General features: G+C 62.2%; 49 protein-coding genes and 1 pseudogene (2 of these 50 only partly in view). 29 read left to right on the plus strand and 21 right to left on the minus strand.

Going from position 1 to position 57,671, the window contains the following annotated elements:
* Positions 1 to 605 carry the start of a cyanophycinase gene (locus ACSQ8Y_RS10455; protein WP_436266391.1) on the minus strand. It extends 685 nt beyond the left edge of the window, so 605 of the gene's 1,290 nt are visible here — the first part of the coding sequence; it begins with the start codon at positions 603 to 605; its stop codon lies off the left edge, out of view.
* A gap of 382 nt (positions 606 to 987) precedes the next feature.
* On the opposite strand from ACSQ8Y_RS10455, the gene ACSQ8Y_RS10460 reads away from it, so the two are divergent.
* Positions 988 to 3,660, plus strand: coding sequence for a TonB-dependent receptor (locus ACSQ8Y_RS10460; protein WP_436266392.1), 2,673 nt, complete (start codon positions 988 to 990; stop codon positions 3,658 to 3,660).
* A gap of 149 nt (positions 3,661 to 3,809) precedes the next feature.
* On the opposite strand, the gene ACSQ8Y_RS10465 is transcribed toward ACSQ8Y_RS10460, so the two are convergent.
* Positions 3,810 to 5,741: an NPCBM/NEW2 domain-containing protein gene (locus ACSQ8Y_RS10465; protein WP_436266393.1), complete on the minus strand. Its 1,932-nt coding sequence runs from the start codon at positions 5,739 to 5,741 to the stop codon at positions 3,810 to 3,812.
* A 326-nt stretch (positions 5,742 to 6,067) separates the two neighbouring features.
* Here ACSQ8Y_RS10465 and ACSQ8Y_RS10470 point away from each other — a divergent pair, with 326 nt between their 5' ends.
* The 12 genes and pseudogenes from ACSQ8Y_RS10470 (at position 6,068) to ACSQ8Y_RS10525 (ending at position 16,853) form a co-directional block, all read left to right on the plus strand.
* Entirely contained in the window at positions 6,068 to 6,538 is a 471-nt protein-coding gene (locus tag ACSQ8Y_RS10470; RefSeq protein WP_436266394.1) for an OsmC family protein, read from the plus strand.
* A complete protein-coding gene (locus tag ACSQ8Y_RS10475; RefSeq protein ID WP_436266395.1) occupies positions 6,528 to 7,937 on the plus strand; it encodes a cytochrome b in 1,410 nt (469 codons plus the stop codon). The genes ACSQ8Y_RS10470 and ACSQ8Y_RS10475 overlap by 11 nt, the downstream gene beginning before the upstream one ends.
* 136 nt (positions 7,938 to 8,073) lie before the next feature.
* Positions 8,074 to 8,682 (plus strand): glutathione S-transferase family protein, encoded by a 609-nt coding sequence (locus ACSQ8Y_RS10480; RefSeq protein ID WP_436266396.1) that lies wholly within the window; start codon positions 8,074 to 8,076, stop codon positions 8,680 to 8,682.
* A gap of 20 nt (positions 8,683 to 8,702) precedes the next feature.
* Positions 8,703 to 9,704, plus strand: a complete 1,002-nt coding sequence (locus ACSQ8Y_RS10485) for a bestrophin family protein (protein ID WP_436266397.1) — start codon at positions 8,703 to 8,705, stop codon at positions 9,702 to 9,704.
* Positions 9,705 to 9,901: 197 nt separating this feature from the next.
* Positions 9,902 to 11,131, plus strand: a complete 1,230-nt coding sequence (locus tag ACSQ8Y_RS10490; protein WP_436266398.1) for a hypothetical protein — start codon at positions 9,902 to 9,904, stop codon at positions 11,129 to 11,131.
* Between the two features lie 3 nt (positions 11,132 to 11,134).
* Positions 11,135 to 11,911 carry a hypothetical protein gene (locus ACSQ8Y_RS10495; RefSeq protein ID WP_436266399.1) on the plus strand — a complete coding sequence of 259 codons (777 nt, stop codon included), beginning with the start codon at positions 11,135 to 11,137 and terminating at the stop codon, positions 11,909 to 11,911.
* 52 nt (positions 11,912 to 11,963) lie between these two features.
* Positions 11,964 to 12,140, plus strand: a pseudogene (locus ACSQ8Y_RS10500) (IS3 family transposase); the annotation flags it as partial.
* A gap of 79 nt (positions 12,141 to 12,219) precedes the next feature.
* Positions 12,220 to 12,402 carry a hypothetical protein gene (locus tag ACSQ8Y_RS10505; RefSeq protein ID WP_436266400.1) on the plus strand — a complete coding sequence of 61 codons (183 nt, stop codon included), beginning with the start codon at positions 12,220 to 12,222 and terminating at the stop codon, positions 12,400 to 12,402.
* A 64-nt stretch (positions 12,403 to 12,466) separates the two neighbouring features.
* Complete coding sequence (locus tag ACSQ8Y_RS10510; protein WP_436266401.1) at positions 12,467 to 12,829, plus strand: hypothetical protein; 363 nt, start codon at positions 12,467 to 12,469, stop codon at positions 12,827 to 12,829.
* Positions 12,813 to 13,133, plus strand: a complete 321-nt coding sequence (locus ACSQ8Y_RS10515) for a hypothetical protein (RefSeq protein WP_436266402.1) — start codon at positions 12,813 to 12,815, stop codon at positions 13,131 to 13,133. The genes ACSQ8Y_RS10510 and ACSQ8Y_RS10515 overlap by 17 nt, the downstream gene beginning before the upstream one ends.
* A gap of 103 nt (positions 13,134 to 13,236) precedes the next feature.
* The gene (locus ACSQ8Y_RS10520; protein WP_436266403.1) at positions 13,237 to 13,776 is read left to right on the plus strand and encodes a peptidoglycan-binding domain-containing protein; all 540 of its coding nucleotides are present in this window, start codon (positions 13,237 to 13,239) and stop codon (positions 13,774 to 13,776) included.
* The gene (locus ACSQ8Y_RS10525) at positions 13,773 to 16,853 is read left to right on the plus strand and encodes a hypothetical protein (RefSeq protein ID WP_436266404.1); all 3,081 of its coding nucleotides are present in this window, start codon (positions 13,773 to 13,775) and stop codon (positions 16,851 to 16,853) included. The genes ACSQ8Y_RS10520 and ACSQ8Y_RS10525 overlap by 4 nt, the downstream gene beginning before the upstream one ends.
* A gap of 837 nt (positions 16,854 to 17,690) precedes the next feature.
* Here ACSQ8Y_RS10525 and ACSQ8Y_RS10530 read toward each other — a convergent pair.
* The 4 genes from ACSQ8Y_RS10530 to ACSQ8Y_RS10545 all read right to left on the minus strand — a co-directional run bounded on the left by ACSQ8Y_RS10530 (position 17,691) and on the right by ACSQ8Y_RS10545 (position 23,087).
* Entirely contained in the window at positions 17,691 to 20,357 is a 2,667-nt protein-coding gene (locus ACSQ8Y_RS10530) for an ATP-binding protein (RefSeq protein WP_436266405.1), read from the minus strand.
* Complete coding sequence (locus ACSQ8Y_RS10535; RefSeq protein WP_436266406.1) at positions 20,338 to 21,891, minus strand: ABC transporter substrate-binding protein; 1,554 nt, start codon at positions 21,889 to 21,891, stop codon at positions 20,338 to 20,340. Before ACSQ8Y_RS10535 ends, ACSQ8Y_RS10530 begins: the two co-directional genes overlap by 20 nt.
* Positions 21,892 to 21,977: 86 nt before the next feature.
* Complete coding sequence (locus ACSQ8Y_RS10540; RefSeq protein ID WP_436266407.1) at positions 21,978 to 22,634, minus strand: extracellular solute-binding protein; 657 nt, start codon at positions 22,632 to 22,634, stop codon at positions 21,978 to 21,980.
* Positions 22,635 to 22,751: 117 nt separating this feature from the next.
* A complete protein-coding gene (locus ACSQ8Y_RS10545; RefSeq protein WP_436266408.1) occupies positions 22,752 to 23,087 on the minus strand; it encodes a hypothetical protein in 336 nt (111 codons plus the stop codon).
* Between the two features lie 380 nt (positions 23,088 to 23,467).
* Between ACSQ8Y_RS10545 and ACSQ8Y_RS10550 the strand changes: the two genes are divergently transcribed.
* Positions 23,468 to 25,984 (plus strand): TonB-dependent receptor plug domain-containing protein, encoded by a 2,517-nt coding sequence (locus tag ACSQ8Y_RS10550; RefSeq protein ID WP_436266409.1) that lies wholly within the window; start codon positions 23,468 to 23,470, stop codon positions 25,982 to 25,984.
* A 138-nt stretch (positions 25,985 to 26,122) separates the two neighbouring features.
* On the opposite strand, the gene ACSQ8Y_RS10555 is transcribed toward ACSQ8Y_RS10550, so the two are convergent.
* Positions 26,123 to 27,007, minus strand: a complete 885-nt coding sequence (locus ACSQ8Y_RS10555; protein WP_436266410.1) for a PEP-CTERM sorting domain-containing protein — start codon at positions 27,005 to 27,007, stop codon at positions 26,123 to 26,125.
* 695 nt (positions 27,008 to 27,702) lie between these two features.
* Between ACSQ8Y_RS10555 and ACSQ8Y_RS10560 the strand changes: the two genes are divergently transcribed.
* A complete protein-coding gene (locus tag ACSQ8Y_RS10560; RefSeq protein ID WP_436266411.1) occupies positions 27,703 to 29,445 on the plus strand; it encodes a diguanylate cyclase in 1,743 nt (580 codons plus the stop codon).
* Here the strand turns inward: ACSQ8Y_RS10560 and ACSQ8Y_RS10565 are convergent.
* From ACSQ8Y_RS10565 to guaB, 3 genes are all read right to left on the minus strand, one after another.
* Complete coding sequence (locus ACSQ8Y_RS10565; RefSeq protein WP_436266412.1) at positions 29,442 to 29,723, minus strand: hypothetical protein; 282 nt, start codon at positions 29,721 to 29,723, stop codon at positions 29,442 to 29,444. The two genes, ACSQ8Y_RS10560 and ACSQ8Y_RS10565, sit on opposite strands and share 4 nt — an antisense overlap.
* 283 nt (positions 29,724 to 30,006) lie before the next feature.
* Positions 30,007 to 31,617, minus strand: a complete 1,611-nt coding sequence (gene guaA, locus ACSQ8Y_RS10570) for a glutamine-hydrolyzing GMP synthase (RefSeq protein ID WP_436266413.1) — start codon at positions 31,615 to 31,617, stop codon at positions 30,007 to 30,009.
* Between the two features lie 70 nt (positions 31,618 to 31,687).
* Complete coding sequence (gene guaB / locus ACSQ8Y_RS10575) at positions 31,688 to 33,151, minus strand: IMP dehydrogenase (RefSeq protein WP_436266414.1); 1,464 nt, start codon at positions 33,149 to 33,151, stop codon at positions 31,688 to 31,690.
* A 138-nt stretch (positions 33,152 to 33,289) separates the two neighbouring features.
* Between guaB and ACSQ8Y_RS10580 the strand changes: the two genes are divergently transcribed.
* From ACSQ8Y_RS10580 to ACSQ8Y_RS10610, 7 genes are all read left to right on the plus strand, one after another.
* Positions 33,290 to 33,850 (plus strand): DUF4124 domain-containing protein, encoded by a 561-nt coding sequence (locus ACSQ8Y_RS10580; RefSeq protein WP_436266415.1) that lies wholly within the window; start codon positions 33,290 to 33,292, stop codon positions 33,848 to 33,850.
* Between the two features lie 57 nt (positions 33,851 to 33,907).
* The gene (locus ACSQ8Y_RS10585) at positions 33,908 to 34,936 is read left to right on the plus strand and encodes a LacI family DNA-binding transcriptional regulator (protein WP_436266416.1); all 1,029 of its coding nucleotides are present in this window, start codon (positions 33,908 to 33,910) and stop codon (positions 34,934 to 34,936) included.
* Positions 34,937 to 35,093: 157 nt separating this feature from the next.
* Positions 35,094 to 35,612, plus strand: a complete 519-nt coding sequence (locus tag ACSQ8Y_RS10590; RefSeq protein WP_436266417.1) for a gluconokinase — start codon at positions 35,094 to 35,096, stop codon at positions 35,610 to 35,612.
* 31 nt (positions 35,613 to 35,643) lie between these two features.
* Positions 35,644 to 36,957: an MFS transporter gene (locus ACSQ8Y_RS10595; RefSeq protein ID WP_436266418.1), complete on the plus strand. Its 1,314-nt coding sequence runs from the start codon at positions 35,644 to 35,646 to the stop codon at positions 36,955 to 36,957.
* Between the two features lie 68 nt (positions 36,958 to 37,025).
* Positions 37,026 to 38,090 carry a porin gene (locus tag ACSQ8Y_RS10600; protein ID WP_436266419.1) on the plus strand — a complete coding sequence of 355 codons (1,065 nt, stop codon included), beginning with the start codon at positions 37,026 to 37,028 and terminating at the stop codon, positions 38,088 to 38,090.
* 18 nt (positions 38,091 to 38,108) lie between these two features.
* Positions 38,109 to 40,535: a GH36-type glycosyl hydrolase domain-containing protein gene (locus tag ACSQ8Y_RS10605; protein ID WP_436266420.1), complete on the plus strand. Its 2,427-nt coding sequence runs from the start codon at positions 38,109 to 38,111 to the stop codon at positions 40,533 to 40,535.
* Between the two features lie 49 nt (positions 40,536 to 40,584).
* The gene (locus tag ACSQ8Y_RS10610; protein WP_436266421.1) at positions 40,585 to 41,937 is read left to right on the plus strand and encodes an MFS transporter; all 1,353 of its coding nucleotides are present in this window, start codon (positions 40,585 to 40,587) and stop codon (positions 41,935 to 41,937) included.
* Between the two features lie 63 nt (positions 41,938 to 42,000).
* Here ACSQ8Y_RS10610 and ACSQ8Y_RS10615 read toward each other — a convergent pair whose 3' ends face one another.
* Positions 42,001 to 42,693 (minus strand): DUF899 family protein, encoded by a 693-nt coding sequence (locus tag ACSQ8Y_RS10615; protein ID WP_436266422.1) that lies wholly within the window; start codon positions 42,691 to 42,693, stop codon positions 42,001 to 42,003.
* 137 nt (positions 42,694 to 42,830) lie between these two features.
* Here ACSQ8Y_RS10615 and ACSQ8Y_RS10620 point away from each other — a divergent pair, with 137 nt between their 5' ends.
* Positions 42,831 to 43,964 carry a sensor histidine kinase gene (locus tag ACSQ8Y_RS10620; RefSeq protein WP_436266423.1) on the plus strand — a complete coding sequence of 378 codons (1,134 nt, stop codon included), beginning with the start codon at positions 42,831 to 42,833 and terminating at the stop codon, positions 43,962 to 43,964.
* A 6-nt stretch (positions 43,965 to 43,970) separates the two neighbouring features.
* On the opposite strand, the gene ACSQ8Y_RS10625 is transcribed toward ACSQ8Y_RS10620, so the two are convergent.
* Positions 43,971 to 44,267, minus strand: a complete 297-nt coding sequence (locus ACSQ8Y_RS10625) for an RnfH family protein (RefSeq protein ID WP_436266424.1) — start codon at positions 44,265 to 44,267, stop codon at positions 43,971 to 43,973.
* The gene (locus ACSQ8Y_RS10630) at positions 44,257 to 44,691 is read right to left on the minus strand and encodes a type II toxin-antitoxin system RatA family toxin (protein ID WP_436266425.1); all 435 of its coding nucleotides are present in this window, start codon (positions 44,689 to 44,691) and stop codon (positions 44,257 to 44,259) included. Before ACSQ8Y_RS10630 ends, ACSQ8Y_RS10625 begins: the two co-directional genes overlap by 11 nt.
* A gap of 92 nt (positions 44,692 to 44,783) precedes the next feature.
* On the opposite strand from ACSQ8Y_RS10630, the gene smpB reads away from it, so the two are divergent.
* The 3 genes from smpB (at position 44,784) to ACSQ8Y_RS10645 (ending at position 46,624) form a co-directional block, all read left to right on the plus strand.
* Entirely contained in the window at positions 44,784 to 45,233 is a 450-nt protein-coding gene (smpB, locus tag ACSQ8Y_RS10635; protein ID WP_436266426.1) for an SsrA-binding protein SmpB, read from the plus strand.
* Positions 45,234 to 45,344: 111 nt separating this feature from the next.
* Positions 45,345 to 46,061, plus strand: a complete 717-nt coding sequence (locus ACSQ8Y_RS10640; protein WP_436266427.1) for a hypothetical protein — start codon at positions 45,345 to 45,347, stop codon at positions 46,059 to 46,061.
* A complete protein-coding gene (locus ACSQ8Y_RS10645) occupies positions 46,061 to 46,624 on the plus strand; it encodes a FlgO family outer membrane protein (RefSeq protein WP_436266428.1) in 564 nt (187 codons plus the stop codon). The genes ACSQ8Y_RS10640 and ACSQ8Y_RS10645 overlap by 1 nt, the downstream gene beginning before the upstream one ends.
* Before the next feature lie 80 nt (positions 46,625 to 46,704).
* Here the strand turns inward: ACSQ8Y_RS10645 and ACSQ8Y_RS10650 are convergent, their stop codons facing one another.
* The 4 genes from ACSQ8Y_RS10650 to ACSQ8Y_RS10665 form a co-directional block, all read right to left on the minus strand.
* Positions 46,705 to 47,559: an NAD-dependent protein deacetylase gene (locus ACSQ8Y_RS10650; RefSeq protein ID WP_436266429.1), complete on the minus strand. Its 855-nt coding sequence runs from the start codon at positions 47,557 to 47,559 to the stop codon at positions 46,705 to 46,707.
* A gap of 23 nt (positions 47,560 to 47,582) precedes the next feature.
* On the minus strand, positions 47,583 to 48,116 hold the full coding sequence (locus ACSQ8Y_RS10655) for a DUF1993 domain-containing protein (RefSeq protein WP_436266430.1): 534 nt from the start codon (positions 48,114 to 48,116) through the stop codon (positions 47,583 to 47,585).
* A gap of 119 nt (positions 48,117 to 48,235) precedes the next feature.
* Positions 48,236 to 48,667: a DUF4259 domain-containing protein gene (locus ACSQ8Y_RS10660; RefSeq protein WP_436266431.1), complete on the minus strand. Its 432-nt coding sequence runs from the start codon at positions 48,665 to 48,667 to the stop codon at positions 48,236 to 48,238.
* Between the two features lie 45 nt (positions 48,668 to 48,712).
* On the minus strand, positions 48,713 to 49,609 hold the full coding sequence (locus ACSQ8Y_RS10665) for a LysR family transcriptional regulator (RefSeq protein ID WP_436266432.1): 897 nt from the start codon (positions 49,607 to 49,609) through the stop codon (positions 48,713 to 48,715).
* Between the two features lie 130 nt (positions 49,610 to 49,739).
* Here ACSQ8Y_RS10665 and ACSQ8Y_RS10670 point away from each other — a divergent pair, with 130 nt between their 5' ends.
* Together ACSQ8Y_RS10670 and ACSQ8Y_RS10675 are read left to right on the plus strand one after the other, a co-directional pair.
* Positions 49,740 to 50,939 carry an MFS transporter gene (locus ACSQ8Y_RS10670; RefSeq protein ID WP_436266433.1) on the plus strand — a complete coding sequence of 400 codons (1,200 nt, stop codon included), beginning with the start codon at positions 49,740 to 49,742 and terminating at the stop codon, positions 50,937 to 50,939.
* A 98-nt stretch (positions 50,940 to 51,037) separates the two neighbouring features.
* Positions 51,038 to 51,766, plus strand: a complete 729-nt coding sequence (locus ACSQ8Y_RS10675) for an SDR family NAD(P)-dependent oxidoreductase (RefSeq protein ID WP_436266434.1) — start codon at positions 51,038 to 51,040, stop codon at positions 51,764 to 51,766.
* A 97-nt stretch (positions 51,767 to 51,863) separates the two neighbouring features.
* Here the strand turns inward: ACSQ8Y_RS10675 and ACSQ8Y_RS10680 are convergent, their stop codons facing one another.
* The 3 genes from ACSQ8Y_RS10680 to ppsA form a co-directional block, all read right to left on the minus strand.
* Entirely contained in the window at positions 51,864 to 52,787 is a 924-nt protein-coding gene (locus ACSQ8Y_RS10680) for an SPFH domain-containing protein (RefSeq protein WP_436266435.1), read from the minus strand.
* A 25-nt stretch (positions 52,788 to 52,812) separates the two neighbouring features.
* Complete coding sequence (locus ACSQ8Y_RS10685) at positions 52,813 to 53,238, minus strand: NfeD family protein (protein WP_436266436.1); 426 nt, start codon at positions 53,236 to 53,238, stop codon at positions 52,813 to 52,815.
* 148 nt (positions 53,239 to 53,386) lie between these two features.
* A complete protein-coding gene (gene ppsA, locus ACSQ8Y_RS10690) occupies positions 53,387 to 55,816 on the minus strand; it encodes a phosphoenolpyruvate synthase (protein ID WP_436266438.1) in 2,430 nt (809 codons plus the stop codon).
* Positions 55,817 to 55,972: 156 nt separating this feature from the next.
* Between ppsA and ppsR the strand changes: the two genes are divergently transcribed.
* Entirely contained in the window at positions 55,973 to 56,821 is an 849-nt protein-coding gene (gene ppsR, locus ACSQ8Y_RS10695; RefSeq protein WP_436269800.1) for a posphoenolpyruvate synthetase regulatory kinase/phosphorylase PpsR, read from the plus strand.
* 649 nt (positions 56,822 to 57,470) lie between these two features.
* On the opposite strand, the gene ACSQ8Y_RS10700 is transcribed toward ppsR, so the two are convergent.
* Positions 57,471 to 57,671, minus strand: the end of a protein-coding gene (locus tag ACSQ8Y_RS10700; RefSeq protein WP_436266439.1) for an EAL domain-containing response regulator. 996 nt of this gene lie beyond the right edge of the window; only the last 201 of its 1,197 coding nucleotides appear in the window; the start codon falls outside the window, past its right edge; it ends in the stop codon at positions 57,471 to 57,473.

The raw sequence follows: 57,671 nt of genomic DNA on the forward strand, positions 1-57,671 counted from the left end.
TCGCGCATAACGCCCTTCATCACCTGCACGGGATTCAGCGCATCGCGGAACATGGTGCTGCTCATGATGGCGGCACCGGCGCTGCTGCCGGCAATCACGCCGCCGCGCGCCTGCAGCTCGCGCACGGCCAGCAGCACGGGCGACGCCACCCCGTCCGGATTCAGTACATCGACCGTGCGCTCCTGCGCACCGCCGGTAAAGAACACGCCCGTGGCGGCGCGGATCTGGGCCACATTGGCAGGGTCGGCCGCCGCCCTGCGCGCGGACTCCAGCGTCTCGCCAGCCCAGAGCGGTGCGATCTTCAGCAATTCCGCCGTCGCACCACGGCGCCGTAGTTGTCCCACAGCATCCGCGCCCGACGTTTCAGGACGCGACGACGCGCTGGGAATCACCACGAACCGTGCCGCAGAACCACCTGCCAATTGCACCAGCCGCTGGCGTATTGCCTCATTGTCGGAGCGCACGGCGCCGCCCATCGGCATCACCGTGCCAACGACAGGCTGAAACGCCAGCGGCTGCGCAGTCTCCGCGGCATGGGCGACAGAAGCCGGCAACTGAGCGCCCAGTTGCGCCGCACATAGCAGCAGTATCGACACGGATTTCACAGGCAAGCTCCTTCACCACAATGGCATTGGCGCTATGTTGCCATTGATCTGGCACCTGTGGCCAGACACGCTCCCCTGTTTGCGCGCATTGGCACTAGATATCGCACTGTGGAAAATCCGCAACAGATTTGTGCTGTTTTCTTTGCAACAATGCGACACTGCTCACACGGAGCGACCCGCGCAAGTTCCGGCGCGCGTGAGCAGTCGAATGTTGCATATTATGAAACTGTCTCATAAGCACCCCAAAGGCGGCACAAAGATATTGCTCGCGTATGAATACCCACTTACGAGGATAGATCGCATGAAAATACCTGGCACGCACAAGGCGTCTGCATTCCGCCGCTCCCGTTGCACCCACGCTGTATTGCTCGCGCTTGGCAGCATGAGCTTGAACGCTGACGCGCAAACCATACCGCGAGTGGAAATCACCGGCTCCAGTATCAAGCGCATCGAGGGCGAGGCGGCACTGCCGGTCGAAATCATCAAGCGGGAAGATATCGACAAGTCCGGCGTGACCACTGCTGCCGAACTGCTGCAAAAGATTTCCTCCAATGTGGGTGGCCTGACCGATGGCGCCAGCGTCAGCGACGTCATGGGCGGCCAGCGCGGTTTTAACGGCGCCAATCTGCGTGGCCTCGGTGTCTCTAGCACGCTGGTGCTGCTGAACGGCCGCCGCATGGCCAACTTCGCCAGCCCTGGCGACAATTCCGGCGTCGACCTGAACAACATCCCCGCCGGCGCCATCCAGCGCGTGGAAGTGCTCAAAGACGGTGCATCGGCGATTTACGGTACCGATGCCATGGGCGGCGTGATCAACTTCATCACCCGCAAGGATTACCAGGGTGGCGATGCCAGCGTGTATGCCCTGCGTACCAAGGAAGGCGGCGGCGGCAAAAGATCGGCCTCGCTGTCCGGCGGCATCGGTGCGTTGAGCACCGACCGCTTCAATGTGTTCGGCGCGCTGGACGTGCAGCAAACGGACCGCCTGGCCAGCTCGCAACGGCAATTCATGCAGGAATACAGCCTGCCCGACCGTCTGTCCCCACAGCTGTCGAGCTACTCTTTCCCGGCCAACGTCGACCTGACTTCCACCCAGCTGGCGACCCTGAACAAATCGGCCTACCTGAAGGGCTCCGGCCCCGGCGGCACCTGGGTGCCATCGCCGGGCCGGCGCGTCAACCTGGGCAAGGATTCCTGCGTGAACGGCAGCCCGAACGTGGTGCGCCCGCTAGGTCCCGGCGGCACGGAAGGCTGCTCCTTCAACTACATGGGCGACTCGGAAGTCTATCCGGACTCCAAAAAACAAAGCTTTATCGGCCGTGCCACCTTCCTGGTGGCAGACGCCCATCAAGTGTTTGCGGAAGTGCTTCTGAGCAAAGCCGAGACCAGCTACGCCGCCTCGCCTGCCACCTCGGGCAGCATCAACGGCACTACGACCGGTATCTCTTTGCCAGCCGACCTGCAAGCCAGGACCGGCATCACCACCCCGGTCAACTTCCGCTTCCGCCTGACGGACGCGGGCCGCCGCACCTCGGAAGTGACCAGTAAAGCGTCGCGCTTCGTCCTGGGTGCGACCGGCAAGGTGGGCGACTGGGAATACGATACGGCCTATAACCACAGCGTCAACAAGGCCACCGACCTGGATATCGACGGCTGGGTGTCGCGCAGCAAAATGCTGGCAGGCATAGCCGGCGGCAAGTACAACCCGTTCGTCCCGGCCACGGACGACGCTGGCGGCAAGTTCATGGACTCGATCAAGATCAATGGCGCAGCGCGTGTTTCCAAAGGCACCAGCGACAGCGTCGATGGCAAGCTGACCCGCGCGTTGATGGCGCTGGGCGGCGGCGATGTCATGCTGGCTGTGGGCGCCGAACTGCGGCGCGAGAAGACTGCGTTCAGCTCCACCGATGCGCTGCGCACCAACGACGTGCAGGGCGACCGCGCCAGCTCCGACGAATTGCTGGCCGACTCGTCCAACTCGCGCGACATCGCCGGCTTCTACACGGAGATCAACGCGCCCTTCAGCAAGGAATGGGAAGGCCAGTTCGCCATCCGTCACGACCGCTACAAGGGCGTGCATGATCCGCTGACCAAGGTCACCACGCCGAAACTGACAACCACCAATCCGAAAATCGCCGTCAGCTACCGTCCGAGCAAGGACGTACTGGGCCGCGCGTCCTACGGCACCGGCTTCCGCGCACCGTCGATTGCCGAACTGTTCCTGCCTGTGCGTTCCGGCACCACGGCCAGCTTCGTCAAAGACCCGGTGTCGGGCGAAATTGCGCAGTTCGACCTGGACCGTTACGGCAACCCGCAGTTGAAATCGGAAAAATCCAAGCAGTTTTCGGCCGGCCTGGTGCTGGAACCGAACAAGAACTGGAACGGTAGCCTCGACTTCTGGAGCATCCGCAAGACCGACATCATTTCGGAAATCGGCGAGCAAACCGTGTTCGACAACCCGGTCTACTACAACGATCCGCAGATCGTCGTGCGTGACGAAGACGGTGTCGTGTCCTACCTGCAGTTCAAGAAGGAGAACCGGGGCAAGCTCAACACTGCCGGATTCGATATTGCGCTGAACTGGCGTGGCGATGACAGCTCGCTGGGCCGCTTCAGCGCCAGCCTGAACGGCACGCTAATCACCAAGTACAAGTTCCAGTCCGACCCCAATTCGCCGATGACAAATGGCCTGGGCGTATTCCGCGACGACAAGGCCGTCCAGCGCTGGCGCCACAAGCTCAATATCGACTGGACCCGGGGTCCCATCAATCTGAGCCTGGGCAACACCTTCTTCTCCAGTTATCGCGATCAGAACATTCCGGGGCTGGCTGATCCGGGCTGGAACGACCGTGACGTGAAAGCGTATTCCCTGTGGGATCTGACGGGCAGCTATGCGTTCAACAAAAACCTCAAGCTGCGCGCCGGCGTGATCAATATGTTCGATACGCCGCCGCCGTTCACCAACCAGTCGCGCTACTTCGAAGTGACCTGGGACCCGACCTACGGTGATCCACGCGGCCGCTCGATGTTTGCCAACCTGCAGTACAAGTTCTGATCCCCCCGTGCGCCCTGTCCTGCCCGGTGGCAGGCAGGGCGCAACAGCTGGAACAAGGTCGCCTGCGACATACTAAATTACGCGCGGTGCGCAAAGCCGCGCATACAGGATCGACGCCACTGCATGACGCTGGGCCGCAGCCCGCCGTATCAGTCAGCCTGGCTACCCGAGAGCAGCGCCGCGCCGCCCCAGGTCACCGGCAACAGTTCATTGTGAAGCGCCGTGCTGCGCGCCACCAGTTCAACCACCTTGACGCCGGCCACATCGGCCGACAGCGCCTGCGCCGGCTGGCCCCAGTGCATGGGCTTGCTCTTGGCCAGCAGCTTGCCGTCGCCGTAAATCATGAAGCTGACGCCGTGCATGCGGTCGCGCGCCGAATCGTCGACGCCGACCTGGGCGGTGATGCGGCGATAATCTTTGTTGCGCACTTCCAGCCGCGAATTGGCGAGGATGCCGATGCCGGCAGGGTATCGATTGCCGGCAACCTGCAAAATCTGGCCATAAGGCGTGCTGTCGGCGCGCGCGCCGCCCCAGCCGGCATACATGGGCCGTTCGCCTGCGCCCTTGGTGCCGGACCATGCGGCCGATGAGCGGAACACCGTAGGATCGGCTTGCGGGCTGGTCACGCCATCGACTGCAGGATTCACGCTGCCGGGCTGCTCCGACAGATACACGCCCTGCGCCAGCAGCCGCGTGCCCTGGACGCGGAAGACCCGCGTTTCGCGCGCCGCGACCCGGATCCTGGTCTCATTGGTAAACGTGGTGTCCGCCTTGCTCCACAGGTCGGTCAAGGAGATCGGCGCATCGCTGCGCAGCTTCAGGTGCGCGGCATTCAGGTCGACGTCGATAGCACCCAGTCCCCGGTTGAAGATGGCGACCGCCTTCTGGCCCGACGCCAGCTGCTTGACGAGGATTTGCAGGTCGTCGGCGTCATAAGCCAGCGTGGCCTGGTTGCCGGCCGGGTCCTGGTTGAGTGCGATGATGTCGGCATTGCCGACGATGTCCATCAGCGCCTCCGGCGTGCTGCGCAGATCGGCGCCCAGCATCAGCGGCGCGTTCAGCATGGCCCACAGGGAAAAATGCGATTTCGCTTCCACCATGTGCGCGGCATCGAAATCGCCCTTACCGATGTACAGCATGTCGGGATCGTTCCAGCCGCCGGGATGCCCGTACAGCTCGCGCTTGGCCGCACTGTCGAAGTTGCTCAGCAGGCGGGCCCACGACGGCGTGATGTCGTCGCTGGTGCGCGACAGGTTGCCGACGTTCTTGCCCCAGGCGCGCACATTGGCGGCGCCCCACACGCACAGCGACAGCAGGTAGTCGCCGTCGGGATTGTTGCGCTGTAATGCCGCGTTAATCCGTGCAAATTCAGCCTGCACCGCAGGAATGTCGGAGCGGCTGACCGATTCCAGGTCCAGCACGGGCGTTAGCGCGCGGTATTCGCCGGACTTCACTTTCGGGCTGTTGGCGCCATAGGCGCGCAGACCGCAGCCGTCAACTTTGATGAAATCAAATCCCCAGTCGGCAAAAAACAGCTTGATGTCTTCGTCGATATGGCCATACAGGCCGATTTCGCGCTCCCGCACGCTGCCCTTCGGCAAATCGCTGCTGTCGCCGGAATACGCCTGGGAACAGGTGTTGCGGCCCAGGTCCGAATAAATGCCCGCCTTCAGCCCCATCGCATGCACCTTGTCGGTAAACGGGCGGAAGGTGCTGCGCCCGCCTGCCGCGGACGAGGGAAAACGGTCGGCGCGTATCACCATGTGGCCATCTTTGAGTTCGCGGCGGGTGGCCCAGCCGTCATCGATATTGATGTAGCGGTAGCCCTTTGCGGCCAGGCCGCTGTCGACGATGCGCTGTGCCGAGCCAAGGATCTTGACTTCGTCGATATCCGTACCGAACGCGTTCCAGCTGCTCCAGCCCATCGGGGGAGTCGCGGCGCGGCCGGCGGTGTAGGCGCTCCAGCGCGCCACCGGCGCCAGCGGATCGGTCGCCGGCGCCGCCTGCGCCAGCGCCGCCATCAGACACAGCGGCACCAATGCCAGGCGGGGCAAGCGGCGCGGGCCTTGTTTCTGTTGCATCAAACTCTCCAATCTACGAGAACATTCAAGGAAATTAATCTTGCATTAACAAGTGTAAGCTGAATGATTTTAGGATGGCCATCATCAAATCGCGCAAGTGCTTTATGTATTTCACCAATCCAGCGTCCGCCCCGGCCATGCGGCCGCGCTTCGTTGACACCAGAAAACAGCACCCACTGGCCGGCTGGCGCCAGCAATCCCGCGGAACGCCATCGCCTGACATCATTGGTGTCCCAGAGGCACCATTGTGAGGCCCTGGAAGGATCTACTCCCGGCAGCGCTCGACACATAGACTGCAGAATTCCATCGTCACAATAGGCACTCAGATGACCACCCTCGTCGAGCGAGATCTTTCCCAGCCGATGCGCCAGCTCATCCGCATCGGCAACCACCTGCTCACCAGTGACGTCAGCGGCGGACAGGGCGGCCGCGATGCCGGCCCCTCACCTCACGACCTGTACGACGCCGCACTCGGCGCCTGCATCTCACTCACTCTGCTCTGGTATGCCAAGCGTCGCAACATCGCCGTCGGTCCCGTCAAGGTCAGTATCGAGCGCGACGCCAGCGGCGAGCGCCAGGGCATCTATCGCCTTAACGCAGTGCTTGATCTCGGCGGCAATCTGAACGGTGAGGAGCGCGCCGAACTGTTGGCGGCAGCCGGGCACTGCCCGGTTCACAAGCTAATGACCGACGTACGAACAGAAATCGCCACCACGCTGATAGGGAGCGATGCGAACCTGGAGAACCTTGCGCCCATGGCAGCCATTGACGCGAAGGTCCTCAACCATGGCATTTAACGAGAAAAAGCCGCCCGAACACGCCTCCGTTGGCGGCAAGGCGCTGCGCTGGGTCGACCATCGCTTTCCGCTGTCCACTTTGTGGAACGACCAGTGGGGCAAATACTATGCACCGAAGAATTTCAATTTCTGGTACTTCTTCGGATCGATTGCATTACTCATCCTGGCGCTACAGATCGTGACCGGCACGTTTCTGGTCATGCACTACAAGCCGGACGCAAAACTGGCATTCGCCTCTGTCGAATACATCATGCGCGAGGTGCCGTGGGGCTGGCTCGTCCGATACGCGCATTCCACCGGCGCTTCAGCCGTTTTCATCGTGATCTACCTGCACATGACGCGCGCTCTGCTGTACGGTTCCTATCGCAAGCCGCGAGAACTGGTCTGGCTGTTCGGCTTCGGCAATTTTCTGTGTCTGATGGCCGAGGCCTTCTTCGGTTACCTGCTGCCGTGGGGCCAGATGTCGTACTGGGGAGCGCAGGTGATCGTCAACCTGTTTGGCGCCATCCCCGTCATCGGCCCGGACCTTGCGCTGTGGATCCGCGGCGACTACGTGGTATCCGATGCCACGCTCAACCGATTCTTCGCATTGCACATCATCGGCATTCCGCTCGTGCTGCTCGGCATGGTGACCGCGCATCTGATCGCCCTGCACGAAATAGGCTCAAACAACCCCGATGGCATCGAGGTCAAGGACAACTTGGGTGCAGATGGCTTCCCGCTTGATTCCCTCCCTTCCCACCCCTACTACACGTTCCACGACCTATTCGGCGTGTCGGTGTTCCTGGTGATGTTCAGCGCTGTCGTTTTCTTCGCACCGGAAATGTTCGGCTACTTTTTGGAGTACAACAACTTCCTTCCCGCCGATCCGCTCCAGACGCCAGCCCACATCGCACCGACCTGGTATTTCACGCCGTTTTATTCAGTGCTGCGCGCCACCACGGCCGACTTTATGTACGTGCTGATGGGCGCAACGGCCCTGTACGTGACGTTCATCTGGTTCAAATCGCGCCTGTCATTCAAGGTCAAGGCCGGCATTGCCGTGCTTGCCCTGCTGGCGGCCGGCTGCATGCTGCCCCAGGTGATGGATGCGAAATTCTGGGGCGTTGTTCTGTTCGCTTCATCGGTGCTGGTGCTGGCCACGCTTCCCTGGCTCGACCACTCACCGGTCAAGTCGATACGCTACCGGCCGCGCTGGCACCGGCTGCTGTATGCCGCATTCGGACTGTCTTTTCTGATACTGGGTTACCTGGGCACGCAGCTCCCCACCCCGGGCAAAACGCTCGTCGCGCAGGGGTGCACCTTGCTCTACTTCGGCTTTTTTCTGCTGATGCCATGGTGGAGCGCCGCAGGCACCTTCAGCAAGGTGCCGGAGCGCGTCACCTTCTCTCCCCACTGACCATCATGTAGAAGCGCCGGCAACACGCCGGCGGCAGGTGCGCAACGGGCCTCAGACTGGTGTCGCCTAAACACCAATCGGCGCAGGCGCTCACTGGCATAGTACATACCGGACAACACGATAAGCGATACATCCCATGAAGCTCTACCACATGCACGGCGCCTGCTCGCTGGCCGACCTGATCGTCCTTGGCTGGCTCAACATCCCCCATGAAACCATCCCCATGACCATGGACACGATCAAGGCCCCCGAATATCTGGCCATCAACCCGGGCGGGACCGTGCCCCTCCTCGTGCACGGCAATTTTTCGCTGACCGAAAATGTCGCCATCCTCGGTTACCTCGCAGATCTGCATCCGGCTGCCGGCCTGGCGGGCGACGGCAGCGCCCGCGGGCGCGCCGAAGTCATGCGCTGGCTCGCCTTTCTCAATTCCGATGTGCACAAGGCCTTCAAGCCCTTGTTCTCGCCGTCCCGCTTTCTCGACGAGCGCGACATGGACGAAGAGTTGGCCCGCAATGCGCGCCTGCACATCCGCGCTTACCTCGAGCGTATCGACGCCCAACTGGACGGACGCGACTGGCTCACCGGCAGCCGCTCGATCGCCGACCCCTATCTCTTCGTGGTGCTGCGTTGGGCGCGGGGCATGGGGGTCGATCTCGGCGGACTGCACCACCTCGCCGCCTTCGCAGACCGGCTCGCCGAGGATCCCCACGTGCGGCAGGCCCTGCTGACCGAGGATCGCTAAGGGGCCAAGGCGATCGCACTATGCACATCGGAAAGTCCTATGGCCTGCTCGAATTCTTGCGCTGGACCAGGCGCAAAGCCTATATCTTGGCCGCCGGCGCCGTCGCCGTCACCGCGCTCTACCAGCTCGCCGGGTGGCGTTGGCTCGCTCTGCCGTGGCCGGTGCTGGCCATGCTGGGCACGGCAGCCTCGTTCATCGTCGGCTTCAAGAATGCACAGACCTATAACCGTACAGCGGAGGCGCAGCAGATCTGGAGCGCCATTACCGCCAGCAGCCGCTACTGGGGCTTGATCGCGCGCGACTTTCCGGCCAGCGGCCCCGCCGAAACCTTGCTCACCCGTCACTTGTGCTGGCTTACCGCAGTGCGTTATCGGCTGCGCGTCCCGCGCGTTTGGGAAGCGGCCACGCGCGCCCCCAATGCCGAATACCGCCGGAAGGTTTTCGGCGTGCCCGAGCTGGATCTTCCGCTTGCGGGGGCGCTCGAGCGCTACCTGCCGCCCGAGGCCATCGCTCCGCTCATCGCTTCCGGCAATGTTACGGCAGCCCTGATCGGCGAGCAAAGCCGTGACATCCGAGCCTTGTTCCTGACTCAGGATATCGCGCTGCTCCAATACGCGGAAATGCAGAAGACGCTCAAGGATTTACTCGAGCAATATTCCCGGGCCGAGCGTATCAAGGACTTTCCTTACCCGCGTCAGTACGCCATCATCAATTCGGTGTTTGTGTGGGCTTTTGCCCTGCTGCTGCCGCTTGGCGTCGTCAGCCAGTTTGCCCAGCTCGACGTCGGTGGCCTTCTGCATGGGCGTATGGCATGGCTGGGCATGCCGTTCAGCGTGCTCGTCGCCTGGATGTACGTGGCGCTCGACCAGGTCGGAGAAAGCACCGAGAATCCCTTCGAGGGCGGGGCGAACGATGTGCCGATCACCCATCTCTGCGCGCGCATAGAAAGCGAGCTGCGCACGATGTTCGGCCAGCGCATTCTGGAACCCCTGGCCGATCCTGCGCATCCTATTGTGCTCTGAGCCCATCGTCACGCGACTCTCATTGTTGCCCACAGCTCACCACCGTGCTGCTCTTTCCGGATCTAACGCTTTCACGCTTCTTTACCTAGACTCCGTGGTGTGCCTCCAGCGTGAGGCACGCTCTTTCAAATCCGCGATGGCACGGAACTAACGCACCGCCCGTCATCCGCGATTTCCCATTGACTCCGGAGCTCCTCATGCGTACTTTATCGTCTGCCCTGACCGTTCTATTTTTCACATCCACCGCGGCGTGCGCCGCCAATGTGCAGTCCATCTCCCGCCTCGCCGCCGGTCCCGACAACGTCCTTTTCGTCGCCGACTGGAAAGCGGCACGCGTCCATGCGCTGGCGCTGCCGCCGGCCGCGCCAACGCCGGCCCGCAGCGTCTTCAATATTCTCGATCTCGAAGACCTGCTGTCGCGCCAGGTGGGTGGCGCCAGAGTCACCATTGAAGACATGCTGGTGCGGCCGGGAACGGGTGTAGTGGTCGTGGCGGTGAGCTACGGCGCCAGCAAGCTTCCCGCGCTCATTTCAGTCACCAGCGACAGGAAGGCGCGCCGAATCGACCTGAAGTCGGCCAAGTCGACCTCGATGGCACTGCGAAATGCGCCCACCACCGCCTATAGCTTTTGGCGCGAGACGCCCGAGCGCAGCTTCACGGTCACGGACATGAAATGGCACCAGGGGCAACTCTTCGTGGCCGGCCTCTCCAATCAGGACTTTTCGTCGACACTGCGCCGCCTCCCCTATCCTTTCGGCTCACAACAGGCGACTACCTCGGTAGAGATTTTTCACGGCGGGCACAACCTGATGGAAACGCGGGCGCCCATCCGTGCCATGAGTTTCGCCAACTGGGGAGGCAAGTCCTACCTCGTGGCGGCCTACACCTGCACGCCGCTCGTCATCATTCCAATGGAAGACCTCAAGGATGGCGCCCACATCCGCGGCAAGACCGTGGCCGAACTAGGCTACGGCAACACGCCTGCGGACATGATCGCTTATAGCAGGTCAGAATCGGGCAAAACGGAAGATTTCCTCTTGCTGATCAATTTCGACCGCGCGGCGAACATCATTCCAGTGTCGCAGCTGCAGGCGGCAGATGCGCGTCCCGGTATCGAAAAAGTTGTCCCCTTCGGTCAGATCACCGGCCTGGACGTGACACAAGCGCCGCTGTCGGGCACGCTTCGGATTGATAATCTCGACGATGCATCGTTTGTCATCCTGCGCCGCCGGCTTGAAAAAGACGCTCTGCAACTCGTCTCGATGGGCAAGGATCTGACCTTCCGTCTCTCCGATCATGTTTCCGAGTATGCGTTCCCGGAATACAGCTTCAAGAACGATACCTTCCAGCTGCAGAACATCAAGCCGCGCCAGGACATGCTGCTCAAGGACGAGGGCTTCCCGGACCTGATCAAAGCATCGGAGTAAGCCATGCATTGCCTCGCCTGGATCGCGGCCGCTGCCCTGCTGTCCCCGATTGGCGACTGCCATGCCGAGCTGGACACGCCGCCGATACTGCATGTGCGCCCGTCCGGCGCAGTGGTGCCGGCCAACCTGCTGCGGATTTCGATCGAGTTCGCTACGCCAGTCACAGGCGAGGTTCTGTCAAGGCTGGCCCTGGTGCACGAGGATGGCAGTAGGATCGAGGCACCCTTCCTCCAGCAGGAACTCTGGTCGCCCGATGGCACTATCCTGACGATCCTGATGCACCCGGGCCGAGTGAAAACCGGACTCGTCGCACGTGAGCAGTTGGGTCCGCCGCTCGAGGAAGGTGAGCGCGTCGCGCTCACGCTTGACGGCCAGCCGATGGTACGATGGCGCGTCGGCGCGGTCGACCAAGCGGGGCCGACGACGTCGGCGTGGACGCTCTCCACCGTGCGTCCAGGGAGCCGGGAGCCGTTGCTTGTCAGGCTAGACGGCGCCATCGATGGCCGCGCCATCGACTACCTCGCCGTCGCAGACGGCCACGAGCGCAAATTGGGTGGCAGGGCCCGGCTGGTCGACGGCGAAACGACATGGACCTTTACGCCGACTGTGCCATGGCGGGCAGGACGATACGAACTGGTCGCCCGGGCAACGCTCGAAGATGCGGCGGGCAATCGCCTGGGCGGCCACTTCGAAACGCCGATCGCTCATCCCGGCCTGGCGAGCCGGGATGAGCGCATCCCCTTCCGGGTATCTTCTGCTCGCAAAATGAAAGGCCGTTGATAATCGAAAGTCAATCGTAGGCGACCAACCCTTCCACGTGTGAATCCGCTTTCCGGTGCGGCGCTTGTGCAAGATGATGGGAGTTCATCCCAGCGGCTTCTATGCGTGGTGCGTTCAGCCAGAAAGCGAGCGGACCAAGGAAGACAAGCGCCTGCTCGGTCACATTAAGCTGTCATGGCTGGAAAGTGGCGCGGTCTACGTCTACCGCAAGGTATCCGACGATCTGCGTCATCAAGTAGCTGACGGCAGAAAAGCGTCTCATTCTCGAATCGACCCCTGTCAAGGTAGCACGTCTGATTAACGACGGCATGGCCGACGTCACGATCATGTTGCCGATCGTGATGGCTGGCGCGGTCGAAGATGATGCACGTCTGGCAGGCATGTCCGCCAAGTTAAGCATAGAGCCATTAGACGAGTTGCAGTGGGGAGAAGCTGGCAGCTACGTGTCCAAGGTTTCCCTGAACGGCGCGGCCACTTACCGCGCGCTGTAGCGATTGACTCTTATCCATTATTGCCACACAATTAATATTCTTATAAGTTCTTGTCGAGGTCACTATGATCGTCATTCGCCAAGCTCAACTGGACGCGCTGGCCAGCGATAGAAACAGTAACTTTAGAGTATTGTTGACAGACGCGTTGGCCAGCGCAGCCGGCAAGCACAGTGATGTGGCAATGAGTTCGTTCGTTTCACGCATTATTTCGGACTCCGGCATGTTCGGCCTGTTCACCGAAAACCAGATCGTACGCTTCGGCACGATTACCGCCGGCAGATTCGGCCCCGATCCCGCATACCGCATCCCCAAAGCCGCCTTGGCGATCCTGACCGTCTATGGCCAGGATCCGGCAACAAAACTCGACCGCTACCAATCCTGGGCAGCCGGGGCGCAAGCCGGGGATACCCATGCGGCCATTCTCTGACCTGCCGCCCGGCGCCACGGTTCAACCATGCCCGTATCTGGCGCCACCGCTTGGCACCCACTGGCTGGAAGTCCAATTACTCGGCGAAGACGACAAGGGGATTTCCTTTGCTGAGTACGAGATTGCGCTGCCCGATGGCCATATCGTACGCGGATACTTGGACGAACATGGGTACGGAAGGCTGGAGGGTATCGAGCAGACGGGCATGTGCGCGGTACGCTTCCCGGCACTGGACAACGCGGCCTGGGAGCGCATCTCGACCAAAGAACAAAGGACCGGCGATGCCGCAGAGACACAAGATTGAACAAGGCGACACGGTCGCTAGGCTTGCTGAGCGCTATGGATTCAGCCCGGATACGATCTGGGACTTTCCAGATAACGCTGCGCTTAATAAGCTCAGAGGAGACATGAATATCCTCGCTCCGGGGGACGTGTTGGTCATCCCGGACTTGCGACCCGGAGAGACGGCGTGCGAGACCGACCACCGTCATACATTCCGCCGCATCGGCGTGCCGATGCTGTTCCGGCTGCAGTTACTGGAGGACGGGCAACCGCGGCAGCAGGTTCTCTACGTGCTCGAGCTCGCCGATACGGTGCTGAAGGGCTATACCGACGCGCAGGGCTGCATCGCGCGCTACATTCCGAACGACACCTTGGCGGGGCGTCTGATTGTCGATGACGGCGTCATCGACGTGCGGCTCCAATTTGGCCATATGGACCCGGCCGGGACCGATGAGGGCGTCAGGAAGCGCCTGTTTAATCTGGGCTTTGCCGCGCCGCCGGAACCCGATGGACTGCGCGCCGCCGTGCGCCGGTTCCAGCACGACAGTGGACTGCCGGAAACGGGACACGTGGATGACCAGACACGCGGGCAACTGCTGGCGCGACACGACCAGATTGCGTCTGCTGTTACGCCGGCTGGTGCGGCCGCGAAGGATGAGCGATGACCAGGTTCGATAATGCTGTTGCCGCGGGAAAAATTGTCGCGACACAGTGGACGCTACCGGACAAACATGTCACCGTGAGAAAGCCGATGGCGCACGCCGCATCGACCAAATCCGCCACACACGACGTCCCCGTTGTCACACCAGCTGTGCTCAATATGCCCCAAAATACCTTCAGGATGCTGGTCTGGAATCTTGAAAATTTTACGCGCGATCTACGGCCGGCCGGCACCTCGTCGCTTGATTCCGCGCGTAACCTGGAACGAACCGAGATTGTCGCGCGCACCATGCACACCCTCGATATCGATGCGTTGCTGATAATGGAAACCGGCTCCGACGTCGGCGCCGTGACAACGCGTATTGCAACACGTCTAGGCAAACTGTTCGATGGTAAAAAAACGATCGAACCGCTCGTCAGTCCGCCGACCGGGAAAATGCACGCGTTCGAGACCAAATTTGAAATCGATAAAATCCCTGGCACGGGCAACGCGGCCATGGCAATCACCACCTTATCAGGGATTTACAATATTCGTCCGGTGAGCATTAAGCCATCAACGCAGAAACTTGTGGCGGCAGCTTGGCGAGCGCTGCGCGACAGCTCGGGCGAAGCGGTCCGTACGCTGGTAGACAAAATTCAAGCGCAATCAAGCATTGTGCTTGAAGCAGCTAACGCCGCTGAATGGTTCAGTAAAATCCAAACCTGCCTGTGGCCTAACCCCGACCATGATTCAGCGCGATATAAACTTTGCGAAGACATCATGCAAGACATCGTGCAAAACATCAAAGCTTCGGACATGGCCGGTTCGGTCATCAATAATGGCTTCGATTTCGTACTTTGCGATAGGATACTGGGCATTCGCAAAGTCGCGCCCAAAGCAGTTCCGCAGGAGGGGGACGACGAGGAAGTCGTTCAGGCCAGTGCACCGGTGTCATTGTCTTCCTCCTCTTCCTCGTCGGCTGTCCCAGCGAATGGCGCCAGGACGGCGGAGGCGGATGATATATGCATGGAGATGATCCTGTTATTGCTGTTGTCGCTGTCGAAAGAAATTGCGGTGAACAGTTGGGAAATCCATACTATTGTCGATTCCGCGACCACGTCGGCGCTGTCGGCCTATCTCGCCGTTTTTTCGCAGAGGCTGGAATTCATCGCGATTGACCCCGAACTCAATCCGCTGGACGGTACCTTCGATAGCGACGACATGCGATACGCACTGGAGCGGATCGGCAAGGAGAAAACGCATACGGAAACCTACGGCATGGTTTACCGCTTGCCTTTCAAAGAGGCGCTCCACCATCTACTCTCGCCCGCTTTGGAGGCTGGCCAGAAAGCGTATTCGATCGTGCAATCATCCGGCGCCAGTTCCAGCCAGCCGACGGTGGTACAAACGTTTGGGCATATCCTGAACGGCCGGTCGGCCTTCAGTATCACGCTTCCGTTGTCGAGCCTTTGTTCAGTACCGCTTTACCTTTTTCACAACCGCTATTCCGGCTCCGAAGCCATCACTGAGGCTTATAAAAAACAAGGCGTAAAAACGGCTGCTGACGCGGCGGTGCAGGCCAGGATGGATACCTTGGCGGAGCTTGGCGAAGTAGGGGCCAAGAAGGAGGTCAAGCCGTGGATAGTAGGTGACTTTAATATTCCTGGCGCCTATCTGGAAAAGCAGGACGGCGCCTCGAAAGCACGCAAATATACTGCCGGGGAAGAGTTCGGGAAGAAGATGACTGGCTTCGGATATGTCCGGCATTGGAAAGAGAAGGACAGCTTTGCCAGAACCACCCTGAAATCGGTCGACAGCATTGCAAGTGGTGATGACTTTTTAAGCGAGCCGTATGACGGGGTGTACCAGCCGAGCCTGGCTGCAGTCAACTACAGTGCCAGCACCGGCGTGGTTCAGTTAAGAGGAATTTTCCAGGAAGATCCGGCAGGAGCGCCCCCGACGGCGGCGCTGGCCCAGACTTCGCCTGTCGCAGCGCCGGTATTGTCGCCCGGCGAATGCCAAGCGCTGGGCGCCGACTATATTGCGCCATTGATGCAATTGGAAACGCGGGCGACCAATACCAATCCCGTGCTTGCATTGATGGTAAGAAGAGCGGATGGTATAGACACTAATTCCGAAACAAATCGTCAGGCGCTCAAGGAAGCCATAGACAAGTTCTCGGCAGTAACTGCATCGATCAAGCAATACGCCAAAAATCGCCAAACCTGGTTTGAAGAATTATGCCGCCTGGGTCATAGGAAGGCATTTGCGGAAACGCATGCGGAAGCTTTTCAGGATCAGCTCGAAGAATTGGAATTGACATTGGGCGATTTGGCGGAGGCTGGAAGCAATTGCACGATCACAACCGGTCAGCGCTTATTTGAGCTGTTGATCGAAGAAATTTTCGCGGTACGGAGTTGGCTAACTGGCCTGGAAACCGTCCTGGAACTGCGGGAAGGCCGATTATCCCGAATCTGTGCTGCTCCCCCGTCTATCAAGCCGTCCTCGTCATCATCCTCGCAACAGGCGAGTTTGTCTTCCGATGGCAATGGCGCCTCAGGTGGCCAGGCTGCGATCGCCATGACGAGACCACAGATATACAAGGCGACTTTGGCCTACGTTTATGCATCGTGGGTAGGGCAACTGATGAAGGAACTCGACGGGCTAAACCCATGGGTCAACGAACCTAAGAGGACACGCAAAAGCGTCGCGCCCCGGCCAGCAGAGCTTACAGCGGCCTTGACGGTTTTCAACCAGCACAGAGAAGCATTGCGGCAATACGTCGACGCGCCGTCGATACAGGTCATCAACGATGACCGGCCGGCACAGGGGCTGCAGGATAGCATAGCGGCTTTAAAAGTGGCGTTGACGGCTGTAACCGATGCGCACGCGGCAGCTTACAAGGATAAACCCGATCCGTTCGGTACGCTTACAAAGAAAACCGACGCGCTGGCTACGAAATTGACCAATATGCACAACGATCCCGAACGCCGTTTGGCCGTCGTTTATCGCAAAATTGTCAGCGATCATTTGCCGGTGATCGTCGAGTTCAGTATTTCTGACGCCACCATCGCAGACGCCAGCGTGGTGGCCGTCAAATAGCATTACCTCGTCATTATTGCAGCAGCGACATCACCAGCCAGGACTGGCTGTTGCTTTGCTTGAGCATAACAGCGCCAGCTCACCTGCGTCAGGCGCTGGCAATCCGGTCGATTGGCTGGTGCGCGCCACCCATAATAATCGCAGCCTGCCTGAAGGCGAAAATTGTGGGAGCACCTGCGCCGGAGATCCGGTTGGCCAGATCGAATTTTCGCTGCTACCGCGCCCCAGAATAGGCACGCACGATATGCTAGCAACTGTGGTGCGCCGTATCGAGCTTCCAGTCGGCAAAGGCATCAGCGTGGCGCGGGAATGCCATGCCTGCTGGAACCAAACCAATTGAATGGCGCTTGCCGACCAATCAACTTTCATCGCAGATACCATCATCCGAACCACCTCTGTCGCATAGCAAGTTTGATAGTAGGGCCGCAAAAACATTACAGTGGCGGGTCAATACCATCATCCATACCACTGGCAGAACATGCTTATCGGTGCCAGACGTTACCAGGAACGACTAGCCCCCAAAAAAGCCGTCCCCTGCCTAAAATATGGGCAAAGAGACGGCTGTTTTGCCCAATTTTCGCGGCTCGGGATGTCAATTTCCCTTAGCGGACAAGCGGACGGGGCACCGCCGAGCTGGCTAGCGCGCTGCCATAACGCGTAGGCGCGCACTGAATCCGCCGGCACGCCGCTTCCGACTAGATACCCCTGACCCATCTGGAAATAAGCTTCCGGCACGCCTGCAAGCATTGCCTCCTCAAGCAACTTACCTTCTCCATGTGGCTGAGTTGTGATCAAGAATCAGCAATTTTGCAAGGCACGACAGCGAAGTCAACCCTGTCATTGCGCCTGGCTGCCCTTCAGGCAACGCTCCACCAGGCTGAGAATGGCTTTGGACGCATAGCTCTTGGCCAGCACGCGCAATTGACCGGCGAACGGGCCGTAGCGCGGGTCGAGTTCAGCCAGGTACGCTGCGTGCGCCAGAATGTTTTTCATGTTCCCAATACGCGCCAGACGGTACAGCACTTCCATCTCTTCCGTCGGCGGCACCACGAAGGCCTCCTCGCTCGCATCCAGTTCCAAAGCGGCTTGCGCCTCCAGCCGATCATAGACCCACTCCAGCGGCAACAAAGTCGCAATCTGGCCCAGCAGCCGGTCCACGTCGATCGGTTTGGGCAGAAACGCATTCGCCCCGACCGCCAGGCATCGTTCACTATCGCTCGCGGAAACGCTGGCCGATAGCACAATGATCGGCACGTCCTGGAAGGCCGGCAATTCGCGCAAGCGGCGGGTGGCTTCCAGTCCATCCATCTCCGGCATCGCAATATCCATCAGGATCAGGTGCGGCCGCAAACGCTGCGCCATGTCCAGCCCTTCGCGGCCGTTCACTGCCGCGACCACCTCGAAGCCGAGCGGCGTCAACAGATCGACCACCACCGCCCGATTCCCGGCCACATCGTCCACCACCAGCACCTTCAGAGGCGGCCCGGCGTAGCCGGTCACGATGCGGGCGAATGCCGTGGCCGTATCGGCCACCACCACCGGTAAAGCCAGTTCGAACCAGAACGTGCTGCCTTGGCCGACCCGGCTCTCGACCTGGATATCGCCCCCCATCAGGCGCACGTATTGCCGGCTGATGGCCAGCCCCAGGCCGGTGCCACCCAGACGACGCTGCGCCTCGCCCACTTGCTCGAACGGCTGGAAAAGGGCGCCCAATTGATCCGCATCGATGCCCACGCCGCTATCCTGCACCTCGAAGCGCAGCAGGCCGGGCGACACGGCGCGCACCCGCAGTGCCACCTGGCCGTGGTCGGTGAACTTGACCGCATTGGACAACAAATTGAGCAGCACCTGGCGCAGCCGCTTTTCGTCGACCCGGACCGACTGCGGCAAATCCGGCGCCAGGTCGCAGACGAACGCCAGCCCCTTCTGCATCGCTTTCACCTCGACCATCTCGACGAGGGTGCGCGCGAAGCCGGCCAGCTGGAGGTCGACCAGGTAGAGCTCCATCTTGCCGGCTTCGATCTTGGCCAGATCCAGGATATCGTTGATAAGGGTAAGCAGATGCTCGCCGCTGTGCCGGATCACGTTCACCCCCGACAATTGCTGCTCGCCCAGTGTCCTGTCGCGCTGCAGGATCTGGGCATACCCCAGAATGCCATTGAGCGGCGTGCGCAACTCATGGCTCATGTTGGCGAGGAACTCGCTCTTGGCACGGTTGGCGGCCTCGGCGGCATCCCTGGAACGCTGTGCTTCCGCAAACACCGCTTCGAGATGCCCGATGGTTTCAGCCAGCCGCTTCGTCATGATGTTGATGCTGATTCCGAGCACGCCGATCTCGTCGCGTGATTCGACCTCGGCGCGCGTGGAAAGATTGCCGGCCGCGACCTGCTGGGCCACCTCGGTCAGCCGGTGTACCGGATCGACAATGCTGCGCCGGAACAGATAGGCCAGCGCGACGCTGAAAACAACGGCAAGCATGCCGCCGGCCGCCGTTTGCAGGTGCGCATCCGACAGGCTGCTGCGCGCCCGTGCGAGATCGGTTTGCAATTGCACCTGTTGCCGCTGGGTGATCTTGTTGAGCAGGCCGAGCAGAATTTCCGCCTGCGGCGTGACCTCGGTCCGGAATAGATACAGATCCTCATAGGCATGCTCGCCGTTAAGTATGCCGATGAGTTGCAAGGCCAGCTCCGCGACTTTCGCCCGATCGCGGGAAATCATGTCGAACTTGCTCCGCTGTTCGTCCGACAGCAGCGCGCGCTTGCCGGACAGGGTATTCCAGATCGCGGCATTGGTCCCCAATTGCGGTCCGTAAGCCAGCTCGAAATTGAGTTCTCCCGACGCGCCGTACGCCATCAGGTTGGTCGCCATCGCATCGAACGAGGCCTGGAATCCCAGCAGGTCGGCCAGCAATTCCCGGCTCTGCGGCTGCATGCCGCGCGCTTTCTGGATGCTGATCATGGTGTCGATCGCATCGAGAATCCGTATCCGCAGTTCCTGGATGTCAACCCTGGCAATGCGCAAGGCCGGCCGGTTCTTGAGCGGATTGTCGTGCAGTTCGAACAGATGCGGCGGCAGCTTGGCCCAGCGCGCATAGGTGGTAGTCAGTTCGACGACCCACTTCGCCTCTTCCTCGGGCCAGTTGCGGGACATGGCCTGCAAGGACGCAAGGCGCTCTTCGAAAGCATGCCGGGCCACTTGGAATTCCTCGATGTCGACCGGGTCGGACAACACCAGATAGCCGCGCATATGCAGCTGCATTCTCAGCAGGCCAGCCTGCGCCTGCGCCGAAGTCAGCGACGCGGGTGCGCGCACCGCTTCGGCAAGATGGATGTCCTCGGTGGCGTTGCGCCCCGCAACGAAGGCTAGTGTCGCAACCAGCAGCGTGACGATGGCCAGTGCACCAAATCCGATCGTCAGCTTGCGGCCGATACTGAACGGCTTCAGATAGTGAATGAGCGGAGTGAAGAATTCCCCGGCTCGCACGCTACTGTCCCAGCGATGCACGATAGGATAGCCGCTGGCGCTCGCGTCCTCGGCGGATCGTGATTTCTTCGAAATCGACGGCGGTCGCCTTCAGTGCCGCCTCCGGACTCAATTGGCCGGCGACCGCTTCCGCCAGGTGCACGTCGAGCGCCTGCCAGTAACCGTAGGCGCCGGGAATGCGCAGATAGGGAAACTGAAGCTTGTTGGTGAACGTTTCGAAATACGCCTTCGAATAGTCGCGCATGTCGACTTCGTCCCAGCCGGCGTTCAGATAGGTTTCAATCTGTCCGGTGCCGTCGGGCGGCAGGAAATGAAAAGTTCTCCCGGGATCGATACCGTCCCAGCCGCGCGCCGCATACACCTGCGATTTTTCCCGGGTCGCCAGCATGGCGAAGAGGTAATAGGTCGCCGCCGGCACTTTCGATTGCTTCGTGATGACGCCAGCCCACGAGCCGCCGGTGGTATTGCCGACCACGTTAGGCTGCGCCGTCTTGACCCACTTGTGCTGCGCGATGCTGTAGTACTCGCGCGTGCCGGGCAGCACCGCGGAACCGATCTTGCCCTTGACCTTGCTGCCCCGTTCCTGCGCCAGCGCGCCAAGATCGCCCCACGTGAAAGCAAGCGCCGCGCGGCCGGCCAGAAAGTGGTCCCAGCTTTTTCCCAGATCCCAATTCAGCATCTCTTTTGGTCCGAACTGGACCAGACCGACCAGCGCCGTGAGCGCCCGCACATGGCCCGGACTCTCGATCAGCGGCTTCATCGTCTGTGGATCAAACCAGTACAGCTGAGGATTGTCCGGCCCGATCACGAACGGCGCCGAAAACGACATGAAATGAAACATGCCCTGCGCTCCCACCTTCAGATGCATGGAGAGCCCATGATCCGGCACGCCGTCGCCATTGAGATCCTTGCCGTTGAAATACTCGGCCACATCCCGGAACTGCGCCCAGGTCTTCGGCACATCGAGCGCGTAGCCGTACTTTTGGCGAAACGCCGCCTGATGCTGTGCATCCGCCAGCAGATCGCGTCGGTAATACATGACCTGGCCGTCGTGATCGTTGGCCACCATGTATTTCTTGCCGCCATACGACAGCAGGCTGCGCGGCGCCGGCAATACGTCGTCGATGTTCCATTTCGGAAAGCGCGGATCGTTGTAGTACTTGTCGTAGGGAAGCAGATACCCCCCGCCCGCCAACTCGCCCAACCACCAGGAGGCGGTGTATGCCGCATCGTACTTGCCGCCGTGGTTGGTCAGATCGGAAATGAAATTCGGATACTGCTCCTCGTGCGCAAGTTGAACCAGATTGAGCTTGGCGCCGGTGGCCGCCTCGAATTCATCCTTCAACTCGTCGATCGCGCCGCCTTTCTGCCTTTTCCCCTGCAGCACCGTGACGGTCTGGCCGGCGAACGGACAGTGGCCGGGTTTGCATGGCTGCACGACCCGGGGTGGAACGATTTCCCCGGTTTTCACGACCGTTGCTTCATAGAGTTCCCGTTTTGGCTTCGCGTCCTGGGCCGCAACCATCATCGAAACCGAGCATGCCGCAATCAGCATTGCCAGCCGCCTTACGCTCCTATTCAAATTCCTGCCCATGGCTCGTTCCTTGTCGACCGCCGTCATGACCGGTGGCAAATACTTTGCTACTGAAATCCGAGCGACTCCCGGTAAACACGCCTCTGTCGCCCGCGTCCGAGGCGTATCGTAATCTCTTCGACATCGACAGCGGTCACCTTCAGTGCCGACTCCGGCCGGCGGTTGAAATACTCGGCCACATCCTGTAACTGCGCCCAGGTCTTCGGCACATCGAGCGCGTAGCCGTACTTTTGACGGAACGCCGCCTGATGCTGTGCATCCGCCAGCAGATCGCGTCGGTAATACATGACCTGGCCGTCGTGATCGTTGGCCACCATGTATTTCTTGCCGCCATGCGACAGCGGGCTGCACGGCGCCGTCAATACGGCGTCGATGTTCCATTTCGGAAAGCGCGGATCGTTGTAGTTCTTGTCGTAGGAAAGCAGATGGTCTTCGCCCACCAATTCGCCCAGCCACCAGGCGCCAGCAATCGATGCATCGTACTTGCCGCTGCGACTGCTCAGATCGGAAAAAAAGTTTTCGAAATTCTCGCTGAACGGTACCCGATTGATGTTGAGCCGGGTGCCGGTGGCGGCCTCGAATTCCTTTTTCCCTTCGAGGATGGAGGAAGAGATGACGTTGTCCGACATGCCCGACTGTGCCGTGCCATCGGCCGCGGCGAACAGTATCCGCGATGCGAACAAACCGGACACCAAGGATTGCATGCGATCAATTCCTTCCAGTTTCACAAGGTGCCGGACGCGTCGCCACGCTCGCACTGCATTGGGACAACAAGCCCGAGTTTACCGCTATTCCACTTCAATGCAAGCAACTTATCGCTTCTACTTCCTGAATAACGTCGAGGTATCGTGATCCAAGGAGGTTTCCGTCTCATCCAAATAGTAGCGCTTCACAAAATGCAGGATCGCCTTCGACTGATATCCCTTTGCCAATGCGCGCAACTGGTCGGCAAACGGCCAATACTCGCCCAACATCGATTCCACATTGAAGTGTTCGTAACTCAGGGGCAGCCGCAACAGGGTGGCGATTTTCGCGCGCAGGCTGTCATGGTTTATCGGCTTCGAAAGAAAGGCATTCGCGCCGGAGGCAAGATAGCGTTCCTCGTCCTGGCTGAAGGCGCTGACGGAACGCGTTGAACCCGCTATGCGCGTCAACAAGCCGCTATCCGACTTGGCGCCCAAATCGGCAAGGGCTGGGGAACGTCCATGGCCGCCTGAGCGGCACTTCCGCCATCACACGCGTCACCACGCCCTGTCACGCAGCGTTGTATTTGGGCACTCATAGCAAGCGCGTCAATGAATATGAATAGACATCTTTGAAGTCTGTATATACATTGATAGTGGCAACGGAAGCGTCAACACGTCGTCGGAACGTGGCATGCATGACCGTGGAGGGACTGCGTAGTACACCTAAAAAAGGGAAAAACAGGACTGGCAGGCAGGACGCGGCCGCATGTTATTTTCGCCTCCCCAGGGAAGCACAATCAGCTTTGAAGTCGGTATTTTTGATTCAAACGCATTGTCTAAGGAAGATCTCCATGACAAAAGCAACAGCAATCCACATTGCAGTACTCCTCCTCTGCAGCAGTATCGCAGCAGCCCAGAATGTTCCAGCGCAAGGCGCCCCGGAAGCAGGCAGCGAAGAAATCCAGAAAGTCGTCGTCGTGTCGACCGGTAGCCGCGGCTCCCAGCGCACCGTGATCGATAGCGCAGTCCCGATCGATATCCTCCCAAGCAAAGAACTCGGCAAGACCGGCCAGAACTCGCTGGACAAGGCACTCGGCTTCCGCGTTCCATCATTTAACACCGTACAAACCCCGGTCAACGACGCGACCTCGCTGCTCGATCCTTACGAGATCCGCAACATGGGCCCGAGCCGCTCGCTGATACTGATCAACGGCAAGCGCAAGAACTCCAGCGCGCTGCTCTACACGAACACCTCGCCAGGCCGCGGCGAAAGCGGTTCCGACATTTCCGCGATCCCGGTCGACGCCATCAAGCGGATCGAAGTGCTGCGCGACGGTGCATCGGCCCAGTACGGTTCCGACGCCATTTCCGGCGTGGTCAACATCATCCTGAAAGATTCGCCGAACGAAGGTTCGCTGACCCTGCGCGCCGGCATGACCGGCGAGAGCGATGGCAAGATGGGCGGCGCCAGCTTCAACCATGGCATCAGCCTGGGCGGCAAGGGCTTCCTGAACTACACGGTCGATGTTTCGAAAATCGGCCTGGCACGCCGCTCGGGCCTGGTCGACGGCCGCGGGGAAGCGAGCGACTTCGGCGCCACGCTGGCCGAAGTGAACGCCTTCCTGGCCCAGTTCCCGGACGCCGGCAACATCAACGGCTCGCCGGAAACCGAGGCATCCAAGTTCCTGGTCAATACCCAATACAATTTCAGCGACGGCTTCAGCGTCTACGGCAATGCCGCCTACATCAAGAAGGACGTCAACAGCAACGCCAACTATCGTACTCCGTACTGGCGTCCAACCGACTACGGCAAGCTGCACGCGGCGGGCACCCCGTACCTGGGCTACATGCCTGATTTCATCGGCGCGCTGGACGACTACAACGGCACCGTCGGCACCAAGCTCGACCTGAAGAGCTGGGAAATCGACCTGAGCGCCACCACCGGCGGCAACAAGCAGACCTACAACGTCAATCATTCGCTCAACCGTTCCATGGGCGCTGCCTCGCCGACCTCGTTCTACGCGGGCGGCTCCGAGTTCACCCACTTCGTCGTCAACGGCGACGTCACGAAGCGCCTGAACGACAAGACGCGTATCTACTTCGGTACCGAACTGCGCTGGGAAGAGTTTGAAACCCTGGCCGGCGACCTCGCTTCCTACCAGGGTGGCGGCGCCGACTCGTTCGCCGGCAACATGCCGGAAAACTCGTTCAAGTCCAAGCGCAACAACAAGGGCATCTACTTCGGCACCGAGTACGACATTAGCAGCGGCCTGCTGGTCGATGCGACCGGCCGCTTCGAGCATTACAGCGACTTCGGCAACGCCTTCGTCTGGAAAGTCATGAGCCGCCTGAAGATCAGCGATGCGGTCACGCTGCGCGGCTCGGCGTCGACCAGCTTCCGCGCACCGTCGCTGCACCAGATCTACACGCAGAAGGCGCAGTACTCCTTCGTGGCGGGCCAGGGCATCCAGGTGTCCGGCCTGGTCAACAACGTATCGCCGCAGGCGCGCGCGCTGGGTGTGCCGCTGCTGGACGCCGAGAAGTCGCGCAACTTCACCATCGGCCTGGGTGTCAAGCCGGACAACAACACCAGCTTCACGCTCGACTACTACAACATCCGGCTCAAGGACCGCATCGTCCTGGGTAACGATATCGGACCGTCGGGCGATCCGACCAATCCGCTGGACCGCGAACTGGCCGCTGCAGGCATCGTGCAGCTCAGCTTCTTCACCAACGCGCTCGACAGCAGCACCTCCGGCCTGGATTATGTGTTCAGCCGCCGCAACCTGCCTCTGCTGGGTGGCAAGCTGGCAGTCAATTTCTCGGGTAACTACACCCTGAAAAATGAACGCGACGGCGCGGTGCGCAACACCCCGCTGGTGGCGTCGGCCGGCCAGTCGGTCATCGATGCGACCCAGGAAGCGCTGATGTTCACCTCGCGTCCGAAGCACAAGACCCTGCTGGGCCTGGACCTGGACTACAACAAGTTCAACTTCTCGCTGAACAACACCGTGTTCGGTCCGACCGAGTTCCGCAATGCCGGTCTCGATTCGAACCTGGCCGTCAAGTTCAAGACCAAGACCGTGACCGACTTTGCGGTAAACTATTCGATCACTGACAAGATGACGCTGACCTTCAACGTCAACAACGTGTTCGACGTCACGCCGAAGTGGAAGCTGCATGCACGCAACAGCGCCGGACAGGCCATCCTGGACAGCACAACACGCGATGCCTACGGCGCCACCCCGAGCGAAGTACAGAGCAACCTGATCACCTTCAACGGCCGCTATTCGATGGTGACCTACGACGGTTCACACTTCAGTCAGCTGGGCCGCATCTTCAACGCCTCGCTGAACTACCGCTTCTAATTAGTGCCTGAACGAAAACCCTCGTTTCCCCTATGACGGCGGCTGCAAAACCCGAGGCGAAACCAGCGCCGGCCAGCGTTTAAGCGCATGGTCGACGGCCTGGCCCGTGCCGCTGCCAGCACCATCCAGTACGCCATCTTATTGGTCTGTGCGCTGGCGCGAACGGCGTCTGTGCAGAGCTATGATGCCGAGCCCCAGTGCGCACATGACTGATGTTGCTGGTTCGGGCACGGCGCTGGTAAGAAAAGATTGACGGTAATCGATCCCCGTGTCGGAAGTCAACGCGTAGTCCAAAACCCTGCCGTTTTGGGCGGTGTAGATCGAGTCAATACCGCCCCAGTAGGCCGATTTGTCGGCAAAAACGGCGGCCATACTCTCGCCCGTTACCCCGTACGCGGAGGTCTGGGTGTCGAGCTCCAGGCCGAGGGAAAATGCAACGCCGAACCGAAAGTCGGCTCGCACAGCGAAGGATGCTGGCGTCGAAAACAGCAGATCCCTGCCGTTTGATGCCGTGGTGCTGATGGTGTGCGAGTTATTCAGTGGATTGCTGGCGTCGACAGAGTGTTCTTCAAATGAAGTGCCTGCAGCGCCATTGAAATTGAGTGTGATGTTCGCGAAAGAGGCCGCATTCCCTGAAACGTTCTGCTGCCAGTTGTAATAGACGATGATATCGGCAAACCCCGTTTCGCCCTCATGACCCGCGGAACTGATCACCACGTTGTCCTGGAACGAGGCGCGGGAATAAGCGAAAGAAGTCACCGGCCAGCCAGCCGCGGCATTCGTTCGACCCTTCAAGATGCCGTATTCAGAAAAGGCGTAGGTGCTGCCCGACGCGGGGCCATCTGAAAAAGCAAGTGACGCGGCGTGCGACACCGGGTCACGCGTGGCATTTTCGGCGGCTACCCCACCTGCAGGATCAGTTTTAATGTAGCTGTAGCCTACTAGCGCGGCCTCCTGACACATCGCGTTTCCGCTCAGCACTGCCACTCCAAGCAATACCAGTGCTCTTGCCAGCTTCTGCATGTCGTTTCCTTCCGCTGAGGTAGCGAGAAATGTCCTGAGCGATTGGCAAGCAAACGTCATGCCCATGACAGAAGCCGTTGATTGTATTGACAATTTTTCTGCGCCTGACAAGCGGCTGTAAGATTTGCCGACACGCGAAAAAAACCCGCATGCGCGCCTGTGCGGCTTACAAGCAACCCTTGAGCACCATCGCATAGGACCGCTGACGCCGCGGTGATGAGGCCTAAACATGGCCCTGCCAGGAGCGCTACCACACCTCGCTGCATGCCGGGCCCATACACCAGGTTCCGGTCTACCTTTGGTTTGGACCGGGCTACGCGGCTGAGGCCAAACGCTTGTCGGAAGTATTGCTCGCCATGGAAAAGAGCGGAGAGTTGCGGCAATTGATGGGCAGGCTCCGCCGCAAGAATAACCGGGAACCGATGCGCGGGGGCGCGGCCTGTTTGCCCCCGACGTTGCCTGGCACGACCGGCCTGGCCGCGCTTGCCGGGCTCTCGTCAAATGCGTAGGGCTTGTCGTTGAAACTTAATTTCCATGACGAAATATTGTGTAATAATGAGACATCATGGCGTGATCGACTTACGCACGCGTCGCCGCGCCGCGCGCAGGCCACCGGATCGCCAACGCAGGCGCGCCCGGCGCGGCGGACTTTGTTTACTTCTAAGCGTGACGACCCGCTCCCGGAGCATTGAAACGTGAGGCTAAGACAACTCTTCTTCCTGTTAAGCGCGCTGCTGTCCGTCACGGTCATGGCGCTGGCCGCCAGCGTGGTGGCTGGCGCGTGGGGCGACCTGCGAGCAGCCGGGGCCGGGCGCGAAGCCATGCAGCAATTGCAGGCGGTGCTGCTGGTCGCCGAAATGACATCACGCGAGCGTGGGCCGGCCAACGGCGTGCTGGGTGCGGACTTGCCCGGCGATCCGGCCGGACAGGAACGATTGCGCGTGGCCCGCAAGAAAACCGACGACGCCTTTACCACTCTCGATCGTTCGCTGGGCAATGCCGTGGCGCCGCGCGCCAGGGTCCGCGACGAACTGCGGCGGATTCGCCTGCATCTGGAAGAGGCACGCAAAACCATCGACGAGGTGGCGCTACGGCCACGCAGCCAGCGCAGCCCGGCCGCGATCCGCGGCGCGGTGCGCGACATGATCGCGATCATCGAAGAATTGGCCCCGGTGACGGTCCGCCTTGCCAACGAGGCGGCGGCGGCCTTCCCCAACGCGGTGGACGCGTTGACGGCGGCCCGCCAGGCAGCGGCCTTGCGTGAATTCGCCGGTCAGTTGGGGTCGCAGTTCACCGCGCCGCTGGCGACACGCCAGCGCCTGAGCGCGGACGAGCACACGGCGATTGACCGGTTGCGCGGGCGTATCGACCAGTTGCGCCAGCAGCTCACGGTGGCGGCGGTGGCGGGCCAGGCCCGCCCGGCGGTGCAAGAGGCCAATCGCGTCATGCTCGAACACTATTTCGGCAATGCGCTGGCATTTGTCGATGAGCAGGTGGCCATTGGCGTAAATGATGGCAATTACCGCGTCAACACGGCGCAGTTCGCCGCGCGCTATGTCCCCGACATGGACGCCATCGTGCACCTGCGAGACGTGTTGCTGGACCAGGCGCTGGCCGATGCCAGCCGCGGCACTGCGCAGGCCCGCCACGGCACCACCTGGACCACCGGCGGCGCCGTGGCGGCGCTGGCCTTGCTCGGACTGACCTGGTGGCTGCTGCATCGCCGCGTCGTCGAACCGCTAGGCAAGACCACGGACCTGATCGTGACCATCGCGCACGGCAATTTCAACGTGCACATCCCGGCGCCGCGCCACCGCGACGAGCTGGCCGATATGCTGGGCGCCATTGCCGTGTTGCGCGACAACAGCGTGGCGCGGCAAACGGCGGAAGCCGCCATTCGGCACATGGCCTATTACGACCGCCTCACGGGCTTGCCGAACCGGCGCCTGCTGGAAGAGCGCTTGCCGCAAGCGCTGGCCTGCGCCCAGCGCCGTAACGCCGGGGCGTCGGTGCTGTTTATCGACCTCGACAAGTTCAAGCAAGTCAACGACCAGCATGGCCACGAGGCGGGCGACTGGCTGCTGCAGCAGGCGGCGGGCAGGATGCGCGCCGTGCTGCGCGAATCGGACACCGCCGCCCGCGTCGGCGGCGATGAATTCGTGGTGTTGCTGCCCGATGCGAGCGATGTCCGGTCTGCCGTCATGGTGGCGGAAAAGCTGCGCGGGCAGCTGGAGCTCCCGTTCGTCATGGACAGTGGCGTCAGCCTCCACGTTTCGTCCAGCGTCGGCGTGGCGATGTACCCCGTCCACGCGGGCAACGCGGCCGACTTGCTGCGTTTCGGCGACGAGGCCATGTATCAGGCCAAGAAACGGGGACGCAACGCGGTCGCGGTGTTTGCCGCCCCAACGCCGGCAATGGCAGGCGGCGAACACGACTAGTACCTCGTGGCAGAGAATTTGAAGGGTTCAGGCGGCATTCCTTTCCGCCTGCTGGCGCTGTGGCAGATCATGGTCAAGCCCAGCGTCAGTTGGCGCAGCCACGTCTTGGTCAGCGGCAGCGCGAACAGCACCTCGTCGTCCGGTGCCGCGGATGCGAACACCTCGTCCAACGCGATGCTGGCCTTGTCCGCCTGCTGGTAGACGAACTTGCGGCTGACGCCGTGCTGCGCGGCCAGGTCGCTGATCCTCGCCGTTCCCGCCAGCGCCAAAATGGCCATCTCCTTTCGGTCAACTTCGAGCAGCCTGGCTGCCGGACAAGCGGATGGATGCATGGGACTTACGCGCTTTCGATACCATCAACCGTGGGAATCCGGCATGATGGTGTCGGGACGGGGCGCGCTCACCGTCTCCGCAATACCATCAACGGTGCCAGCAATCCCGCGCGCTTGCCCCTGCCAGTCATTGCGAGATCTCGCCACCCCAAAAATAAAAAGCCCCTGAAAATCAGGGGCTTAGTCTCAACTTATTGCCGCGTCCTGCGCGGTGCAGCCAGACGGGAAATTATTCCCATTCGATGGTCGCAGGAGGTTTGCCGCTGATGTCGTACACGACACGGTTGAGCCCGCGTACTTCATTGATGATGCGGTTGGACACCTTGCCCAGCAGCGCGTGCGGAAGGTGCGCCCAGTGCGCGGTCATGAAGTCCTGGGTCTGCACGGCGCGCAGCGCCACCACGTATTCGTAGGTGCGGCCGTCGCCCATCACACCCACCGACTTCACCGGCAGGAACACGGCGAACGCCTGCGACGTGGCCTCGTACCAGTTCTTCGGCAGCTCTTCCGTGTTCACGGCCTGGCCGGCGATGAACTCGTATGGCGTGTTACGCAGTTCTTCGATGAAGATGGCGTCGGCCTGGCGCAGCAGGTCGGCGTAGTCCTTCTTCACTTCACCGAGGATGCGCACGCCCAGGCCCGGGCCCGGGAATGGATGGCGGTAGACCATGTCGTGCGGCAGGCCGAGCGCGACGCCCAGCTTGCGCACTTCGTCCTTGAACAGTTCGCGCAGCGGTTCGAGCAGCTTGAGCTTCATGGTCTCCGGCAGGCCGCCCACGTTGTGGTGCGACTTGATGGTCTGGCCCTTCTTGCCCTTGCCGGCGGACTCGATGACGTCCGGATAAATCGTGCCCTGCGCCAGCCACTTGGCGTTCACCAGCTTGGCCGATTCGACCTGGAACACTTCGACGAACTCGCGGCCGATGATCTTGCGCTTCTGCTCGGGATCGGTGACGCCGGCCAGGTGGCCCATGAACTGCTCTTCGGCGTCGACGCGGATCACTTTCACGCCCAGGTTCTTGGCGAACATGTCCATCACCATCTGGCCTTCGTTCTGGCGCAGCAGGCCATGGTCGACGAAGACGCAGGTCAGCTGGTCGCCGATGGCGCGGTGGATCAGCGCTGCGGCAACGGACGAGTCGACGCCGCCGGACAGGCCGAGGATCACGTCGTCGGTGCCCACTTGCGCACGGATCTTCTCGACCGCTTCGGAGATGTAGTCGGGCATGTTCCAGTCCGACTTGCAGCCGCAGATCTCGTGCACGAAGCGGCCCAGCATGGCCTTGCCCTGCTCGGTGTGCGTCACTTCCGGGTGGAACTGCACGCCGTAGAAGCGGCGCTCCTCGTCCGCCATGGCGGCGATCGGGCAGCTCGGCGTGTCGCCCATCAGCTTGAAGCCCGGCGGCATGTCCAGCACCTTGTCGCCGTGGCTCATCCATACCTTCAACATGCCGTGGCCTTCCGGCGTGACGAAGTCGTTGATGCCGTCGAGCAGCTTGGTGTGGCTGCGCGCGCGCACTTCGGCGTAGCCGAATTCGCGCACCAGGCCGTTCTCGACCTTGCCGCCCAGCTGCGCGGCCATGGTCTGCATGCCGTAGCAGATGCCCAGCACCGGCACGCCCAGCTCGAACACGGCTTGCGGCGCGCGCGGCGCGTCGCCTTCCAGCGTGGAGTTGTGGCTGCCCGACAGGATCACGCCCGAGGCGCCGTAGTTGCGCACGAAGTCGTCGCCGATGTCGTAGGGGTAGACTTCCGAGAACACGCCGGAATCGCGCACGCGGCGGGCGATCAGCTGGGTAACCTGGGAACCGAAATCGAGAATGAGGATTTTAGAGTGCATGGATGAGCGCTGAAAACTAGAAGAAATAAGAAACGCCGGCGGAGCATGCCGCCGGCGTTTGAGAGGAGCGTTAGTCGCCCGAACGGTAGTTCGGCGCTTCCTTGGTGATCTGGACGTCGTGCACGTGCGATTCGCGCATGCCGGCCGACGTGATCTCGACGAATTCCGCTTTCTCGCGCAGTTCGTCTATCGTGGCGCAACCGCAGTAGCCCATCGACTGGCGTACGCCGCCGACCAGCTGGAAGATGATCGCCAGCACGCTGCCCTTGTAGGCGACGCGGCCTTCGATACCTTCAGGCACGAACTTGTCGGCCTTCATGGTGGCGTCCTGGAAGTAGCGGTCGGCCGAGCCGTCCGACATCGCGCCCAACGAACCCATGCCGCGGTAGGACTTGTACGAACGGCCCTGGTACAGGATCACTTCGCCCGGCGCTTCTTCGGTGCCGGCGAACATGGAACCCATCATCACGGTCGAGGCGCCTGCTGCCAGTGCTTTGGAGATGTCGCCCGAGAAGCGGATGCCGCCGTCGGCGATGCACGGCACGCCGGTGCCGGCCAGCGCTTCGGCCACGTTGGAGATCGCGGTGATCTGCGGCACGCCGACGCCAGCGACGATACGGGTGGTGCAGATCGAGCCTGGGCCGATGCCGACCTTGACCGCGTCCGCGCCGTATTCCACCAGGGCTTTGGCGGCCGCCGCGGTGGCGATGTTGCCGCCGATGACGTCCACGTGCGGGAACTTGGTCTTGATCCACTTCACGCGGTCCAGGATGCCTTGCGAATGGCCGTGGGCGGTGTCGACCACCAGCACGTCCACGCCGGCCGCAACCAGCAGCTCGATGCGCTCTTCATCCTTCGCGCCGACGCCGACAGCGGCGCCCACCAGCAGCTTGCCGTGCTGGTCTTTCGATGCGTTCGGGTGTTCGGTCGATTTCTGGATGTCCTTGACAGTGATCAGGCCGCGCAGGTTGAAGGCGTCGTCCACCACCAGCACGCGCTCCAGGCGGTGCTTGTTCATCAGGCGCTTGGCTTCGGCCGTGTCTGCGCCTTCCTTGACGTAGACCAGCTTGTCGCGCGGGGTCATCTTGGCGCGTACTTCGGCGTCCAGCTCCTGTTCGAAACGCAGATCGCGGTTGGTGATGATACCAACTACTTGTTTACCCTCTACCACCGGGAAGCCGGAGATGCCATACTGCTCCGTCAGCTTGATGACTTCGCGGATCTTCATGTCCGGCGGGATGGTGATCGGATCGCGCAGCACGCCGGCTTCGAAACGTTTAACACGCGCTACTTCGCGGGCCTGGTCTTTCGGCTTCAGATTCTTGTGGATGATGCCGATGCCGCCTTCCTGTGCCATGGCAATGGCCAGGCGGCCTTCGGTGACGGTATCCATCGCGGCCGACAGCAGCGGAATATTCAGCGAAATGTTGCGGGTCAGGCGAGTTTTGAGAGACGTATCCGCAGGCAGAATATTGGAGTACGCAGGGACGAGGAGCACATCATCGAAGGTCAGTGCTTTTTGAAGTAAACGCATAGTACGATTTCCTATAGGCGCAAAAGTCGATTATACAGTAAGTCACGTCCCAAGTCTTTACCCAGGGGAAAAAGTCGCCGGTCGGGTTGACAGCACTGGCAAAGCATGGAAACCTGCCGCAAGGAGGATCTAGCCGCTATGAAACATTACCGTATGGCCCGCGCTGCAGCGCTGATGCTGGCGCTCTCGCTGCCCGCCTTGGCACTAGCTCAGTATATGTGGCTCGATGAAAAAGGCTTGAAGCAATTGTCCGACCAGCCGCCGCCGCCGTCGGTGCCGCAGAACCGCATACTGAAGCAGCCGCGCACCCCGGGGGCCGCCCTGCCTGCGCATGGGACGTCCAATGCCGCGCAGGGCGCAGCCGCGGAGGCCTCCACGCCGGCACCAGGCGCGGATGGCGCGGCGGCAGCACCGGAAGCCAAGGTCAAGCGCCCTCCCACGCTGGCCGACCGCAACGCCGACTTCGCCAAGCGCAAGACCGAAAGCCAGGCCGCCGAACAGAAGGCGTCCGAGGAAGCGGCCCGCAAGAGCGAGGCCGCGTCGAACTGCGCCGCCGCGCGCGGCGACAAGGCCGCGCTCGACTCGGGCGCCCGCATCTCGCAATACGACAAGGACGGCCAGCGCAGCTTCCTCAGCGACGAGCAGCGCGCCGAGCGCAGCAAGCGCAACCAGAAAATTCTCGCCGACTGCGCGCGCTAAGCAGCGCGCGCCGGTCTACAATGATGTTATCGCTACCAAATATCAAGAAAAACCCGGATGACCAAACCTTTTAACGGCAAGAGCCGCGCCAGCGGCCGAGTAACCCTTGCAGCAGTTGCGGAACGCGCGGGCGTGGCCACGATGACGGCCTCGCGCGCCATCAGCCAGCCCGAGCTGGTATCGCCCACGCTGCGCGCCCGCGTGGAAGCGGCGGTGGAAGAGCTGGGCTATGTGCCCAACCGCGCAGCGCGTGCCCTCGCCTCCTCACGCTCCAACGTCATCGTGGTGCTGGTGCCGTCGCTGTCGAACGCCGTGTTCACGGCCGTGCTCGCCGGCATACAGGACGCGCTCGACCCTTACGGCTACCAGATCCTGATCGGCAACACGCGCTACTCGGACGCCGAAGAGGAGAAGCTGCTCAACGTCTACATGCAATCGAATCCGGACGGGATCTTGCTGTCCGGCCTGTCGCACAGCAAGGGCGTGCAGAAGATGCTCGACGCGTCGCGTGTGCCGGTGGTGTCGATGATGGATATTTCGGCCGAGCCGGCGCAATTGTCGGTCGGCTTTTCACAGGTGCAGGCCGGCCACACCATGACGCGCTACCTGATAGACAAAGGCTACAAGCGCATCGGCTTCATGGGTGCGCAGCTCGACGAACGCACCATCAAACGCGCCGAAGGCTACCGCCGGGCGCTGGAAGAAGCCGGGCTGGCGGACCCGAAACTGGAGCTGATGGTGAGCGATCCGTCGACCATCGCGCTGGGCGCCGAGCTGGTCGGCCGCATGCTGTCGGCCACGCCCGACATGGACGCCATCTTCTGCTGCAACGACGACCTGGCGCACGGCGCCATCTATCAATGCCAGCGGCGCGGCGTCCGCGTGCCCGAGCAACTCGCCATTTGCGGCTTCAACGATTTGCCGCCCTCGGCCTGGATGAACCCTTCGCTCACCACGATAGCCACCCCGCGCTACCGCATCGGCTTTGAAGCGGCCTCGCTGCTGCGCTCCGTCATCCGTGGCGAAACACCAACACAGGCCCACATCGATCTCGGCTTCACAGTCATGGCGCGCGAGAGCGCATAAGCCCCATTCCAAGGGCCGCCCCGGCCCTGCTCCGCCCGCCTTCGCGCAGCGCCATGCTGCGGTGCACCATCAAATTTTCCTTTACAAATTTCCACGAGCCGCTAAACTCGCCTCACTGATAGCGCTAACAGATAGCGCTACCAGATTAGGGAGATTTATGAATCAAAACACAACAACGCGCTGGGTCATCATGGGCGTCAGCGGCTGCGGCAAAAGCGAAATCGGCGCGCGTCTGGCCGCCGAACTGGGCGTCGTCTTTCTCGAGGGCGACGCCTTTCATCCAAGCGAGAACGTGGCCAAGATGTCCGCCGGCATTCCATTGAACGACGAGGACCGCGCCGGCTGGCTGCAAACGCTGCGCCGGGAAATCGAGGCGGCGCGCCAGCGGGGCGACGGCCTGGTGCTGTCCTGCTCGTCGCTCAAGCGGCGCTACCGCGACCTGCTGCGCAGCGGCGACGCCGCACTGCGCTTCGTCCACCTCAGCGGCGAGCGCAGCGTCATCGAACAGCGCATGCATGCCCGCCCCGGCCACTACATGCCGCCCTCGCTGCTCGACAGCCAGCTGCGCGACCTCGAGCCCTTGGAAGCCGGCGAAGCCGGGCTGCGTCTCGACCTCACCCTGCCGCCATCGCAACTGGTCCGGCAAATTCTGAACACCCTGGAACGCCACGCGTAGCGTCCAGCTTACAATCCACAGAGGAGACAGCATGAACACCATCACCAAAAAGGTTCCACGGCGCCGCTGGGGCATAGGCGCCCTGCTCGGCATCGGCATCCTGGTCAATTACATAGACCGCATCGGCCTCTCGGTCGCCGCCCCCCAGATCCAGGAAGCATTCAAGCTCACCCCGGTGGAATTGGGGCTGCTGTTCAGCGCCTTTGCCTGGTCGTATTCCTTGCTGCAAATCCCGGTCGGCATGGTGATGGACCGCTTCGGCCCGACCCGTGTGGGACGCTGGGGCGCTTTCCTGTGGGGCGTGGCATCGACCGTCACCGCCTTCTCCAGCGGCTTCGCCGGCATTTTCGCGGCCCGCATCCTGCTGGGCATCGCAGAGGCGCCGGCCTTCCCCGTCAGCGCCAAGGCCACCGGCTACTGGTTCCCGCGCCGCGAGCGCAGCATGGCCACCGCCATCTTCGACGCGGCCGCCAAGTTCTCCAACGTGATCGGCGTGCCGCTGGTGGCCCTGGTCGTCGTGACCTTCGGCTGGCGCTGGGGCTTCGGCCTGACCGCCGTGCTCAGCTTCAGCTACTTCTTCGCCTTCCTGACCTTCTACCGCGACCCTAGCGCCGACAAGAATCTCAGCAAGGAAGAACTGGCTTATATCCAGCAAGGCGGCGCATCGCCGGAAGGCCCGTCCGAGGCGGGCGCGATGAATATGCTGGGCTACCTGCTGACCAAGAGCAAGATCTGGGGCTTGACGATCGGCTTCGCCGCCTACGGCTACACCTTCTACCTGTTCCTGACCTGGCTGCCCGGCTATCTGGTGCAGACCATGCACATGAGCATACTGAAGTCCGCCGGCTTCGCCGCCATTCCCTGGCTGTTCGCCACTGCCACCGACCTGTTCGTCGGCGGCTGGCTGATCGACCACCTGATCTCGCGCGGCAAAGACGAATCCACCGTGCGCAAGAGCGTGCTGATTATCGGCATGCTGTTCGGCCTGGCCGTATTCGGCGCCACGCAAACCACCGATCCGGTGTGGGCCATCTTCTGGATCTCGATCGCGCTGGGCGGCCTCGCTTCCGCCGCGCCGGTCGGCTGGTCGCTGCCGTCGCTGATCGCACCGAAGGGCGGCGCAGGCACCATAGGCGGCATCATGAACTTCGCCAACAACCTGATGGGCGCGGCCGCCCCCATCGTCACCGGCATCATCGTGGGCGCCACCAACTCCTTCACCAATGCCTTCATGGTGGCCGGCGTCATCCTGCTGATCGGCATCGTGTCCTTCGTCTTCGTGCTGGGCAAGATCGAACCGATTCCGGACCCTGAACCGCGCGGCGCCAGCGTACCGGCTGTGTAATCCCCGGCGGCGCACCAGCAAGCGGCGGCACAGCCGCTGAGCGCCGCCCACCTTTCCCTGGAGATAATATGAAACGCATCACCGCGCTGACCGCGCTCGCCCTCACCACTTGCACCGGCACAGCGCTGGCACAAAGCAATGTCGCCTTTTACGGCGTGATGGACCTCGGCATTTCACAAGACCGCGGCGGCGTCGCCGGCACGTCCACCCGCGTCACCAGCGGCATGGCGACCCAGAGCCGCTGGGGTTTCCGCGGCAGCGAAGACCTGGGCGGCGGCCTGGCGGCCTTCTTCGTCATCGAAGGCGGCATCCACGGCGACGTCGGCAATTCGACCCAAAACAATACCCTGTTCGGCCGCACCAGCATCGTCGGCCTGCGCAGTGCCAAGCTGGGCTCGATTTCCATCGGCTTGCAGGACACGCCGCTGTTCACCACGCTCAACACCGTGGTCGATCCGCTGCGCAACGGCATCGCGCGCTCGAACAACCTGATGCCGTCGACCGGCTTCCGCGCCAACAACTCCGTGCTCTACCGCAGCCCGGACCTGAACGGCTTCAGCGCCGACGCCATGGTTGCCGCCGGCGAGGTGGCGGGCGACAGCGCCGCCAGCCGCGCGCTTGGCGGCTCCTTCGGCTACAGCAAAGGCCCGCTCAATATCCGCCTGGCCTATCACAACAAGAACAACGACACCGCCTTGCTGAAGAACACGGCGCACGCCCGCAACACCCTGCTGGGCGCCAACTATGACTTCGGCCCCGCCAAATTCTGGTTCGGCTACGGCGTCGACCGGGGATTGAACAGCGCGCCCTTGAACGCAGCGGGCTCGCCATTCGGCGGCAAAGCGGCCACGCCATCGACAGACAGCAGCGACTTGCTGCTGGGCGTTTCGCTGCCCTTCGGCGCCAGCACCGTGGTCGCCACCGGCATCCGCAAGAACGACCGCAGCCCGCTGAACCAGGACGCGCAGCAATATGCGCTGGCCTATATGTATGCCTTCTCGAAACGCACCGACGTTTATACTTCCTACGCGCGGATACGCAACCAGAACGGCGCCGGCTACACCGAGGGAAACAGCGAAGAGCCGGGCACCGGCAACCGCCAGTTCACGGTCGGCCTGCGCCACCGCTTCTAAGCCGTTTCGGAGATACCCATGTTACGTCCCACCCACGATGGCGAGCGCTACGAACTGAGCAGCCCCACGGCCATGCCCAAGGCCGGCGGCTTCCTGTGGAACCAGAAAATGATGATACAGGTGACTTGCCGCGGCTATGCCACCGCGCAGTTCATGCAGCCGGAACCTGCGAAGTACGCCTACGCGCCCAACCTGGAGGCCAAGACCTTCATGCAGCCGGAGCAGAACTACTACGCCCACCATCCGGGCCGCTTCGTCTACATCAAGGACGAGGAAAGCGGCGAGATCTTCTCCGCGCCCTACGAACCGGTGCGCGCGCCGGTGGACGTGTTCCGCTTCTCGGTCGGCAAGAGCGATATCGCCTGGACAGTCGAGCACCTCGGCATCCGCGTCGAGCTGACCCTCAGCCTGCCGACGCAGGACGTGGTGGAACTGTGGACCGTGAAGGTGCTGAACCTGTCGGGCCGCCCGCGCAGAATCAGCGTCTACCCCTACTTCCCGATCGGCTATATGTCGTGGATGAACCAGTCCGCCGAGTACCGGCCGGACCTGGGCGGCGTGGTAGCCAGCTGCGTCACCCCGTACCAGAAGGTGGCGGACTACTTCAAGAACAAGTTCTTCAAGGACCGCACCTACTTCCTGTGCGAGACGCCGCCGCACTCCTGGGAGACCATGCAGCAGGCGTTCGAGGGTGAAGGCGGTCTGCACGCGCCGTCCGCATTGCAGGCTGAAGAACTGGCGCGCAATGACGCCCGTTACGAGACCCCCACCGCCGCCGTGCAGTACCGCCTGGCATTGGGCAGCGGAGCAGGTAACCGAACAGGTGGCGACGTGGATGCCGGCGTTGGCACAGGCGCGGCCGCCGGCATGGACACGGACGCCGGGCGCGAACTGCGTTTCATTTTCGGCCCCGCCTTCGACGACGACGAAATCCGCGCCATGCGAGGCAAGTACCTGAGCCAGGCCGGCTTCGCCGAGGCGAAGCGCGACTACGCCAGCTATATCGAACAGGGGTGCGGCATACTGCGGATAGAGACGCCGGATCCGGAGCTGGACAACTTCGTCAACCACTGGCTGCCGCGCCAGGTCTATTACCATGGCGACGTCAACCGCCTGACCACCGATCCGCAGACCCGCAACTACCTGCAGGACAATATGGGCATGAGCTTCATCAAGCCTGCGGTCACGCGCGCGGCCTTCCTGCACGCACTGTCGCAGCAGGAGGCCAGCGGCGCCATGCCGGACGGGATCCTGCTGGTCGAAGGCGCGGAACTGAAATACATCAACCAGGTGCCGCACACCGACCATTGCGTGTGGCTGCCGGTGTGCCTGAAAGCCTATCTCGATGAAACAGGCGACTATGCCATGCTGCGCGAAGTCGTGCGCGACAGTGAAGGCAACGCGGTCACCGCGTTCAACCGCATCAGCCGGGCCATGAACTGGCTGCTGGACGCGCGCGACGAACGCGGCCTGAGCTATATTGCCCAGGGCGACTGGTGCGACCCGATGAATATGGTGGGCTACAAGGGCAAGGGCGTGTCCGGCTGGCTGACCGTGGCCACCGCCTACGCGCTGAACCTATGGGCCGATATGTGCGCACAGCTCGGCCACGAGGACCGCGCAGCGGATTACCGCGCCGGCGCCGCGCGGGTGAACGCCGCCGCCAACGAGCACCTCTGGGACGGCGACTGGTACGCGCGCGGCATCACCGACGACGGCGTCACCTTCGGCACGCAGCAGGACAAGGAAGGCCGTATCTGGCTCAACCCGCAGGCCTGGTCCATCCTGGGCGGCGCGGCAGGCCCGGAGCGGCGCGCGAAAATGCTGGCGCAAGTCGACGAGCAGCTCAGCACCCCCTACGGCGTTGCCATGTTCGCCCCGCCCTTCAGCGCCATGCGCGAAGACGTGGGGCGCGTCACGCAGAAGCATCCCGGTTCGGCGGAGAACGGCGCCGTGTACAACCACGCGTCCGTGTTCTATATCTACAGCCTGTACACCGTTGGCGAGGGCGACCGCGCCTACCGGCTGCTGCGCCAGATGCTCCCCGGCCCGACCGAAGCGGACTACCTGCAGCGCGGCCAGTTGCCGGTGTTCATTCCGAACTACTATCGGGGCGCGTGGCACCAGTATCCGAAAACAGCGGGCCGCTCCAGCCAGCTGTTCAACACCGGCACCGTGTCGTGGGCTTACCGCTGCTTCATCGAAGGATTGTGCGGGCTGCAGGGCGACGCCGAAGGCCTGCGCATCAATCCCCAGCTCCCGACCGGCTGGGGCGGCATCAAGGTCACGCGCTTGTTCCGCGGAGCGAAGTTCATCCTCGACATCCGCCGCACCGACGTGACGGAGGTGATGGTGACGCATGCCGGGCAATTCCTGCCTGAAGCCCACGTCAAAGACATCGTGCCGGGAGCAATCTACAAGCTGAACGTCTGGGTGCCCGCTTGAGAGCCGGCCCGATGCCAGGGGGCGCCCGTCCATTACCGAAAGCATCCCTGTGGCCATAGTTCTCACATCCCCGCTGTCGTGGCGCGAAAAGTTCAGCTACGGCATTGCCGATATGGGGTTCAATTTCTATTGGACCAATATCGCCACCTTCCTGCTGTTCTTTTACACCGACGTTTTCGGCATTTCGGCGGCCGCCGCCGCGTCCATGCTATTCCTGATCAAAATCGTCAACGCCTTCACCGATCCGCTGATCGGCGCACTGGCCGACCGCACCAAGACCCGCTACGGCAAGTTCCGTCCCTACCTGGTCTGGATGGCAGTGCCGCTGGCTGCGGCCGCCGTGCTCACCTACACCACGCCGAACCTCGGCCACGACGGCAAGCTGGCCTGGGCCTACGGCAGCTACCTGCTGATGATGGTCTGCTACACCGGCACCAACATTCCTTACAACGCGCTGTCCGGCGTCATGTCCGGCGACCCGCAGGAGCGCTCCACCATCAACGGCCTGCGCTTCATCTTCGCTTTCGCCGGCAGCACGCTGGTCACCGCCGCCACACCCTGCATGGTGCGCCTGCTTGGCGCCGGAGACGACAAGCATGGCTGGCAGCTCACCATGCTGGCCTGGGGCATGGCTGCCACCGCGCTGTTCGTGCTGACCTTCGTCAACACGCGCGAACGCATCGCGCCGCCCGCCACGCAGCAGAGCAAGGTCGCGCAGGACATCAGGGACCTGGCGCAGAACCGGCCGTGGATCGTGCTGTTCTTCCTGGCGCTCATCATCATGATCAGCATCACGCTACGCACCTCCACCGCCGCCTACTACTTCAAATACTACGTCGGCCGCCCGGCACTGTTGGCCAGCTTCGTGCCCGCCTATATGGTGGCTGCGGCCGCCGGCGCCTCGCTCACGCCGCTGATGACGCGTTTCGTCGACAAGAAACTGCTGCTGATGATACTGATGAGCGTCACCGCCATCCTGTCCGGTGCCTTCTTCTTCGTCGACAAGGAACAAGTGGCGCTGATGTACGCGCTGCAGATAGCACTCGGTTTCGTACTGGGACCGAAATCCCCGCTGGCATTCTCGATGTACGCCGATACCGCCGACTACAACGAATGGCGCACCGGCCGCCGGGCCACCGCCATGACCTTCGCCGCCGCCACCTTCTCGCAGAAGCTGGGCACCGCGCTGGCGGTGGCGGTGATCGGCGCGCTGTTTACCACGCTGGGCTATGTTCCGAACGCCGCGCAATCGTCAGGTTCGCAGGCCGGCATCGTGTGGCTGATGTCCTTGATCCCGGCCTTCTTCGCCCTGCTCGCGGTAGGCGTGATGTTCTTCTACAACCTCGACAAGCAACTGCTGGTGCGGATCCAGTCCGAACTGGCCGCCCGCAAGGGCGCTTGATTAAATAACGCGCGCAGTATGGATTCCCTGCCAGCGCGGGAATGGCACAGTGCGCCGGGCTCGCTAGTACTCCAGCTTCGGATACCAGTCTCCGCCCCGCCCTGCCGGCGTGAGGTCCAGAATGTTCCACAGCGGCGTGGGGTCGGGCGCGCCGCGCGCGTCCTGGCCGGGGTCTTCGGTCCCGCCCAGTTCCGAGGCCCAGAAGTGGCGCACCTTGCCATGCTCCTTCACCCACACGTCCAGCGCCGGCCATTCGCTGCCGTCCGGCGCCAGGCCGCGATAGTGGCGCGCGTAGTCATCGCCGACGGTGGCGTAGAACTTCAGGTTGCGCCAGCCGCGCTCGCGTGCAAAAGCCAGCTGGCGCGCAACCGGCGAGCGCCCCAGCACCGCGAATGCCACCCGCTGCGTGATGTCGCGCACCGGAATGTCCATCGCGCCCAAAAAGGCTGTGCACATGGGACACGGACGCTCGCGCTGCGGGCCATACATCCAGAAGTAGGTGACCAGCGTCTCATGCGGACCGAACAGCTCGGCCAGCGCCACCGTCTTGCCGTTTTCATCCGTGAAGTGATAGTCGCGCGCTTCGCCGCCCGGCGGCAACGCGCGGCGCTGCGCAGCCACACGCTCGATGTGGCGCCGCAGTTCGATCTCCTCGGCCAGCAGCGCCGTGCGCGCGGCGCGGTATTCGGCGCTGTCGTTGGGATAGGGCTTGCTCGCAGCTGCGGCTAGCTCGCCGGCGGGTTTGAGTTGGCTCATCGCGTGCTCCCTGGCTATGGAATAGTTCCAAGCTACGCTATCCCACCGGCCGCCACGCCACAGTGCGCGATCTCACCTAACTGGGTTATCATGGATTTAAATCAAGCAACTTCCCTTTCATCGACACCCAGCCAGCCATGCGACTCTCTTCTTTTATCACCCAGAACCTCGAGGGCATCCTGGTTGAATGGGAAGCGTTCGCGCGCACGCAGGGACCATCCGCCACCCATATGTCATCGCTGGCCCTGCGTGACCATGCGAAGCTGATACTGACCACCATCGCCGCCGAAATCGAGACCGCCCAGACGCCGGCGCAGCAAAAGGAGAAGTCGCGCGGCATGGCGCCCGACGGCCGGGGCCCGGAAAGCGCGGCCGCCACGCACGGCACGCTGCGCCAGTTGAGCGGTTTTTCGCTGATCCAGCTGACGGCCGAATTCCGCGCCCTGCGCGCCACCGTGCTGCGCCTGTGGCTGCCCAAGGTCGAGGCCATCACGGAAACATCGACCAGCGACATGGTGCGTTTCAACGAGGCCATCGACCAGGCCCTGGCCGAGTCGATCGTCACCTATTCCAGGCGTGCGGCGGCGGCGCGCGACACCTTCCTGGCCATCCTCGGCCATGATTTGCGCAGCCCTCTCGCTACTGTCGCCATGGCCGGCACCTACCTGGCCTCCGCGCCGCCCGACGCCGACAAGATCCGGGAAATCGGCGAGAAGGTGCAGCGCGGCGCGGCGTCGATGACGTCCATGGTCAATGACCTGCTGGAGTATGCGCGCGTGCAGCTGGACGGTGAAATACCGATCGTGGCCAAGCCGATGGACTTGATGGAGATTTGCCAGCCGGCGCTGGAGAACGCGCGGGCGGTCCATCCGAACTGCCCGTTCGAATTTTCCGCCACCGGCGACCTGCGCGCGCCCTTCGACCGGCACCGCATGCAGCAAGTGCTGTCGAACCTGCTCAACAATGCTGCCCAGTACCGCGACGACAGCGCCGCCGTCAAGATGACGGCCAGCGGCGAAGCGGATGCGGTCGTGGTGACCGTGCAGAACCATGGCCCGCTGATACCGCCGGAAGCGCGCCAGGCCATCTTCGATCCCATGGTGCGCCTGGCTGGCGACGACGGCGGCAACGGGCGTTCGCTGCGCAGTATCGGCCTGGGGCTGTTCATTGCGCGCGAAATCACGGAAGGCCATGGCGGCACACTGGAAGTGCAGTCCGATGCCGGGCGGGGTACCGTGTTCACGGTCCGCGTCCCGCGCCGAACCAGTTAAAGCGATTTATCCAGCTTGTTCGGCTTTGCGCACTCTGCGGCGCCGGGCGTGCTTCGGATCGGCGATCAGCGGCCGGTAGACTTCGACCCGGTCATGCTCGCGCAGCACGGTGTCCAGCGCCTTTTTCTTGCCGTAGATGCCGACTGCCATCGCGGCCAGGTCGATGCCGGGCACTTCGATCGCCAGCCCGCTCACATCCAGCGCCTGCTGGACGGTGGCGCCGGCGTCCAGGCGCAGCGCGCGCAAAAAGGTCAGCGTGTCGGTGGCGTAGCACACTTCCACATTGATTTGATCAGCCGCCATAGACGGTCTCGGCCCGTTTGCAGAAGGAATCGACCATGCTGTTGGCGATCAGGCCGAACACCGGGCCGACCACCTGCTCCAGCAAGCGGTTGGAAAATTCGTAATGCAAGTCCAGTTCCACCTTGCAGGCGTCGTCGCGCAGCGGCTTGAAGGTCCAGGTGCCGTCCAGGGTCTTGAAAGGGCCGTCGACCAGCTTCATCTTGATGCCGGTGGACGGCGTGTTCTCGTTGGAGGTGGTGAAACTTTGGTGTATGCCGTGATAATGGATGGCCAGGCTGGCCACGACGCTGTTTTCGCCGCGTTCCCGCACGTCCACACCGCCACACCATGGCAAAAATTTGGGATAATCCTCGACCTTGGCCACCAGCTCGAACATTTGTTCCGCGCTGTAGCCCAGGATAACCGACTTGTGCACTACTGCCATTGTGTTACCGTTTGCTATGATGTTGGTTTATCCGCGCTCAGCGCGCGGCGAAACCGTAGTTTAACCGACCCGCGTATATTTACCCACCACCCATGACTATTGCCGATAACAAAAAAGCCTTTCACGATTTCTTCATCGAGGACCGCTATGAAGCGGGCATCGTGCTTGAAGGCTGGGAAGTGAAGGCAATCCGCGACGCGCGTGTGCAGATCAAGGAAGCCTACGTCACCATCAAGGGCGACGAGCTGTACCTGTTCGGCGCCCACATCAGCGCCCTGCCGACCGCGTCGACCCATATTTCGCCGGAAGCGGTGCGCACCCGCAAGCTGCTGCTGCACCGTAACGAGATCGATAAACTGATCAGCAAGGCCACCCGTTCGGGCTACACGCTGGTGCCGCTGAACCTGCACTACAAGGGCGGCCGCGTGAAATGCGAAATCGGCCTGGCCAAGGGCAAGAAGCAGCACGACAAACGCGCCACCGAGAAGGACCGCGACGGCAACCGGGAAGTGGCCGCCGCCATGAAGCAGCATCGTCGTTAAATCGCCACTGCGGCGCCATCGCGGCACGCCGTTGCCATGGTTGACGTTTCTATCTAGAAACTGCCATGGTAAACTGGCGTGGCAGGACCACTTAACGATGGCGAGGAACCCATGGCGACAAAAACCGCAGCAATCTTGATTTCCGGCGCGCTGCTGGCCGGCTGCGCCAATTCAAGGCTGCCGCAGCAGCTGCAAACCCCGTACAGCCCGGTCCCGGTCGCCAGCAATTTCCCGGCATCCAACCAGTATTCGCTACAGGCCGCAGGGCACTGGACGGCGATCGCGCAGCACATCGAGCAGATACTGGCGGCGGACATGCAGAAAGGTCCGAAGCGCCCGTTCTTCATCGCCGACCCCGCACCGCAAGCCACACCCTTCCAGCGCGCCCTGGCCGTGCAACTCACTTCCGCGCTGGTGAAGGATGGCCACGTGGTGTCGCGTACCCCGGCGGGCTCGCTGAAGGTGGACATCGACGTGCAGGCGCTGACGTTCTCGCCCGGGCGCGACCAGTACCGCTATCCCGGCGAACCGACCGTCATCGCCGCCGGCGTGCTGGCGCTGACCGCGATCCACCCGGTGGCAGGCATCGTCGCCGGCGCCGCCGCCCTGGACGGCTACAAATACACGCACGCGCGCTTCGCCAACGGTGGTACGCCGCAGACCGAATTGCTGGTGACCGTATCCGTCTCGGACCAGTACCGTTATTACGCCCGCAGCAGCTCGGCCTACTACGTGGCCGACGGCGACCGCACCCTGTACGGCATCGCGCCCGAGCCGACGGTCGAAAGCAAGTTCGTGAAAAAGTACCAAGTGAAGGGTGACCAATAATGCGTATCTTTGGCAAGTTAGCCGCGCGCTGCGTCGCGCTGTGCGCCCTGCCGCTGCTGCTGGCGGCCTGCTCCAGCACCCCGGTCAAGGAAGAGCCGAATTACGCCACGGTGTCGTCCAACCAGTTCATCGCCTCGAACTACAAGGCGGCGGACGTGCTGCTGTCCCAGTTGAACGGCAAGCTGTTGCTGGACAAGCCGCTGATCATGGCCACCGTGGTCAACATCGACGCGCTGGAACAGACCACCACCCTGGGCCGGCTGGTGTCCGAGCAGATCTCCACCCGGCTGTCGCAGGGCAGCCTGAATATGGTGGAGATGAAGCTGCGTAACAATGTCTATCTGAAGCGCGGCGAGGGAGAGTTGATGCTGACGCGTGAAATCGGCCAGGTGGCGCAGACGCACAACGCGCAGGCCATCGTGGTCGGCTCCTACGCCGAGACCAGCGACATGGTGTTCCTCAACATCAAAGTCATCCAGCCGAACACCAACTTCGTGCTGGCCGCGCACGACTACGCGCTGGCCAAGGAAGGCATCGTCCGCTCGATGCTGATGCAGCACTAAGCACGCACCAGGCAGGTTCCCGGCCGGCATCAGCCGAGCGCTTCAGCCCAGCGCTTCAGCCTACCGCTTCAGCGCCCGTCTCAGGCTCCCGCCAGCCGATGCGCCAGCAGCGGCAGCACCCGTTCGGCCGGCACAGCCACTCTCAGCGCCAGCAAAGCGTCCGCCCGCGTGACGCCCGCGTTGATGGCGGCGATGGGCTTGCCCGTCTCCGCCGCCAGCTTGCAGAAGCGGTAGCCCGAAAACACCATCAGCGACGAACCCACCACCAGCAGCGCGTCCGCGTCGGCCATGGTTTGCAATGCCGCTTCGGTGCGCGCCCTGGGGATGGTGTCGCCGAAGAACACCACGTCCGGTTGCAGCACGCCCGCGCAGCGAGCGCAATGCGGCACGGCGAAGTGCTCCAGCGCTTCCGGCTCCAGTTGCGCGTCGCCGTCCGGCAGCGGCCTGGCATCGGTGTCGGCCAGCTGGGGATTCTCGCGCAGCAGTTGGCGCTGGATGTCGGCGCGGCCATACTGCGCGCGGCATTCCAGGCAGACCACGCCGTGGATATTCCCGTGCAGTTCGATCAGTTTCACACTGCCGGCGCGCTGGTGCAGCCCGTCGACGTTCTGCGTGATGACCGCGCCCACGCCGCCGCCCTGCTCCAGCCGCGCCAGCGCCATGTGGCCGGCGTTGGGAGCGGCCTGCGCCAATGTCGGATAGCCGACCATGGAGCGTGCCCAGTAGCGGCGGCGCACCGCGTCCGAGCGGCGGAACTCCGGGCCCTGGACGGGCGCGTTGCCGCGCCGGACGCCATCCTTGTCGCGATAGTCGGGAATGCCGGACGCGGTGCTCAAACCGGCGCCAGTCAGCACCAGCACCTTGCGGTGGCGGCCGAGCAAGGCCGCCAGTTCTGCCACGCCGGCGTCGGCGTCGTGTTCGGAAAAAATCTGCATACCCACATGCTAACCGAAAGCGCTTATTTGGATTGAGGGAAGCTGAATCCGGCCTGGTATTGATGGTAGCCGTCGAAGTCTTCCTTGCCCACCGGGACGCCGTTGCTGCGCAGGATGGCATGCGCGGTCACCAGGTGGAAGAAGAAATTCGGCAGCGCGTAGCACAGCACGTAGTCGCGTCCGGAGAACACCGGCGACACCAGACCGGCCGTGGTCACCACCTGCATTTCCTCCGCCGCGTCGATGCGGTCCTCGGGGACCTCTTCCAGGAATTCCACGGTGGCGGCGATGCGCGCGCGCAGCTGGTCCCAATCCTGGTCGCCGCCGGCCAGCACCGGCAGGTCCGCCGACAGCAGCGGGCAGCAGGCGCGTACTGCGAAGCCGCAGGCGGTCGTCACCTGCTGCGCAAAGGGGAACATGCCCTCGGCCAGGGCCACCGCAACCAGCGGCCTGCGCGTGCGGCGCTCGTGGTTTTCCGCTACCGCCAGTGTCGAATGCAGCTGCTGCAGGTAATGGATGAATACCGGCACGCTGGCCGTGTAAAGCGTGGTCCCCACGATAGTCTCTGTTTTATTGTCTACAGGCTACACTTTGCCAGCTTGCGGAAACAATGGCAACGACAACAGGCCGGGGCGTGGTTTTACGGCCTTGCCCATACGCATGCTTGCCTTTTCGATCAGGCCGCGATGCGGCTCCTCAGATCGGTTACCGATGCCTGCCATTGTTCGTAGTGTTCGCTGTCCTGCCACAGCTCGCGCAGCTCGGAACGCTCGGACAGGATGTGCTCGATGGCGCGCTGCGACTTCTCGATCAGGTCCGTGCGGCGCTTGCTGGCCTTCTTGCTGACTTCTTCCACCCAGGCGTCGAGCTCTTCGGTGTTTTCGTCGTCTTCATCGATTTCGCTGCGCTTGCCGTAGACGCGCGCCAGCACTTCGATCGCCGCCAGTCCCTCGGCCGCGAACGGCGCTTCAAGATACTCGGCGCTGTCGGCCGACAGCACGTTGTTCAGCGTGTCCTCGATGAAAAACAGGTCTTTCGATTCCTGCAGATCCTGCGCCCAGTCCAGCGCGAAGTCGTTGCCAAATGCCGTAGTTGACCAGGTTCCCATATTGTTCCCATGTAAAGTTGGTGCATCATACGCCTCCGCCTGCGGCTATGCCAGCCGGCAGTCCGGCTCATCCGCGAAGATGGCGGTGATCCAGTCCGCAAACGCGCGCACCTTGGGCGTCGCCAGCCTGCCTTGCGGATAGAGCAGCGAAATAGGCATCGGCGTGGGCGGCCAGCCGGACAGCACTTCGACCAGCTCACCGGCGCGCACATGTCCGCGCACCTGATAGGCGCCAGTCTGCGCCAGGCCCAGGCCCTGCAGCGCGCAAAGGAGGTAGGCGTCCGCGTCGTTGACGGAGATAGTGCCGGCCATGTCGACTTTCACCACCCGGCCATCCACCTGGAAGTCCCAGTCGAAGGCGCGGCCGGTGCGGCCGGACAGGTGGACCACGGCGCGGTGCGCCTTGAGCTCGTCCAGCGTGCGCGGCTCGCCGTATCGCTCCAGGTAGGCTGGCGACGCATACGTGAGGAACCGCATGAGGCCGATCTGCCGCCCGACCAGCGAGGAATCCTGCAACTGGCCGACGCGCAGCGCGCAGTCGATGCCCTCTTGCACCACGTCGACGAGGCGGTCGGTCAGGCTCAGCACGAGCTCGACATCGGGATAGGCTGCGGTGAATTCGGCGATGCGCGGCATCACGAGGCGCCGGCCCAGCGTGCCCGGCAGGTCGATGCGCAACTTGCCTTTGGGCCTGCCCGCGCTCGGGCCACGGAAAGCCGACTCGGCGGCGTCCACCGCGCCCAGGATCTCGACGCACTGGCGGAAGTAGTCGGCGCCGTCCGGCGTCAGCGACAGGCGGCGCGTGGTCCGTTGCAGCAGCCTGGTGCCGAGGAAGGCCTCCAGGTTCTGCATGGTAGCCGTCAGCGACGCGCGCGGCAGGTTCAAGGTCTCGGCCGCCTTGGTAAAGCTGTTGGCCTCGACGATGCGGACAAAAGTTTGCATGGCTTTGAGCCTGTCCATCTCCGCCCCCATTGTTCAGAAAATATGAAAGGTATGGAGGGATTATGCCCTAATTATCCAGCACCGGCTTCTCCCTAGAATGGCTTCATCGCACCCAATCTGAGGAAGAAGCATGAATAAAGACATTTCAAAAGGTATGGTCTGGCTGCTCGCCATCGCGTGCGGGCTGATCGCCGCCAACCTGTACTACGCGCAAACGCTGGTCGGCCCGATCAGCGCGGCGACCGGCTTGTCGCCGCAGGCAGCCGGGCTGGTCGTCACGCTGACGCAGGCAGGCTACACGGCAGGACTGCTGTTCATCGTACCGCTGGGCGATCTGTTCGAAAACCGCAAGCTGGTGGTAAGCGCCCTGCTCTTCACGGCCGCCGCCCTGGTCGCAGCAGCAATCAGCACCAGCGCCTGGACTTTTCTCGCGGCCGCGCTGGGCATAGGCCTGGGTTCCGTCGCCGCGCAGGTGCTGGTGCCCTTCGCGGCCCACCTGTCCGCCGAAGCGACGCGCGGACAGACGGTCGGCAAGGTCGTCAGCGGCCTGCTGATGGGCATCATGCTGGCGCGGCCCGTGGCCAGCCTGGTCGCGGACCATGCGGGTTGGCATGCCGTGTTCGGCGGCGCCGCCGTGCTGATCCTGGGTCTGGCCTTCGTGCTGCACCGCACTCTGCCGCTGCGCGTACCGGTCTCTCCCGTCCCGTACGGCAAGCTGATGGCATCGCTTTGGCATCTGTTCCTGGCCCAGCCCGTGCTGCGCCGCCGCGCCGCCTACCACGCAGGCCTGTTCGGCGCCTTCAGCCTGTTCTGGACCGTCACACCGATGGTGCTGGCAACGCCGCAGTTCCACCTGCCGCAAACAGGCGTGGCCGTGTTCGCGCTGGTCGGCATGGCCGGCGCAATCGCCTCGCCCGTCGCCGGCCGCCTGGCCGATTCCGGCCACACGCTGCCGGCGACCGCCGCCGCGCTGGCCCTGGGCGTGGCGGGCTTTTTGATGCCGATGTACGTGCCGGATTCGCGCAATGTTGCGCTGGCCACGCTGACCGTCGCGTCCATCGTGCTCGACATGGGCGTGGCCGCCAATCTGGTGCTGGGCCAGCGCGCCATCTTCAATCTTGGTGCTGAAGTGCGCAGCCGGCTCAACGGCCTGTACTTTGCTGTCTTCTTTGCCGGCGGCGCGCTGGGCTCGGCGGCGGGCGGCTGGGTCTACGCAAGCTACGGCTGGCACGCCGCCCTGTTGACCGGCGCAGCCTTTCCCGGTTTGGCACTGCTGTACTGGCTGACCGAATATGCCGCGAGTGCTGGCACCGTAAAGCGCGCTGTTTGATTACATCATGTAACAACAGTAAGTCCAGCCGGTGCCTTTATCTGCGCAGATATCACAAGTAGAGTGTTGATTCCTAACTAACACCTCTTGGAGATACCATGACCCAGCAGCAAAAAACCATCATCGTCACCGGTGCGTCGCAGGGCATCGGGGCCGGCATCGTTGAGGCCCTCCTGGCGCGCGGCTATAACGTTGTTGCGACCTCGCGCAACGTCAGCAAATCCGCCGCGCTCAGGCCGTCAGAAAAGCTCGCGCTGGTGGATGGCGACATCGGCGATGCGGCGACTGCCGGCAAGGTGGTCGCCACCGCAGTGGAGCAATTCGGCGGCATCGACGGTCTGGTGAACAATGCTGGCATTTTCTTCGCCAAGGGCTTCCTCGACTACACGCAGGAAGACTTCAAGGCTTTGTCGCGCACCAACCTGGAAGGCTATCTGTACATCAGCCAGTTGGCGATCAAGCAGATGCTGAAACAACAGCGCGGCGGCAGCATCGTCGGCATCTCGAGCATCCTGGTCGGCAGCCCGAACCGTGCGCTGACGGCAGCCGTGCCGATGATGACCAAGGGCGGCATCGAAGCCATCAGCCGCAGCCTGGCGTCCGAGTTCGCCGCCGAAGGCATCCGCGTCAACGTGGTGGCGCCCGGCATTGTCGATACGCCGCTGACCCAGAGCATCCCGTCCGACTTCCTCAAGTCGCTGGCACCGAACAATTCGACCGCCAGCATTGCGGACATCGTCGACGCCGTTGTCTACCTGACTGAAGCTAAACAGGTGAGCGGCGAAGTGCTGCGCGTGGACGGCGGAGCCCATAACGGCAAGTGGTAGAGCCCCGGAGCGGCGCTGGCTTTCCGTCAGGAGGGCTGGCGCCGGCCGAAAGGACGCGGGTGTTGCACGCCCCAATCCGAAAAGCTATGGGCGTTCCCTATTTCGATTGCGTCTTCACCACCTGCATCGCCGTCGCAATCAGCCCGCTCATGTCGCCCAGGTTGGCCGGCACGATCAGCGAGTTGTTGGTCTTGGCCAGCTCCGCGAAGGCTTCGACATATTTCTCGGCCACTTTCAGATTCACCGCATCCGCCCCGCCGGGCGACTGGATCGCCGAGCCCACTTCGCGCAACGCACCGGCCGTCGCGTCCGCGATGGCGATGATGGCGGCGGCTTCGCCTTGCGCACGGTTGATGGCAGCCTGCTTCTCACCCTCGGAACGTGCGATAGACGCTTCGCGCTCGCCGGTGGCGATGTTGATCTGCTCCTGCTTGCGCCCTTCCGAGGCAGCGATCAGCGCGCGCTTGCCGCGCTCGGCGGTAATCTGCGCCTGCATGGCGTGCAGGATTTCGGCCGGCGGCGTCAAGTCCTTGATCTCGTAGCGCAGCACCTTCACGCCCCAGTTGGCGGCCGACTCGTCAATCGCGTTGACGATGGCGGTGTTGATGTGCTCGCGCTCTTCGAAAGTCTTGTCCAGCTCCATGCGGCCGATCACCGAGCGCAAGGTGGTCTGCGCCAGCTGCGTGATCGCGGAAATGTAGTTCGACGAGCCGTACGAGGCGCGCATGGCGTCGGTGATCTGGAAGTACAGGATGCCGTCCACCTGCAACTGCGTGTTGTCGCGCGTGATGCAGACCTGCGGCGGCACGTCGAGCGGGATTTCCTTGAGCACGTGCTTGTAGGCGATGCGGTCCACGAAGGGCACCACGATGTTGAGCCCGGGGCCCAAGGTGGCGTGGTACTTGCCGAGCCGTTCCACCACCCAAGCGTGCTGCTGCGGCACCACATTGATGGTCTTGAACACGAATACCAGCGCCAGGATAAAAATGACCAAACTGACGTTGCCTATGCCGATTTCCATTGCATTCTCCAGGTTAAACACACACTCAGGCGCCGACGATGAGACGGCTGCCGCGTACTTCACGTATCGTGTACTGCCCCGGCGCCGCTGCCGGGCTGGCGCCGGGCGCCAGTTCCACGTCCCACAGCGCGCCGCGGTACATCACGCGCGCCGTGCCGTCCTGCCACGCCGGCACGGTGACGGTCTGGCCGATGTCCATGTTGACGTTCGGGTCGACCGAGGCGTCGACGCCGCTGGACTTGCCGTATTTGCTGCGGTACAGCAGCCCGGTCGCCAGCACCCCGACCACGGCGGCCGTCACCGTCTGCACCGGCCCGGACGATCCGGCGAACGCGACCGCCGCGCCGGCCGCCAGGCCGACGGCGATCATCAATAGGTAGAAGGTGCCGGTCAATAATTCCAGGACCACCAGCACGCCTGCGGCCAATAGCCACATGCTCCAGTCAGACATGATGCCTCCTCGTTGTAAAAAATAAAAAACCCCCGCTGCCCGCAAAGGCGACGAGGGTTTTTGCATCGTTGTGTAAGGTTTTGATGGTTTTTTGCTAAACGTTCCAATAACTCCAGTCTAACTCAATTCCCCCTTACGTCAACTTGTTTTATTGCAATGCTGCCAGTTTCTGCCAAGTATCAATTACCGAGTCCGGGTTCAGCGACATCGATTCGATGCCCTGCTCCATCAGCCACACGGCCAGCTCCGGGTGGTCCGAAGGACCTTGGCCGCAGATGCCGATGTACTTGCCCTGCTTCAGGCAAGCCTGGATCGCCATCGCCAGCAGCGCCTGCACCGCAGGGTCGCGCTCGTCGAAGTCGGCGGCAAGCAGTTCCATGCCGGAATCGCGGTCCAGGCCCAGGGTCAGCTGGGTCAGGTCGTTGGAACCGATAGAGAAGCCGTCGAAATGCTCGAGGAAGCGGTCGGCCAGCACGGCGTTCGACGGCACTTCGCACATCATGATGACGCGCAGGCCGTTTTCGCCACGCTTCAGGCCGTTGGCTGCCAGCAGGTTGATGACTTTCTCAGCCTGGCCCAGGGTACGCACGAACGGCACCATGATCTCGACGTTGGTCAGACCCATGTCGTTGCGCACGCGCTTCATGGCCTGGCATTCCATCTCGAACGCGCCGGCGAAGTCGGCCGACAGGTAGCGCGCGGCGCCACGGAAGCCCAGCATCGGGTTTTCCTCGTCCGGCTCGTAGCGCGAACCGCCGATCAGCTTCTTGTACTCGTTCGACTTGAAGTCGGACAGGCGCACGATCACTTTCTTCGGCCAGAACGCAGCGGCGATAGTGGCGATGCCTTCGGCCAGCTTGTCGACGTAGAACGCCTTCGGCGAAGCGTGGCCGCGCGCCACCGACTCCACGGCCTTCTTCAGGTCGGCGTCGATGTTCGGGTATTCCAGGATCGCTTTCGGGTGTACGCCGATGTTGTTGTTGATGATGAACTCCAGGCGGGCCAGGCCCACACCGGCGTTCGGCACCGACTGGAAGTCGAAGGCCAGCTGCGGGTTGCCCACGTTCAGCATGATCTTCGTTTTCAGCGCAGGCAGTTCGCCGCGCGCCACTTCCGACACTTCGGTTTCCAGCAGGCCGTCGTAGATCTTGCCCTCGTCGCCTTCGGCGCAGGACACGGTCACGAAGGTGCCGTCCTTCAGCAGATCGGTGGCGTCGCCGCAGCCGACCACCGCTGGCACGCCCAGTTCACGGGCGATAATCGCCGCGTGGCAGGTACGGCCGCCGCGGTTGGTGACGATGGCGGAGGCGCGCTTCATGACCGGTTCCCAGTTCGGGTCGGTCATGTCGGCCACCAGCACGTCGCCCGGCTGGACGCGTTCCATTTCGGACGGGTCGCGGATCACGCGCACAGGGCCGGCGCCGATCTTCTGGCCGATCGCACGGCCGGAGGTCAGCACGGTGCCGGTCGACTTCAGCTTGAAGCGCTGCTGCGCGTCGGTGGCTTTCTGCTGCGATTTCACGGTCTCGGGACGCGCTTGCAGGATGTACAGCTTGCCGTCGCGGCCGTCCTTGCCCCATTCGATGTCCATCGGACGCTGATAGTGGCGCTCGATGATGACAGCGTACTTCGCCAGTTCGACGATATCGGCGTCGTTCAGCGAGTAGCGGTTGCGCATTTCGATCGGCACGTCGACGGTTTTCACGGAACGGCCGGCTTTCGCCTCGTTGGTGAATTCCATCTTGATCAGCTTGGAGCCGATGTTGCGGCGGATGACGGGCGACTTGCCCTGTTCCAGCATAGGCTTGTGGACGTAGAACTCGTCCGGGTTGACCGCGCCCTGCACCACCGTTTCGCCCAGGCCGTAGCTGGAGGTGATGAAGACCACGTCCTTGAAGCCGGACTCGGTGTCGATGGTGAACATCACGCCCGCCGCGCCCGTGTCGGAGCGCACCATGCGCTGCACGCCGGCCGACAGCGCCACTTCGGCGTGCGTGAAGCCCTTGTGCACGCGGTAGGAAATCGCGCGGTCGTTATACAGGGAGGCGAACACGTGCTTCATCGCTTCCAGCACGTTGTCGATGCCGACCACGTTGAGGAAGGTTTCCTGCTGGCCGGCGAAGGATGCGTCCGGCAAGTCTTCGGCGGTGGCCGAGGAACGCACGGCGAAGGACATCTCGGTGTCCGAGTCGGCCACCAGGCGGTCGTAGAAGTCCTGGATTTCCGTCGCCAGGCGTGGCTGGAACGGGGTATCGATGATCCATTGACGGATTTCGGCACCGGCGGCGGCCAGTGCGCGCACGTCGTCGATGTTCAGGTCGGCCAGGCGGTCGGCGATGCGGTCGGCCAGCGACTTGCCGCCGTCCACGCTGTGCGACAGGAAGTCGCGGAAGGCTTGCGCCGTGGTAGCGAAGCCGCCCGGAACCCGGACGCCCGCGCCAGCCAGCTGGCTGATCATCTCGCCCAAGGAGGCGTTCTTACCGCCGACGGATTCAACATCCGTCATGCGCAAGTTTTCAAACGAAGCAACATACACGGCATCGCCGTTCTGCTGCTCCTTCAGTGCTGCGTTAGTCATAGTGACACCCTTACTGATGATAGAAATCTTTACGCAGGCTGGCAGACATTGATTCTTGTTATTCTTGGCGTCGTGCAGCACAATCTTACTTTGCTGTGCATTCTACAGCCTGCGGCGCAAATTGACGATCCACAACATAGCTCTCGGCCCTTCCCCATGACACAAGAACAACGTCCGCCCCTCCCCGCCGCTGCGCGCACCGTATTTTTTGTCTCGGACGGCACCGGCATTACGGCTGAAACTTTCGGCCATTCGGTGCTGACGCAATTCGAATTGCGCTTCCGCCAGATCCGCCTGCCTTTCATCGACACGCTCGACAAGGCCTACGATGCCGCCCGCAAAATCAACGAAGCGGCCGCCGCCGACGGCCAAAGGCCGATTATCTTCTCCACGCTGGTGAAAACCGACCTGTCGGAGGTTATTCGCAAGTGCAACGGCATGCATATGGACTTGATCCAGACTTTTGTCGCCCCGCTGGAGCAAGAGTTGGGCGTGAAGTCGACCCATACGATAGGCCGCTCGCACAACATCGTCGATAGCGAGGAATACAAGAACCGCATCGAGGCGATTAACTTCTCGCTGGCGCACGACGACGGACAATCGCACAAGAACCTGGCCTCGGCGGATGTTATTCTGGTGGGCGTGTCGCGTTCGGGCAAGACGCCGACCAGTTTGTATCTGGCCATGCAGTACGGGATCAAGGCGGCCAATTACCCGTTGATACCGGACGATTTCGAACGCGGCAAACTGCCGTCGTCGCTCTACGAGTTCAAGCCCAAAATTTTTGGCCTGACAATTACCCCGGAGCGCCTGTCGGAGATCCGCCATGAGCGCCGCGCCGGCAGTAAATACGCCTCGCTCGAGAATTGCCGCTATGAAGTGAACGAAGCCGAAACGATGATGAAGCGGGAAGGTATCCGCTGGCTGTCCTCGACCACCAAATCTATCGAGGAGATTTCGACCACGATATTGCAGGAAATCAAGCCGAACCGGCGCGAATATTGAGAACAAGCGCGTTAGAAGAAATTTGATCGCGGTGGCGCTGCCATATATTAGATCGCCGGGATCGGCAGCACGAATTGACCAGCGATTAATATCAGGGTTCTCCTCGAATAACCACAGATTAGTCATTCCCGCGCAGGCGGGAATCCATGCTATGCCTCTGAGCAGGCGATGTATGGGTTCCCGCTTACGCGAGAACGACAAGTATTTCAAAGTATCCATCAATCGTCAATAACGGAGGTGCGGCGTTATCCGTACCCCATCCGCAGCGTAGTATATCCCTGCAAGAAATTTCCATAGAAATATTTCTCTCCGCCGGCGACTTCACCGCCGACGAACTCCCCCGTCCCGTAACAAATCAACTGTCATTGCCGAGTTAGCTGCCATCCCCGAACGCGGGAACCCATGCAGGTCCTCTGCCATTCCCGCGAACGAGGGACTGTCCACCGACGCGGTCCATGTATGGCATCTCAGCTTGCGACGTATGGATTCCCGCGTATGCGGCAGTCCGCCTGTGCGCAACGACACGTATGCGACGATCATGCCGGATGTTAGTTCAATTACGCCAAGATCTAGCTTACTCAGCCCGTGAAACGACAGCGGCCGCATCTCTGCGGCCGCTTCGGCTTTAAACTTCGGCTTTAAATGGGGTTCAGAAGAACTGGCGCCAATCATTCAGCCAGTCGGGAAACTCCTCGACCGGCATAGGCTTTGCAATATAATAGCCTTGGGCATAAGTGCAGCCCAGGCCTTGCAGGAAATCCCAGTCCTGTTTCGTTTCCACGCCGACGGCGACGGAGCGGCGGTCCAGGCTGCGTGCCAAACCTAAACAGGATTTCAATACGGTACTGAT

It is taken from the genome of Pseudoduganella sp. LjRoot289, from assembly GCF_964252925.1.
GTDB lineage: Bacteria > Pseudomonadota > Gammaproteobacteria > Burkholderiales > Burkholderiaceae_D > Rugamonas.

Coding starts and splice junctions, on each gene's coding strand:
- ACSQ8Y_RS10675 (WP_436266434.1), top strand. CDS start 51,038: ATGACCCAGCAGCAAAAAACCATCATCGTCACCGGTGCGTCGCAGGGC.
- ACSQ8Y_RS10585 (WP_436266416.1), top strand. CDS start 33,908: ATGACCAAACCTTTTAACGGCAAGAGCCGCGCCAGCGGCCGAGTAACC.
- ACSQ8Y_RS10605 (WP_436266420.1), top strand. CDS start 38,109: ATGTTACGTCCCACCCACGATGGCGAGCGCTACGAACTGAGCAGCCCC.
- ACSQ8Y_RS10460 (WP_436266392.1), top strand. CDS start 988: ATGAGCTTGAACGCTGACGCGCAAACCATACCGCGAGTGGAAATCACC.
- ACSQ8Y_RS10650 (WP_436266429.1), bottom strand. CDS start 47,559: ATGCAGATTTTTTCCGAACACGACGCCGACGCCGGCGTGGCAGAACTG.
- ACSQ8Y_RS10670 (WP_436266433.1), top strand. CDS start 49,740: ATGAATAAAGACATTTCAAAAGGTATGGTCTGGCTGCTCGCCATCGCG.
- ACSQ8Y_RS10620 (WP_436266423.1), top strand. CDS start 42,831: ATGCGACTCTCTTCTTTTATCACCCAGAACCTCGAGGGCATCCTGGTT.
- ACSQ8Y_RS10665 (WP_436266432.1), bottom strand. CDS start 49,609: ATGCAAACTTTTGTCCGCATCGTCGAGGCCAACAGCTTTACCAAGGCG.
- ACSQ8Y_RS10595 (WP_436266418.1), top strand. CDS start 35,644: ATGAACACCATCACCAAAAAGGTTCCACGGCGCCGCTGGGGCATAGGC.
- ACSQ8Y_RS10630 (WP_436266425.1), bottom strand. CDS start 44,691: ATGGCAGTAGTGCACAAGTCGGTTATCCTGGGCTACAGCGCGGAACAA.
- ACSQ8Y_RS10475 (WP_436266395.1), top strand. CDS start 6,528: ATGGCATTTAACGAGAAAAAGCCGCCCGAACACGCCTCCGTTGGCGGC.
- ACSQ8Y_RS10520 (WP_436266403.1), top strand. CDS start 13,237: ATGAATATCCTCGCTCCGGGGGACGTGTTGGTCATCCCGGACTTGCGA.
- ACSQ8Y_RS10685 (WP_436266436.1), bottom strand. CDS start 53,238: ATGTCTGACTGGAGCATGTGGCTATTGGCCGCAGGCGTGCTGGTGGTC.
- ACSQ8Y_RS10590 (WP_436266417.1), top strand. CDS start 35,094: ATGAATCAAAACACAACAACGCGCTGGGTCATCATGGGCGTCAGCGGC.
- ACSQ8Y_RS10640 (WP_436266427.1), top strand. CDS start 45,345: ATGGCGACAAAAACCGCAGCAATCTTGATTTCCGGCGCGCTGCTGGCC.
- ACSQ8Y_RS10600 (WP_436266419.1), top strand. CDS start 37,026: ATGAAACGCATCACCGCGCTGACCGCGCTCGCCCTCACCACTTGCACC.
- ACSQ8Y_RS10505 (WP_436266400.1), top strand. CDS start 12,220: ATGGCCGACGTCACGATCATGTTGCCGATCGTGATGGCTGGCGCGGTC.
- ACSQ8Y_RS10510 (WP_436266401.1), top strand. CDS start 12,467: ATGATCGTCATTCGCCAAGCTCAACTGGACGCGCTGGCCAGCGATAGA.
- ACSQ8Y_RS10480 (WP_436266396.1), top strand. CDS start 8,074: ATGAAGCTCTACCACATGCACGGCGCCTGCTCGCTGGCCGACCTGATC.
- ACSQ8Y_RS10495 (WP_436266399.1), top strand. CDS start 11,135: ATGCATTGCCTCGCCTGGATCGCGGCCGCTGCCCTGCTGTCCCCGATT.
- ACSQ8Y_RS10580 (WP_436266415.1), top strand. CDS start 33,290: ATGAAACATTACCGTATGGCCCGCGCTGCAGCGCTGATGCTGGCGCTC.
- ACSQ8Y_RS10465 (WP_436266393.1), bottom strand. CDS start 5,741: ATGCAACAGAAACAAGGCCCGCGCCGCTTGCCCCGCCTGGCATTGGTG.
- ACSQ8Y_RS10615 (WP_436266422.1), bottom strand. CDS start 42,693: ATGAGCCAACTCAAACCCGCCGGCGAGCTAGCCGCAGCTGCGAGCAAG.
- ACSQ8Y_RS10540 (WP_436266407.1), bottom strand. CDS start 22,634: ATGCAATCCTTGGTGTCCGGTTTGTTCGCATCGCGGATACTGTTCGCC.
- ACSQ8Y_RS10515 (WP_436266402.1), top strand. CDS start 12,813: ATGCGGCCATTCTCTGACCTGCCGCCCGGCGCCACGGTTCAACCATGC.
- ACSQ8Y_RS10535 (WP_436266406.1), bottom strand. CDS start 21,891: ATGCTGATTGCGGCATGCTCGGTTTCGATGATGGTTGCGGCCCAGGAC.
- ppsA (WP_436266438.1), bottom strand. CDS start 55,816: ATGACTAACGCAGCACTGAAGGAGCAGCAGAACGGCGATGCCGTGTAT.
- ACSQ8Y_RS10645 (WP_436266428.1), top strand. CDS start 46,061: ATGCGTATCTTTGGCAAGTTAGCCGCGCGCTGCGTCGCGCTGTGCGCC.
- ACSQ8Y_RS10470 (WP_436266394.1), top strand. CDS start 6,068: ATGACCACCCTCGTCGAGCGAGATCTTTCCCAGCCGATGCGCCAGCTC.
- ppsR (WP_436269800.1), top strand. CDS start 55,973: ATGACACAAGAACAACGTCCGCCCCTCCCCGCCGCTGCGCGCACCGTA.
- ACSQ8Y_RS10490 (WP_436266398.1), top strand. CDS start 9,902: ATGCGTACTTTATCGTCTGCCCTGACCGTTCTATTTTTCACATCCACC.
- guaA (WP_436266413.1), bottom strand. CDS start 31,617: ATGCACTCTAAAATCCTCATTCTCGATTTCGGTTCCCAGGTTACCCAG.
- ACSQ8Y_RS10525 (WP_436266404.1), top strand. CDS start 13,773: ATGACCAGGTTCGATAATGCTGTTGCCGCGGGAAAAATTGTCGCGACA.
- ACSQ8Y_RS10550 (WP_436266409.1), top strand. CDS start 23,468: ATGACAAAAGCAACAGCAATCCACATTGCAGTACTCCTCCTCTGCAGC.
- ACSQ8Y_RS10555 (WP_436266410.1), bottom strand. CDS start 27,007: ATGCAGAAGCTGGCAAGAGCACTGGTATTGCTTGGAGTGGCAGTGCTG.
- ACSQ8Y_RS10625 (WP_436266424.1), bottom strand. CDS start 44,267: ATGGCGGCTGATCAAATCAATGTGGAAGTGTGCTACGCCACCGACACG.
- ACSQ8Y_RS10565 (WP_436266412.1), bottom strand. CDS start 29,723: ATGGCCATTTTGGCGCTGGCGGGAACGGCGAGGATCAGCGACCTGGCC.
- ACSQ8Y_RS10485 (WP_436266397.1), top strand. CDS start 8,703: ATGCACATCGGAAAGTCCTATGGCCTGCTCGAATTCTTGCGCTGGACC.
- guaB (WP_436266414.1), bottom strand. CDS start 33,151: ATGCGTTTACTTCAAAAAGCACTGACCTTCGATGATGTGCTCCTCGTC.
- smpB (WP_436266426.1), top strand. CDS start 44,784: ATGACTATTGCCGATAACAAAAAAGCCTTTCACGATTTCTTCATCGAG.
- ACSQ8Y_RS10680 (WP_436266435.1), bottom strand. CDS start 52,787: ATGGAAATCGGCATAGGCAACGTCAGTTTGGTCATTTTTATCCTGGCG.
- ACSQ8Y_RS10660 (WP_436266431.1), bottom strand. CDS start 48,667: ATGGGAACCTGGTCAACTACGGCATTTGGCAACGACTTCGCGCTGGAC.